Source organism: Caballeronia zhejiangensis, assembly GCF_000698575.1.
Taxonomy (GTDB): Bacteria; Pseudomonadota; Gammaproteobacteria; order Burkholderiales; family Burkholderiaceae; genus Caballeronia; species Caballeronia zhejiangensis.
In genome coordinates, this window is sequence record NZ_JFHD01000017.1 from 1 (window position 1) to 54,547 (window position 54,547).

At 63.9% G+C, this 54,547-nt stretch carries 57 protein-coding genes, 2 tRNA genes and 1 pseudogene (1 of these 60 cut by a window edge); 30 read left to right on the forward strand and 30 right to left on the reverse strand.

What is annotated here, in order from left to right; genetic code table 11:
• A partial coding sequence (locus BG60_RS39625; protein WP_241484873.1) for a hypothetical protein occupies positions 1-476 on the reverse strand: 476 nt, incomplete at its 3' end.
• On the opposite strand from BG60_RS39625, the gene BG60_RS20680 reads away from it, so the two are divergent.
• From BG60_RS20680 to BG60_RS20705, 6 genes are all read left to right on the forward strand, one after another.
• On the forward strand, positions 462-1,328 hold the full coding sequence (locus BG60_RS20680; RefSeq protein WP_241484874.1) for a hypothetical protein: 867 nt from the start codon (positions 462-464) through the stop codon (positions 1,326-1,328). The genes BG60_RS39625 and BG60_RS20680 overlap by 15 nt on opposite strands.
• 214 nt (positions 1,329-1,542) lie before the next feature.
• A complete protein-coding gene (gene moaA / locus BG60_RS20685; protein ID WP_008342271.1) occupies positions 1,543-2,649 on the forward strand; it encodes a GTP 3',8-cyclase MoaA in 1,107 nt (368 codons plus the stop codon).
• 82 nt (positions 2,650-2,731) lie between these two features.
• The gene (mobA, locus tag BG60_RS20690) at positions 2,732-3,286 is read left to right on the forward strand and encodes a molybdenum cofactor guanylyltransferase MobA (RefSeq protein WP_235366333.1); all 555 of its coding nucleotides are present in this window, start codon (positions 2,732-2,734) and stop codon (positions 3,284-3,286) included.
• A gap of 102 nt (positions 3,287-3,388) precedes the next feature.
• The gene (moeA, locus tag BG60_RS20695) at positions 3,389-4,693 is read left to right on the forward strand and encodes a molybdopterin molybdotransferase MoeA (RefSeq protein WP_034472640.1); all 1,305 of its coding nucleotides are present in this window, start codon (positions 3,389-3,391) and stop codon (positions 4,691-4,693) included.
• Positions 4,694-4,753: 60 nt separating this feature from the next.
• Positions 4,754-5,029 carry a hypothetical protein gene (locus tag BG60_RS20700; RefSeq protein WP_008342276.1) on the forward strand — a complete coding sequence of 92 codons (276 nt, stop codon included), beginning with the start codon at positions 4,754-4,756 and terminating at the stop codon, positions 5,027-5,029.
• 56 nt (positions 5,030-5,085) lie between these two features.
• A complete protein-coding gene (locus BG60_RS20705; RefSeq protein ID WP_051078884.1) occupies positions 5,086-5,505 on the forward strand; it encodes a GNAT family N-acetyltransferase in 420 nt (139 codons plus the stop codon).
• A gap of 13 nt (positions 5,506-5,518) precedes the next feature.
• Here the strand turns inward: BG60_RS20705 and BG60_RS20710 are convergent, their stop codons facing one another.
• The 5 genes from BG60_RS20710 to pncB form a co-directional block, all read right to left on the reverse strand.
• Entirely contained in the window at positions 5,519-6,979 is a 1,461-nt protein-coding gene (locus BG60_RS20710; RefSeq protein WP_034472643.1) for a DNA recombination protein RmuC, read from the reverse strand.
• Positions 6,976-7,959 (reverse strand): 2-hydroxyacid dehydrogenase, encoded by a 984-nt coding sequence (locus BG60_RS20715; RefSeq protein ID WP_034472645.1) that lies wholly within the window; start codon positions 7,957-7,959, stop codon positions 6,976-6,978. Before BG60_RS20715 ends, BG60_RS20710 begins: the two co-directional genes overlap by 4 nt.
• Positions 7,960-7,968: 9 nt before the next feature.
• A complete protein-coding gene (locus BG60_RS20720; protein WP_034472647.1) occupies positions 7,969-9,381 on the reverse strand; it encodes a sodium:proton antiporter in 1,413 nt (470 codons plus the stop codon).
• A gap of 4 nt (positions 9,382-9,385) precedes the next feature.
• The gene (locus tag BG60_RS20725) at positions 9,386-10,057 is read right to left on the reverse strand and encodes a LutC/YkgG family protein (protein ID WP_034472649.1); all 672 of its coding nucleotides are present in this window, start codon (positions 10,055-10,057) and stop codon (positions 9,386-9,388) included.
• Positions 10,058-10,193: 136 nt separating this feature from the next.
• Positions 10,194-11,384 (reverse strand): nicotinate phosphoribosyltransferase, encoded by a 1,191-nt coding sequence (pncB, locus tag BG60_RS20730; protein ID WP_008342288.1) that lies wholly within the window; start codon positions 11,382-11,384, stop codon positions 10,194-10,196.
• 290 nt (positions 11,385-11,674) lie between these two features.
• On the opposite strand from pncB, the gene fdxA reads away from it, so the two are divergent.
• The 3 genes from fdxA (at position 11,675) to BG60_RS20745 (ending at position 12,347) form a co-directional block, all read left to right on the forward strand.
• A complete protein-coding gene (fdxA, locus tag BG60_RS20735) occupies positions 11,675-11,998 on the forward strand; it encodes a ferredoxin FdxA (RefSeq protein WP_008342289.1) in 324 nt (107 codons plus the stop codon).
• Between the two features lie 119 nt (positions 11,999-12,117).
• Positions 12,118-12,193 (forward strand) — tRNA-Asn (locus BG60_RS20740).
• Between the two features lie 78 nt (positions 12,194-12,271).
• Positions 12,272-12,347: transfer RNA gene (locus BG60_RS20745), tRNA-Asn, on the forward strand.
• 66 nt (positions 12,348-12,413) lie between these two features.
• Here BG60_RS20745 and BG60_RS20750 read toward each other — a convergent pair.
• From BG60_RS20750 to BG60_RS20760, 3 genes are read right to left on the reverse strand one after another with little or no spacing between them, the layout of a single operon-like run.
• Complete coding sequence (locus tag BG60_RS20750; protein ID WP_034472651.1) at positions 12,414-12,995, reverse strand: LutC/YkgG family protein; 582 nt, start codon at positions 12,993-12,995, stop codon at positions 12,414-12,416.
• On the reverse strand, positions 12,992-14,383 hold the full coding sequence (locus tag BG60_RS20755) for a lactate utilization protein B (RefSeq protein WP_034472654.1): 1,392 nt from the start codon (positions 14,381-14,383) through the stop codon (positions 12,992-12,994). The genes BG60_RS20750 and BG60_RS20755 overlap by 4 nt, the downstream gene beginning before the upstream one ends.
• The gene (locus tag BG60_RS20760; protein WP_034472657.1) at positions 14,380-15,123 is read right to left on the reverse strand and encodes a (Fe-S)-binding protein; all 744 of its coding nucleotides are present in this window, start codon (positions 15,121-15,123) and stop codon (positions 14,380-14,382) included. Before BG60_RS20760 ends, BG60_RS20755 begins: the two co-directional genes overlap by 4 nt.
• Positions 15,124-15,233: 110 nt before the next feature.
• On the opposite strand from BG60_RS20760, the gene BG60_RS20765 reads away from it, so the two are divergent.
• The 6 genes from BG60_RS20765 to BG60_RS20790 all read left to right on the forward strand — a co-directional run bounded on the left by BG60_RS20765 (position 15,234) and on the right by BG60_RS20790 (position 19,736).
• Entirely contained in the window at positions 15,234-15,977 is a 744-nt protein-coding gene (locus BG60_RS20765; protein WP_034472660.1) for a FadR/GntR family transcriptional regulator, read from the forward strand.
• A gap of 299 nt (positions 15,978-16,276) precedes the next feature.
• Positions 16,277-16,753: a CreA family protein gene (locus BG60_RS20770; RefSeq protein ID WP_008342297.1), complete on the forward strand. Its 477-nt coding sequence runs from the start codon at positions 16,277-16,279 to the stop codon at positions 16,751-16,753.
• Positions 16,754-16,827: 74 nt separating this feature from the next.
• Complete coding sequence (locus BG60_RS20775; protein ID WP_034472663.1) at positions 16,828-17,649, forward strand: helix-turn-helix transcriptional regulator; 822 nt, start codon at positions 16,828-16,830, stop codon at positions 17,647-17,649.
• A gap of 137 nt (positions 17,650-17,786) precedes the next feature.
• A complete protein-coding gene (locus BG60_RS20780; protein WP_239295228.1) occupies positions 17,787-18,488 on the forward strand; it encodes an AzlC family ABC transporter permease in 702 nt (233 codons plus the stop codon).
• Positions 18,485-18,808 carry an AzlD domain-containing protein gene (locus tag BG60_RS20785; protein ID WP_008342300.1) on the forward strand — a complete coding sequence of 108 codons (324 nt, stop codon included), beginning with the start codon at positions 18,485-18,487 and terminating at the stop codon, positions 18,806-18,808. The genes BG60_RS20780 and BG60_RS20785 overlap by 4 nt, the downstream gene beginning before the upstream one ends.
• A gap of 163 nt (positions 18,809-18,971) precedes the next feature.
• Positions 18,972-19,736 carry a DUF4088 family protein gene (locus BG60_RS20790; protein WP_008342301.1) on the forward strand — a complete coding sequence of 255 codons (765 nt, stop codon included), beginning with the start codon at positions 18,972-18,974 and terminating at the stop codon, positions 19,734-19,736.
• An 8-nt stretch (positions 19,737-19,744) separates the two neighbouring features.
• Here BG60_RS20790 and BG60_RS20795 read toward each other — a convergent pair whose 3' ends face one another.
• The 3 genes from BG60_RS20795 to BG60_RS20805 form a co-directional block, all read right to left on the reverse strand.
• Positions 19,745-21,865, reverse strand: coding sequence for an ATP-dependent helicase (locus BG60_RS20795; RefSeq protein ID WP_034472669.1), 2,121 nt, complete (start codon positions 21,863-21,865; stop codon positions 19,745-19,747).
• Positions 21,866-22,014: 149 nt separating this feature from the next.
• Positions 22,015-22,272, reverse strand: a complete 258-nt coding sequence (locus BG60_RS20800) for a hypothetical protein (RefSeq protein WP_034472671.1) — start codon at positions 22,270-22,272, stop codon at positions 22,015-22,017.
• A 70-nt stretch (positions 22,273-22,342) separates the two neighbouring features.
• Positions 22,343-22,759 carry a hypothetical protein gene (locus BG60_RS20805; protein ID WP_033537095.1) on the reverse strand — a complete coding sequence of 139 codons (417 nt, stop codon included), beginning with the start codon at positions 22,757-22,759 and terminating at the stop codon, positions 22,343-22,345.
• Between the two features lie 297 nt (positions 22,760-23,056).
• Between BG60_RS20805 and BG60_RS20810 the strand changes: the two genes are divergently transcribed.
• The 4 genes from BG60_RS20810 (at position 23,057) to fumC (ending at position 28,362) form a co-directional block, all read left to right on the forward strand.
• Complete coding sequence (locus BG60_RS20810) at positions 23,057-23,278, forward strand: RNA-binding S4 domain-containing protein (RefSeq protein ID WP_008342305.1); 222 nt, start codon at positions 23,057-23,059, stop codon at positions 23,276-23,278.
• A 221-nt stretch (positions 23,279-23,499) separates the two neighbouring features.
• Positions 23,500-24,948, forward strand: a complete 1,449-nt coding sequence (locus BG60_RS20815; RefSeq protein ID WP_034472804.1) for an MATE family efflux transporter — start codon at positions 23,500-23,502, stop codon at positions 24,946-24,948.
• 406 nt (positions 24,949-25,354) lie between these two features.
• A complete protein-coding gene (locus BG60_RS20820; protein ID WP_034472807.1) occupies positions 25,355-26,929 on the forward strand; it encodes a phospholipase D family protein in 1,575 nt (524 codons plus the stop codon).
• A 26-nt stretch (positions 26,930-26,955) separates the two neighbouring features.
• A complete protein-coding gene (gene fumC, locus BG60_RS20825; protein WP_174447739.1) occupies positions 26,956-28,362 on the forward strand; it encodes a class II fumarate hydratase in 1,407 nt (468 codons plus the stop codon).
• A gap of 27 nt (positions 28,363-28,389) precedes the next feature.
• Here the strand turns inward: fumC and BG60_RS20830 are convergent.
• Together BG60_RS20830 and BG60_RS39075 are read right to left on the reverse strand one after the other, a co-directional pair.
• Positions 28,390-28,909 (reverse strand): annotated as a pseudogene (locus tag BG60_RS20830) (acyl-CoA thioesterase).
• Between the two features lie 52 nt (positions 28,910-28,961).
• The gene (locus BG60_RS39075) at positions 28,962-29,105 is read right to left on the reverse strand and encodes a hypothetical protein (RefSeq protein ID WP_167561857.1); all 144 of its coding nucleotides are present in this window, start codon (positions 29,103-29,105) and stop codon (positions 28,962-28,964) included.
• A 145-nt stretch (positions 29,106-29,250) separates the two neighbouring features.
• Here BG60_RS39075 and BG60_RS20835 point away from each other — a divergent pair, with 145 nt between their 5' ends.
• Positions 29,251-30,000, forward strand: coding sequence for an ArsR/SmtB family transcription factor (locus tag BG60_RS20835; RefSeq protein WP_008342310.1), 750 nt, complete (start codon positions 29,251-29,253; stop codon positions 29,998-30,000).
• Positions 30,001-30,134: 134 nt separating this feature from the next.
• Complete coding sequence (locus tag BG60_RS20840; RefSeq protein ID WP_034472673.1) at positions 30,135-32,135, forward strand: DUF6600 domain-containing protein; 2,001 nt, start codon at positions 30,135-30,137, stop codon at positions 32,133-32,135.
• 65 nt (positions 32,136-32,200) lie between these two features.
• Here the strand turns inward: BG60_RS20840 and BG60_RS20845 are convergent, their stop codons facing one another.
• Positions 32,201-33,172, reverse strand: coding sequence for a thymidylate synthase (locus BG60_RS20845; protein WP_008342312.1), 972 nt, complete (start codon positions 33,170-33,172; stop codon positions 32,201-32,203).
• Between the two features lie 150 nt (positions 33,173-33,322).
• Complete coding sequence (locus BG60_RS20850; RefSeq protein ID WP_008342313.1) at positions 33,323-34,702, reverse strand: sigma-54 dependent transcriptional regulator; 1,380 nt, start codon at positions 34,700-34,702, stop codon at positions 33,323-33,325.
• Positions 34,703-35,357: 655 nt separating this feature from the next.
• On the opposite strand from BG60_RS20850, the gene BG60_RS20855 reads away from it, so the two are divergent.
• Both BG60_RS20855 and BG60_RS20860 read left to right on the forward strand, forming a co-directional pair.
• The gene (locus tag BG60_RS20855) at positions 35,358-35,558 is read left to right on the forward strand and encodes a hypothetical protein (protein WP_008342315.1); all 201 of its coding nucleotides are present in this window, start codon (positions 35,358-35,360) and stop codon (positions 35,556-35,558) included.
• Between the two features lie 101 nt (positions 35,559-35,659).
• Positions 35,660-36,157: a dihydrofolate reductase gene (locus tag BG60_RS20860; RefSeq protein ID WP_008342320.1), complete on the forward strand. Its 498-nt coding sequence runs from the start codon at positions 35,660-35,662 to the stop codon at positions 36,155-36,157.
• A 62-nt stretch (positions 36,158-36,219) separates the two neighbouring features.
• Here BG60_RS20860 and pmbA read toward each other — a convergent pair whose 3' ends face one another.
• Complete coding sequence (gene pmbA / locus BG60_RS20865) at positions 36,220-37,590, reverse strand: metalloprotease PmbA (protein WP_008342321.1); 1,371 nt, start codon at positions 37,588-37,590, stop codon at positions 36,220-36,222.
• 215 nt (positions 37,591-37,805) lie between these two features.
• On the opposite strand from pmbA, the gene yjgA reads away from it, so the two are divergent.
• Together yjgA and mog are read left to right on the forward strand one after the other, a co-directional pair.
• On the forward strand, positions 37,806-38,411 hold the full coding sequence (gene yjgA / locus BG60_RS20870) for a ribosome biogenesis factor YjgA (RefSeq protein WP_034472813.1): 606 nt from the start codon (positions 37,806-37,808) through the stop codon (positions 38,409-38,411).
• Positions 38,398-39,006 (forward strand): molybdopterin adenylyltransferase, encoded by a 609-nt coding sequence (gene mog, locus BG60_RS20875; RefSeq protein WP_008342326.1) that lies wholly within the window; start codon positions 38,398-38,400, stop codon positions 39,004-39,006. Before yjgA ends, mog begins: the two co-directional genes overlap by 14 nt.
• Here mog and orn read toward each other — a convergent pair.
• Positions 39,003-39,611 carry an oligoribonuclease gene (gene orn / locus BG60_RS20880; RefSeq protein WP_033537098.1) on the reverse strand — a complete coding sequence of 203 codons (609 nt, stop codon included), beginning with the start codon at positions 39,609-39,611 and terminating at the stop codon, positions 39,003-39,005. The two genes, mog and orn, sit on opposite strands and share 4 nt — an antisense overlap.
• Before the next feature lie 103 nt (positions 39,612-39,714).
• Here orn and BG60_RS20885 point away from each other — a divergent pair, with 103 nt between their 5' ends.
• Genes BG60_RS20885 through BG60_RS20895 form a run of 3 tightly spaced genes read left to right on the forward strand, consistent with a single transcriptional unit; the run spans position 39,715 to position 42,226 of the window.
• Entirely contained in the window at positions 39,715-40,983 is a 1,269-nt protein-coding gene (locus tag BG60_RS20885; RefSeq protein ID WP_008342330.1) for a M48 family metallopeptidase, read from the forward strand.
• Positions 40,980-41,906: a ribosome small subunit-dependent GTPase A gene (gene rsgA / locus BG60_RS20890; RefSeq protein ID WP_034472675.1), complete on the forward strand. Its 927-nt coding sequence runs from the start codon at positions 40,980-40,982 to the stop codon at positions 41,904-41,906. Before BG60_RS20885 ends, rsgA begins: the two co-directional genes overlap by 4 nt.
• Positions 41,903-42,226 (forward strand): putative signal transducing protein, encoded by a 324-nt coding sequence (locus tag BG60_RS20895; protein ID WP_034472677.1) that lies wholly within the window; start codon positions 41,903-41,905, stop codon positions 42,224-42,226. Before rsgA ends, BG60_RS20895 begins: the two co-directional genes overlap by 4 nt.
• Here the strand turns inward: BG60_RS20895 and BG60_RS20900 are convergent, their stop codons facing one another.
• From BG60_RS20900 to rpsP, 6 genes are all read right to left on the reverse strand, one after another.
• The gene (locus tag BG60_RS20900; RefSeq protein WP_008342334.1) at positions 42,227-43,165 is read right to left on the reverse strand and encodes a CobD/CbiB family protein; all 939 of its coding nucleotides are present in this window, start codon (positions 43,163-43,165) and stop codon (positions 42,227-42,229) included.
• A gap of 119 nt (positions 43,166-43,284) precedes the next feature.
• Positions 43,285-43,944 carry a CoA pyrophosphatase gene (locus BG60_RS20905; RefSeq protein WP_034472679.1) on the reverse strand — a complete coding sequence of 220 codons (660 nt, stop codon included), beginning with the start codon at positions 43,942-43,944 and terminating at the stop codon, positions 43,285-43,287.
• Positions 43,945-44,087: 143 nt separating this feature from the next.
• Positions 44,088-44,477: a 50S ribosomal protein L19 gene (rplS, locus tag BG60_RS20910; RefSeq protein WP_008342338.1), complete on the reverse strand. Its 390-nt coding sequence runs from the start codon at positions 44,475-44,477 to the stop codon at positions 44,088-44,090.
• 129 nt (positions 44,478-44,606) lie between these two features.
• Positions 44,607-45,377: a tRNA (guanosine(37)-N1)-methyltransferase TrmD gene (gene trmD, locus BG60_RS20915; RefSeq protein ID WP_008342340.1), complete on the reverse strand. Its 771-nt coding sequence runs from the start codon at positions 45,375-45,377 to the stop codon at positions 44,607-44,609.
• A gap of 25 nt (positions 45,378-45,402) precedes the next feature.
• The gene (gene rimM, locus BG60_RS20920) at positions 45,403-46,149 is read right to left on the reverse strand and encodes a ribosome maturation factor RimM (RefSeq protein WP_034472683.1); all 747 of its coding nucleotides are present in this window, start codon (positions 46,147-46,149) and stop codon (positions 45,403-45,405) included.
• A 54-nt stretch (positions 46,150-46,203) separates the two neighbouring features.
• Positions 46,204-46,458 (reverse strand): 30S ribosomal protein S16, encoded by a 255-nt coding sequence (gene rpsP, locus BG60_RS20925; protein ID WP_008342343.1) that lies wholly within the window; start codon positions 46,456-46,458, stop codon positions 46,204-46,206.
• A 240-nt stretch (positions 46,459-46,698) separates the two neighbouring features.
• Here rpsP and BG60_RS20930 point away from each other — a divergent pair, with 240 nt between their 5' ends.
• Complete coding sequence (locus BG60_RS20930; protein WP_034472686.1) at positions 46,699-47,202, forward strand: TM2 domain-containing protein; 504 nt, start codon at positions 46,699-46,701, stop codon at positions 47,200-47,202.
• Positions 47,203-47,206: 4 nt separating this feature from the next.
• On the opposite strand, the gene BG60_RS20935 is transcribed toward BG60_RS20930, so the two are convergent.
• The gene (locus BG60_RS20935) at positions 47,207-48,334 is read right to left on the reverse strand and encodes a PA0069 family radical SAM protein (protein ID WP_034472689.1); all 1,128 of its coding nucleotides are present in this window, start codon (positions 48,332-48,334) and stop codon (positions 47,207-47,209) included.
• A 68-nt stretch (positions 48,335-48,402) separates the two neighbouring features.
• A complete protein-coding gene (locus BG60_RS20940; protein WP_008342349.1) occupies positions 48,403-48,891 on the reverse strand; it encodes an Lrp/AsnC ligand binding domain-containing protein in 489 nt (162 codons plus the stop codon).
• Positions 48,892-49,023: 132 nt separating this feature from the next.
• Here BG60_RS20940 and BG60_RS20945 point away from each other — a divergent pair, with 132 nt between their 5' ends.
• Positions 49,024-50,316: a D-amino acid dehydrogenase gene (locus tag BG60_RS20945; protein WP_034472691.1), complete on the forward strand. Its 1,293-nt coding sequence runs from the start codon at positions 49,024-49,026 to the stop codon at positions 50,314-50,316.
• A 59-nt stretch (positions 50,317-50,375) separates the two neighbouring features.
• On the opposite strand, the gene BG60_RS20950 is transcribed toward BG60_RS20945, so the two are convergent.
• The 4 genes from BG60_RS20950 to BG60_RS20965 all read right to left on the reverse strand — a co-directional run.
• Positions 50,376-52,166: an acyl-CoA dehydrogenase gene (locus tag BG60_RS20950; RefSeq protein WP_034472693.1), complete on the reverse strand. Its 1,791-nt coding sequence runs from the start codon at positions 52,164-52,166 to the stop codon at positions 50,376-50,378.
• A gap of 104 nt (positions 52,167-52,270) precedes the next feature.
• Positions 52,271-53,206: an electron transfer flavoprotein subunit alpha/FixB family protein gene (locus BG60_RS20955; protein ID WP_034472695.1), complete on the reverse strand. Its 936-nt coding sequence runs from the start codon at positions 53,204-53,206 to the stop codon at positions 52,271-52,273.
• 2 nt (positions 53,207-53,208) lie between these two features.
• Entirely contained in the window at positions 53,209-53,958 is a 750-nt protein-coding gene (locus BG60_RS20960; RefSeq protein WP_034472697.1) for an electron transfer flavoprotein subunit beta/FixA family protein, read from the reverse strand.
• A gap of 175 nt (positions 53,959-54,133) precedes the next feature.
• Positions 54,134-54,547 carry the 3' portion of a MetQ/NlpA family ABC transporter substrate-binding protein gene (locus tag BG60_RS20965; RefSeq protein WP_008342356.1) on the reverse strand. The gene runs 381 nt beyond the window's last position, so the window shows 414 of its 795 coding nt (coding positions 382-795); the start codon falls outside the window, past its right edge — the gene reads right to left on this strand; it ends in the stop codon at positions 54,134-54,136.

A 54,547-nucleotide genomic window follows, 5' to 3' on the forward strand; every position in this document is an offset into this window, starting at 1 on the left:
AACTGCGCGAAGTCCGCGAGCCGCGTGAGGCTCGTGAACCGCGCGAGGCACGCGAAGCACGCGAGCCGCGCGAGCCGCGCGAGGCACGCGAGGCACGCGAACCGCGTGAAGCGCGCGACCGCAACGCGGAACGCGCAGCGCGTCCGGAAGCAACCGAACGTCCGGAACGCCGCGAGCGTCCGGATCGTGGCGAACGCGCCGAGCGTGGCGACCGCGCTGAACGAACCGAGCGCGCGGAACGCGGCGAGCGTCGCAAGCCGCAACCGGAAGCCGCCGTCGAGGCGCTGACGCAAGGCGAAACGGTGCCGTCGGAAATCGTCGAAGCGGCGCAAGCCAATGCGGACGCGCAAGTGGCCGGCATCGATGCGGCATCCGACGCGGCGGCCGCACGTGACGGCGAAGAGCGTCGTCGCCGTCGCCGTGGGCGTCGTGGCGGTCGTCGCGAGCGCGAAGAAGACGGCATGACGGTGAATCACGCGGCGGACGTCGCCGAAGCAGAAGGCGCAGCAGAGAGCACTTCGGCGCAAGCCGGCGTGTTTGATGCGGAAGCCGCGCAGGAAGCGGCTGCACGTCGCGAACCCCGCCCGGCCGCGCCGCAACCGGTGGAAGCGTCGGTGCAGCAACCGGCCGCTCAGCCGCTCGAAGCGAAGCCGCAAGAGCAAGCGCCCGCCGCTGCGGAGGAAGCGCCGGTCGCCAAGACTGTTGAGGCCGAGCCTTTCGAACTGAAGGCGCAAACGCCCGAACCGACGAACTTCGATCTCTTCGCCAAGCCCGCTCCGGCACCGGAGGTCGAGAATCCGTTCGGTCCGGAGCCGAAGGTCGCCGAGACGAAATTGGCCGATCCGTTCGCACCCGCGTCCGCGCCGGTCGCATCCGAAGGGCCGAAGCCCGTGGAAACGGCGCCGACGCCCGTCGAGCCGGTCGCGGCCGAGCCTGCCGAAGTCGCCGAGCCGGTGAAGACCGCCGCTGTCGCATCGACGCCCGAAGCGACGGCCGTCGAGCCAGTGAAGCCGGTCGAGATCGCGCAAGCGCAGACGCAAGCGCCGGTCTTCGCGCCGGAGCCTGTCGCAGTCGTCGACGAGCCGGTGAAAGTCGCTGCGCCCGCCGCGCCTGCAACGTCGACGCCGATCGCCGTCGACACCCTTCAGCCGATGCTGGAGCGTGCGGGCCTCGTCTGGGTGAACACCGACGAAGGCAAGCTGCGCGAAGCCAATGCCGCCGCCGCACGCGAGCCGGCTGCGGTGCGCGTGCCGCGCGAACGCAAGGCACTTCCGCCGGCCGACACCGCGCCCATGCAGCAAGTGGAAACCAGCAAGCAGGCCCACTAAGCGCGCGCGTCCCGTTCACTCCGGTGAACGGGCAAAAGCCAGAAACGCCATCGATCCCCGATCGATGGCGTTTTTTTGCGTCGTAAAACGGCTGAACCGAGGGAAAACCGCGACTCCGTGGCAGTGCGTCCCGATGTCCCGCTTCCGTTAGAATGGAACGATCCAACCATTATTCGAACAAGGCCGAAGCGGCCGAGCCGAGCCCCGAGTCATCATGCCCCGACGCATCATTCCTCTCGCCGATGTCAGCGCGATCCCGGATTTCTCCGGCGCCGCGACATCGCCGTCCGGGCTGCTCACGGACACGCTCGCGCGCCCATTGCGGGATTTGCGCATTTCCGTGACAGATCGCTGCAACTTTCGCTGCGTGTACTGCATGCCACGCGAAGTGTTCGATAAGGATTACCAGTTTCTCCCGCACGCCGCCCTGCTCTCGTTCGAGGAAATCGAGCGCCTCGCGCGCGTATTCGTCGCGCATGGCGTGGAAAAGATTCGCCTTACGGGCGGCGAGCCGCTTCTGCGCAAGAACATCGAATTCCTGATCGAGCGGCTCGCGCTGTTGCGCACGCCGGAAGGCCGCCCGCTCGATCTGACGCTCACGACGAACGGCTCGCTCCTCGCGCGCAAGGCGAAGTCGCTGAAGGACGCGGGTTTGTCGCGCGTCACAGTGAGCCTCGATGCGCTCGACGACGCCCTCTTTCGCCGCATGAACGATGCCGATTTCGCGGTCGCCGACGTGCTGAACGGCATCGAGACGGCGCAAGCCGCCGGGCTCGCTCCGATCAAGGTGAACATGGTCGTGAAGCGCGGCACGAACGATCAGGAAATCGTCCCGATGGCGCGCCATTTCAAAGGCAGCGGCGCGGTTCTGCGTTTCATCGAATATATGGATGTCGGCGCGTCGAACGGCTGGAACATGAGCGAAGTGCTGCCTTCGGTGCAAGTGGTCGAACGCATCGACGCGCACTTTCCGCTGGAACCGCTCGAAGCCCACACGGCCGCGGAAACGGCGCAGCGCTGGGGCTATCGCGACGGCAGCGGTGAAATCGGCGTGATTTCGAGCGTCACACGCGCGTTTTGCGACTCGTGCACGCGTGCCCGGCTCTCGACGGAAGGCAAGCTGTATCTGTGTCTCTTCGCGGTTTCCGGCCACGACCTGCGCGGACTGATCCGCAGCGGCGCGGGCGACGACGAAGTCGCCACAGCCATCGCGCGAATCTGGGAGGCGCGCGGCGACCGGTATTCGCAATTGCGCGGCAGCGCATCGGCGCCATCTCGCGACGATGCACGTCGCGTCGAGATGTCGTACATCGGCGGCTGAGCGCGGCGGATCGTTCGTGCTGAGCGCTCATTCATCGTCCAGCGTCACGGCGCTCGTGCTCGCGGGCGGACGCGGCTCGCGCATGGGCGGCATCGACAAGGGCATGCAGCCGTTTCGCGGTGAGCCGCTCGCGTTGCACGTGATGCGGCGCATCGCGCCTCAGGCGGGCGCGCTTCTGATCAGCGCAAATCGTTCCATCGAAGACTACGCGCGCCTCGGCGCGGCATTCGGCGCGCGCGTTGTCGCGGACGCGCGCGCGGATTTCCCCGGGCCGCTCGCCGGCATCGCCGCTGCGTTGCGCGTTGCGAGCACCGAATTCGTTCTGACCGCGCCTTGCGACGCCCCTTTCGTCGACGAACACATCGGCGCCGCGTTGATGCAAGCACTCGACGCGCACGGCGGCGACGTTGCATACGCAGCAACAATCGACGCGTCGGGCGAAGTCATGGCCCACCCCGTTTTCGCGTTGCTGCGTACATCGCTCGCCGACGACCTGGACGCCTGGCTGGACGCGGGCGAGCGCAAGGTGCGCGCGTGGTACGCGCGCCACAAGGCGGTGGAAGTCCAATTTCACGACGAACGCGCGTTTTACAATATCAACGATTTACAGCAGCTCGCCGATCTGGAACGCCGCTGACTCGTTCAACCGGCTGCCCGCTCACATCGCCATTGCGGGCGCTCAACCACCGCGCGGCCACGTGCTGCTTCGCCGGATTCCGGCCGCGATCCACGCCGATTCATGACCACGTCCAAGGATTTTTCCGCCTGCGTCGCCCACTACGATCCGAATGCGCTGCCCGTTGAAGCCGCGCAGGAAATCGTGCGTCAGTGGGCCATGCCGCGCATGCGGGACGCGCAGATCGAGCGCGTGAGCCTGTTCGACGCGCTCGGCCGCGTGCTCGCCGAGGATGTGATCTCGCCCATCGACGTCCCCGCTTACGACAATTCCGCGATGGACGGCTACGCGTTCGCCGGCGATGTGCTCTCGCGCGGTGGCGATACGGTCGGCTTGTCCGTCGCGGGCACGGCGCTCGCCGGGCGGCCGTTCGAAGGCGCGCCGGGCGCGGATCAATGCGTGCGGATCATGACGGGCGCGCTCATCCCGGCCGGCTGCGACACGGTCGTGCCGCAGGAGTTCGTCACGCGCGAAGGCGACGCGATCCGCTTTTCGCCGGCGACGATCCGTGCCGGCCAGAATCGCCGCCTCTCCGGCGAGGATCTCGCGAAAGGCAAGCCGGCGCTGCTCGCGGGTCGCGTCGTGCGGGCATCGGATCTCGGTTTGCTCGCGTCGCTCGGTATCGGCGAAGTGTCGGTTCGCAGGCGGCTCACCGTCGCCTTCTTTTCGACGGGCGACGAATTGCGTTCGGTCGGCGAAACGCTGAACCCTGGCAGCCTTTACGACAGTAATCGCTACACGCTCTTCGCAATGCTCAAGCGGCTCGGCGTCGAAACCGTCGATCTGGGTATCGTGCGCGACGATCGCGCCTCGCTCGAAAAGGCGCTGCGTCATGCGACCGAAAGCGCCGATGTCGTCATCAGTTCGGGCGGCGTGTCGGTTGGCGATGCGGACTTCACGCGCGCGCTGATGAATTCGCTCGGCGACGTCGCCTTCTGGAAGATCGCGATGCGCCCCGGCCGCCCGCTGGCATTCGGCCGGCTGTGGTCGGGCGAGCGCCCGGGCACGGGCGAGTCGGCGCTCTTCTTCGGGTTGCCGGGGAACCCGGTCGCCGTAATGGCGACGTTCTACTTCATCGTGCGCGAGGCGCTTCTGGCGATGTCGGGCGCGATGCGCCAGCCGCTCACCGTCATCCGCGCGCGCGCCGCCGAGCCGATGAAAAAGCGCGCGGGCCGCACCGAGTTCCAGCGCGGAATCGCGACGCGCGACGACGACGGGCGCTTTCGCGTCGTCACCACCGGTCCGCAGGGTTCCGGCGTGCTGAGTTCGATGAGCGAAGCGAACTGCTTCATCGTGCTCGAACACGCGCGCGGCGACGTCGAAGCGGGCGACGAAGTCGAAATCGTGCCGTTCGACGGCCTGATCTGATCCGGCGCCGCCGCCAGCCGGTACAAACATTCCTACATCGATAGACGGGGCTTTCCTTCCATGAAAAAGCAGATTTCATTCATCGCACCGGGACAGACCGCCAAGGCGCTGATCCTCGTGTACCTGACTTTCAGCGTGCCCATTGTGCTGCTCGGCGTCGTGGTCGCGTTCGTGCGATACGGCTCGGTGGAAGTGAGCACCGTCACGAGCGCGCTGCTCCTGAACGCGATTCTCGGTTTCATCCTGCTGTGGATCGCGTGCCACGCGTACAACTGGGTGGCCTCGCGTTTCGGCGGCATCGAGATCGTGCTCTCCGACGCGCCGGAGGAAGCGTGAGCGCCCCGATCATCCGCGCGGCCTCGCCCGCCGACGTCGCCGCGATCTTCGGCCTGATGTACGAGCTGGCCGAGTTCGAGAAGCTCACGCATCTGTTCATCGCGACGGAGCAAGGCGTGCATGACGCGCTCTTCGGCGCACGACCGGCCGCTGAAGCGCTCGTCGCGGAAGTCGAAGGCGAAATCGTCAGCTATGCGCTCTTCTTCCAGAACTTCTCGACCTTCCTCGGCAAGCGCGGCCTGTATCTCGAAGACCTCTACGTGCGTCCTTCGATGCGCGGCAGCGGCCTCGGGACGCTGATGCTGAAAAAGCTCGCCGCGCTCGCGGTCGAGCGCCAGTGCGGCCGCTTCGAATGGTCGGTGCTGGACTGGAATCAGAACGCCATCGATTTCTACGAAAAGATGGGCGCGACCGTGCTGCCCGACTGGCGCATCGTGCGCGTGACGGGCGAGCCGCTCGAACGCCTCGCGTCCTGAATCGCGTCCTGCATCACGGCTCGTCGTCGCCTTCGGGCGATGACGGATCGCCGAACGCCTCGCCCAACAACCCCGCCGCCTGTTCGCCGGGCAACGCCTCGACATCCCGAAGGCGCTTGCCCATCTGCCGCGTGCGCGTCTGCGCCGCTTCGATCGAGCGCGTCACCGTTTCGAGCTGCGACTTTGTTCGCGCCAGCACTTCGCCGAACTTGCCGAACTCAGTCTTCACCGCGCCGAGCACCTGCCACACTTCGCTGGAACGCTTCTCGATGGCCAGCGTGCGGAAGCCCATCTGCAGGCTGTTGAGGAGCGCGGTCAGCGTCGTGGGTCCCGCGACGGTCACGCGAAAATCGCGCTGCAACGAATCGCTCAGGCCAGGACGGCGCAAGACTTCCGCGTAGAGACCTTCGGTCGGCAGGAAGAGCAATGCGAAGTCCGTCGTGTGCGGCGGCGCAACGTACTTCTGCGCGATCGATTTCGCCTCCGCGCGCAAGCGCCCTTCCAGCGCGCGCGACGCGTCCTCGACACCGGCCGGGTCCGCGCGTTCCTGCGCATCGATCAGACGCTCGTAGTCCTCGCGCGGAAATTTCGCGTCGATGGGCAGCCACACGGGCGTAGCCACGTCGCCCGGCGCACCCGGCGCGTCGTGCCGGCCAGGCAGCCTGATCGCGAACTCGACGCGTTCGTTGCTCTTCGGAACCGTCGCGACGTTCTTCGCGTACTGATCGGGCGTGAGCAACTGTTCCAGCAGCGCTTCGAGCTGCACTTCGCCCCAGATGCCGCGCGTCTTGACGTTGGTCAGTACCTTCTTCAGATCGCCGACACCCGCCGCGAGCGTCTGCATCTCGCCGAGTCCCCGATGCACCTGCTCCAGCCTGTCGGAGACGAGCTTGAACGACTCGCCGAGCCGTTGCTCCAGCGTCGCGTGCAACTTTTCGTCGACGGTGCGGCGCATCTCGTCGAGCTTCGTCGCGTTGTTCGCCTCGATGTCCTTCAGGCGCGCTTCGAGCGTCGCGCGCACTTCGCCGAGCCGCCGCTCGTTCGCTTCGGAAAGCTGCGCGAGATGCAGCGACATGGAATCGGCGAAGCGCTTCAACGCGTTGCCCTGATCCTCGCGCGCCTGCTGGCTTTGCTGTGCGAGCTGCTGCGCAAGCGCGTCGAATTGCGCGTTCTGCACGTTCGACGTGCTCGCCAGTTGCGTCGAAAGCGTCTGATGGAATTGCGCGAAGCCGCTTTGCGATTCCATGCGCGAGACGCGCGCGCTCTCCGCGATATCGCCACGCAAGCCGCGTTCGAGCCGTTCCTGCGCGCGCGCGTGTGCCTCGCCCATGTCGTTGACGCGATCGGTGAGCGCTTCGAACTCGTCGAAGATGACCGCGTTCGAATTGCGCCGCATCGTCATGACGAGCGCGACGAGCGAGACCACCAGCGCGATCGCCAGCACGGCGATCGCGCCAACCAGCAGTTCCATCATTTCTTCAGTACGTCCGGATTGATCGGGTTCGGCGGATTGCCTGCGCGCGGCCCTTCGCCCAGCGCGGCGATGAGATTGTCGGCCGCGAGATTGGCCATCGCGCGGCGCGTGCCTTCGGTCGCGCTCGCGATATGCGGCGTCAGCACGACGTTGTCGAGCAGCAGGAAATCCGGGTTGAAATTCGGCTCGCCCTCGAACACGTCGATGCCCGCCGCCGCGATGCGCTTGTCGCGCAACGCCGCGATCAACGCCGCATCGTCGACGATGCCGCCGCGCGCGATATTCGTCAGCGTCGCCGTCGGCTTCATCAGCGCGAGTTCGGCCGCGCCGATCGTATGATGGCTTTCCTTCGAGTAAGGCACGACGAGCACGACATGATCCGCGCGCTTGAGCAGATCTTCCTTCGACGCGTACTCGGCATTCAGCTCGCGCTCGATTTCCGGCGCGACGCGCGAACGGTTGTGATACATCACGCGCATGTTGAAGCCGGCCGCGCGCCGCGCCAGCGCCTGCCCGATGCGCCCCATGCCGATCACGCCGAGCGTCGAGCCGTAGACATCGGTGCCGAGGAACGAGTCGAACGACCACTTCTGCCACTTGCCCGCGCGCAGAAAGTGCTCGGATTCGGTGACGCGACGCGCCGCCGCCATCATCAGCGCCCAGCCGAAATCGGCCGTGGTTTCGTTCAGCACGTTGGGCGTGTTGGCGCCGAGCACCTTGTGCGCGTCGAACGCCTGCATGTCGAAGTTGTTGTAGCCGACCGCCATGTTCGCAACGACCTTCAGATTCGGCGCGCCCGAAAGCTCTTTCTCGCCGACCATCTCGCCCGCCGTGAACGCGCCGTCCTTGTCGGCGAGACGCCGCGCGAACTCTTCCTGCGGGAGCACGTCGCCGAGATTCACATCGACATCGAAATGCTGCTTCAGTCGCTCGATCACGTCGGGAAAAGTGGGACGCGCTACCAGCACTTTCTTCTTCATCGGTTGCTCCTAGAAAAATAGCCAGCCCAGAACGGCGAAAAGCGGCAAGAGAATCGCGCCCGACCACGCCATGAAACCGAAGAAACTCGGCATGCGTACGCCGCGCGATTCGGCGATCGCCTTCACCATGAAATTCGGCGCATTGCCGATATACGTGTTCGCGCCCATGAAGACCGCGCCCGCGGAGATGGCGGCGAGCGTCGTGGCGTCGCTGGTCATGAGCGTGCGTGCGTCGCCGCCCGCGAGATTGAAGAAGACGAGGTAGGTCGGTGCGTTGTCGAGAAACGACGACAGAAGACCGGTCGCCCAGAAATAGGCGATGTCGACGGGCTTGCCCTGCGCATCCGACACCGCGTGCACGATGCCCGCGAACGCGCCCGATTCACCCGCGCGCAGGATCGTGATGACCGGCGCGATGGTGATGAAGATCGCCGCGAAGAGCTTCGCGACTTCCTCGATGGGCGCCCAGTCGAACGCGTTCCCCGCGCGCGCGCTTTTCGGCGTGAGCGCGAGCGATGCGAGCAGCACGGCGACGAGCAGCACGTCGCGCACGAGATTCTGCAACTGGACATGCGTGCCGAAGATGTCGAACGTGATGCCGGGTTTCCAGATGCCGCTCATCAGCACGAGCACGACGATCGCCGCGAGCAGCGCGAAATTGATCTTGCCGTCGATGCCGAGCGGAGGCGTATCCGGCGTCGGGTCGAGAAACGCGGGCCGCGCGTCGTGCCTGCGCCAGTAGAAACTGTCCAGCACGAAGAACACCGCGAGGAGCACGGCGCAGACGAAGAGCATCGGCAGCGCGAGATGCACGGTAGTCCAGAAGAAGCCGACGCCGTTGAGAAAGCCGAGAAAAAGCGGCGGATCGCCGAGCGGCGTGAGCGAGCCGCCTGCGTTCGCGACGAGAAAGATGAAGAACACGACGACATGCACGACGTGCTTGCGATTGTCGTTCGCGCGCAAAAGCGGACGGATCAGCAGCATGGCCGCGCCCGTCGTGCCCATGACGCTCGCGAGCGCGGTGCCGAGCGCGAGCAGTCCGGTATTGAGATGAGCCGAGCCGTGCAGGTTGCCGCGCACGCAAATGCCGCCCGCGACCGTATACAGCGCTGCGAGCAGAATGATGAACGGCACGTACTCTTCGAGCATCGCGTGGACGAGCACGCTGCCCGCCGTGCCGACACCGAACGCAAGCCCGAACGGCGCGAGGAACGCGATCGCCCACCCCGCCGCGATCTTGCCGAAATGGTGATGCCAAACCTTCGGCGCGACGAGCGGAAACACCGCGATGGAAAGCAGGATGCCGACGAACGGTATGCCCCATGTGGCCGGGAGCGTCGCGCCGTCGGGCGTCGCAGCAGCGGCCGGCGCCGCGATCAGCGCCAGCATCGCGCAAGGCACGTACAAAACCAGACGCCGCATTGACTCACGCTCCGCGCACGACGATCACATGCACGCGATACGGCCCATGCGCGCCGAGCACGATGGTCTGTTCGATATCGCCGGTGCGCGACGGACCCGACACGAAGTTCACCGCGCGCGGCAACTCGCCGCGCTCGGCGCGCATCAACGCGAATGCATCTTCATGCGCGGCGACGATGCGCGACGCCGGCACGATCGCGATATGCGTCTGCGGCAAGAGCGCGCCGGATGCGGGCGTCTGCGCGCCCGAGAGCAGCACGAGCGAACCGGTTTCAGCCGTCGCGCAGAAGCAGCCGGTGATGCCGACGAGATCTTCATCGGCAGGCTTGCGAAACGCCGCCCGAATGCCCGCTTCGGACCAGCGCAGATGAGCAAGCGCGGGCCACGCGACGACATCGACGGGAAGGTTCAGCGATTGGAGATAGCGCACGGCTTCGGCGGGCGCATCGTCGATCGATTCGACTTCGGCGACGGTCGTGGAAAGACGCTCCGCTTCGAGCGTGAAGCGCGCGATGAGCTCGTCACGCGTCTGAGGCAACGGAGGACGCGGACCCGCCGGATGTCGCTCGACATACTCGTCTGCGCCAGCGCGCTCGGCATCCGTAGCCGTGCCGCGACGGCCCTGCGCGCTGCGAATGCGCGCGAGAATATTGCGGCGCGCGTCCGATGTATCCATGGTGCCGTCCTCGTGTTGGCGTGCTTGAGATTCGTGCGCGCCGCGATGATTTACGACGCGTCCGAATTATAGCGAGCGGCATACACGCACGAACCTCGGCCGAACGGCATAGGCCGAATGGACGAATGCGCGTCGCTCAGTCGTCGCCGACCGGCTGCTCGATGCCGAAGACCTGACGCAGATAGGCGAGATACGCCTTGTCGTCGCACATGTTTTTGCCGGGCGAATCGGAGAGTTTCGCGACCGGCTGACCGTTGCATCGAACCATCTTGATGACGATCTGCAGCGGCTGATAGCCGAGATCGTTGGTGAGATTCGTGCCGACGCCGAACGCGAGCTGGCAACGTCCGCGAAAACGCTCGTACAACTGCAGCACCTTCGGGATATCGAGCGCGTCGGAGAACACCAGCACTTTGGTGCGCGGGTCGCAGCGGTTTTCTTCGTAATGCCGGATGAGGCGCTCGCCCCAATCGAAGGGATCGCCCGAATCGTGGCGCGCGCCGTCGAACAGCTTGCAAAAGTACATGTCGAAGTCGCGCAGAAACGCCTTCATGCCGTAGACGTCCGACAGCGCGATGCCGAGGTCGCCGCGATATTCCTTCGCCCACATCTCGAAGCCGAAGATCTGCGAGTCGCGCAGACGCGGGCCGAGCGCCTGACACGCCTGCAAGTACTCATGCGCCATCGTGCCGAGCGGCCGCAAGCCGTGCTTCATCGCATAGAAGCAGTTGCTCGTGCCGGCGAACTGCGCGCCGAGCTTGTCCTTCAGCGTGAGCACGACTTCCTCGTGCCACTGCCCCGAAAAACGGCGGCGCGTGCCGTAATCGGCGATCTTGCAGTCCGAATATTCGGGTGGCGTGGCAAGCAGCTTGATCTTGTCGCGCAGGCGCTCGCGGCCGGTTTCATACTCGGGCTTGCGCTGCGTGTTGCGGAAATAGACTTCGTTGACGATCGCGAGCACCGGAATCTCGAAGAGAATCGTGTGCAGCCACGGCCCTTCGATCTCGATGTCGATCTCGCCGTTCTTCTTGGGCGACGGCGAAATGCGGATCGACTTTTCATTCAGATGGAAGAGCGCGAGGAAATCGATGAAGTCGCTCTTGATGAAGCGCATGCGCCGCAGATAATCCAGTTCCTCTTCCTTGAAGCGCAGATTGCAAAGCTGGCGCACTTCGTCGCGAATTTCATCGATATACGGCACGAGATCGACATTCGGCGTGCGGCAGCGGAAGCGATATTCGACATGCGCCGCGGGGAAGTGATGCAGCACGACCTGCATCATCGTGAACTTGTAGAGGTCGGTATCGAGCAGCGAATTGATGATCATGGTTCTGACGGGAACATCCACGCGAATGGACCGCGCGCTTTGCCTGCTTGCCAGCGCGCAGCCCGAGGCCTTTAGGGTCATGTTACCCGAATGTCCGCGCGGACATGATCCGCGCCCTGCCCTTTTGCGACGCCGCGCATACATACATCACGAATCGATATAAAGAGCGCTTCGCGCGCCGCGCGCCCACTTTTACCGTTACGCTACAATATGCGTTTCGGCAAGCGCACCTTCCGGCCCATGCAGCCGCCAGGGCGCCGCCCCCACGAATTCCGCATGCAGGAGCCTGAATGACTCACGTTGTGACCGAAAGCTGCATCAAGTGCAAGTACACCGATTGCGTGGACGTGTGCCCGGTGGATTGCTTCCGCGAAGGTCCCAACTTTCTCGCGATCGATCCCGACGAGTGCATCGACTGCGCCGTGTGCGTCGCCGAGTGCCCGGTGAACGCTATCTACGCCGAAGAAGATGTGCCTGGCGACCAGCAGCACTTCACCGAACTGAACGCTGAACTCGCGCGTAACTGGCCGAGCATCACGAAGACGAAAGGCTCGCTTCCGGAAGCGGACGAGTTCAAGGACGTCAAGGAAAAGCTGAGTCTGCTCGAGCGTTGATTGTTGCGCTCGCCGACGCACGCGCTTCATTTGATTGCAAAAAATGCGTATCAAATGAAGATTGAGCGTTGACACGCCAAAAGCAGCCCCCTATAATTCCGCTTCTCTGCTGTAGATGTTCCCCGATAGCTCAGTCGGTAGAGCGCCGGACTGTTAATCCGTAGGTCCCTGGTTCGAGCCCAGGTCGGGGAGCCAAAAACTCCAGCAAGTCGGTTTCAAAAGAGCTCGGTCAGTTGGCTGAGTTTTTATTTCAGTTGTAGATGTTTCAGTTGTTCCCCGATAGCTCAGTCGGTAGAGCGCCGGACTGTTAATCCGTAGGTCCCTGGTTCGAGCCCAGGTCGGGGAGCCAAAAGCTTCTGTCAAAAAGCCCAGTCGCATGACTGGGCTTTTTGCTTTGTGCGCTGACTTCATCGCTTCACGCAAGCCACACGACGGTCAGCGAACGCACGCCCTGCGCGCCGCGAATCAGCACGCCTTCGATATCCGCCGTCGCCGACGGCCCCGTCACGAGTACCGCATAGCGCGCCGATTTGAAATCGTCGCGTCGATACACCTGCTGCAAGCCCTCGACGAGTTGCGCCGGGTCGAGCAGCACGACGAGATGCTGCGACAGATAGCCGATCGCGTTCACGACGTACTCTTCTTCGCTGAACCACACCGAGCCCGTTTCAGCCACGCCGAAGCGCCCTCGCACGATGCCCACATCGACATCCTGAAGCGATGCCGGCACGGTATCGGATGAAAGCGGCCGCGTGCCGTCGACGCCCGGAACCGCCGATGCAATCACCTTCGCATCGGCAAAGCGTGCCGCGATCAGCGCGTTCACGTCTTCGAGAGTGGCCGCTTCGACGCATGTGCCGCCCATCGCGGTGAGCGCGGTCGTAAAGCGCGCCTTCAGTTCGCCTTCCGGCGACGGGAACACGGGCACGTCCGGGCGCGGACGCGATGCGGGCTGCGCCGCGCGGATCTTCGAGAGAAAAGCTTCGCGAGTCGTCATTTATCGAGCTTCCGGTTTTTCCTGTACCACTCGTGAAAAGTCTCGGCGGGCGCTTCGGGCAGATCGCGGCCGCGTCCCCAGATATTGAGCGGGTTGTAGAGCACGAAGTTGGGCAGGCGCTTCAACGCGCCGCCGAGCGATGCGACCGTCGCACGATAGAGCGTCGGGCTCGCGAGCAGGCGCCCCGCCATCTTCAGCACTTCCTGCTTCACGAACGGCACTTCGTGCTTCTCGGCGATGACCTCGCGCCACTTGTAGATCTGCTCGTGAATGTTCACCTTCACGGGACACACGTTCGTGCAACTGCCGTTCATCGTCGACGCGAACGGCAGCGCGCTATAGCGCTTCAAATCGTGCGTCGGATTGATGATCGCGCCGATCGGACCGGAGTACGTCCCGCCATACGAAAGCCCGCCGCTTCTGCGATACACCGGACACGTATTCATGCACGCGCCGCAGCGGATGCACTTGAGCGAGTACCAGAAATCGTCCATCGCGAGGCGTTCTGAGCGGCCGTTATCGACGAGGATGAAGTGCATCTCCGTGCCCGGACGCGGCGCGCGAAAATGCGACGTGTACTGCGTGATCGGCGAGCCGAGCGCGCTTCTCGACAACATTCGAACGAACACGCCGAGATCGCTGATCGTCGGAATGATCTTTTCGATGCCGATCGACGCGATATGCAGCGGCGGCACGTTCGCCGAAAGATCCGCGTTGCCCTCGTTCGTGCACACGACGACCGTGCCCGTCTCCGCGACCGCGAAGTTGCAGCCCGTCATGCCCGCCGTCTTCTCGCGCACGAAATACGGCCGCGTGTTCATGCGCTGGCTTTCCGCGAGATAGTGGATGTCGCTGTTCCGCGGATCAGTGCCGATCGTCTTGCCGAACAGTTCGGCCACGTCCGCGCGCAGCTTGTGCACGGCCGGCACGACCATATGGCTCGGATCCTGATGATCGAGTTGCTGGATGCGCTCGCCGAGATCGGTTTCCATCACCGTGATGCCGCGCGGTTCGAGATAGTCGCGCATGTAGCACTCGTCGGTGAGCATCGACTTGCTCTTCACGAGCGACGTCATGCCGCGCTCGCTCATCAGCTTGAAGACGAGCGCGTTGTGCTCCTCGGCGTTCGCCGCGAAATGCACGACGACGCCGTTTTTCTCGGCCTCATCGACGAACTGCGCGATGTAATCGGCGAGATTGGACAGCGTGTGTTCCTTGATCGCCGATGCGAGATTGCGCATCGTCTCCCATTCGGGGATGCCGTGCGCCTGCGCGTCGCGCTTGCTGCGCAAGTCCCACAGACGCTTGTCGTGGAACGCAACGTGATCCGGCTTCTGCAGGAACGCGCCCGCCGCCTTCGCGTGATCGATCCGAACGCTTTTGCTCATGCGCGCGCCCCGTTTAGAACCTGCGCGATGTGGATGAACTTCGCATCGGCTTTCATGCGCTCGGCGCAGCCTTGCTGATGCATGAGACACGACATGTCGCCCGACACGATGTACTCCGCGCCCGCGCCGACGTGATCGCGCACCTTGTCCTGACCCATCCGCACGGAGACGGCCTCTTCCGTCACCGAGAACGTGCCGCCGAATCCGCAGCATTCGTCGGGACGCGCGGGCGCGACGAACTCGATACCCCTCACGCGTTCGAGCAGCGTGCGCGGCTTCGAATACGGCGTTCCGGCCACTTCCGAATTCGACGTTTCGCGCAGATGCCGCACCGCGCTGCAACTGTTGTGCAGCCCGACCTTGTGCGGAAATTCGGCCCACGGAAACTCGCGCACCTTCAGCACGTCGTGCAGGAATTCGACGAGCTCGAACGTATTGCGTCGCACCTTCTGCACGGCGCTCGTCTGCTCGATCGCGGTGAAATGCTCGCGTACGTGATGCGTGCAACTCGCCGATGGCCCGACGACATAGTCGTAGTCGGCGAAATTGCGCGCGAACACGCGCTCGGCGCCGGCAGCCTCCTTGTGTGCGCCGCTATTGGCCATCGGCTGGCCGCAACAGGTCTGATCCTGCGGATAGTCGACGTCCACGCCCAGCCGTTCGAGCAGTTCGAGCGTGGCGATGCCGACTTGCGGATAAAAAGCGTCGATGAAACAGGGGACGAACAAGGCGACTTTCATGACGGGTTCGGCGATTTGGTAAGCTTGGTCTGACCAAGACTTTAATGAGATGCCTCTTTCGTGTCAAACTCGGGCATTCCCCGGCTTTCACCTCGCATTCACGCCGAACGATGACTTTCCAGCCCGTCCATGCGCATTCCTACGCCCGCGTGCGTCTCTCCGATGTCGTGTCGGGACAGATCCGGGAATTGATTTCGAACGGCACGCTGCTGCCGGGCCAGCGCCTGCCCGCCGAGCGCGATCTGGCGGAGCAGTTGAACGTGTCGCGTCCGTCGCTGCGGGAGGCGTTGATCCGTCTGGAGTCGGACGGATTCATCCGCGCGGCCGGGCGCGGCGGTTTTGTCGTATCGGATGTGACCGCGCCGCTCGTGTCGCATCCGCTCGCCGCCCTGCTCGAGCAACAGCCGAACGCGAGCGCCGACGTTCTCGAACTTCGCCACGGCCTCGAAACGCTCTCGACCGCCTACGCCGCCGAGCGCGCCACCGACGACGATCTGGCGCGCATCGCCGCTGCCTTCGACGCGCTGCAAAACGCCGTCGCCGAAAAAAGCACGCGCATCGCGGAGAGAGACGCGGCGTTCCATCTCGCCATCGCGGACGCGACGCACAACGTCGCGCTCACGCACGTCATGCACGGACTCAATGAACTGGTGCGCGAATCGATGCTCACGTCGCACCGTCTCGTCGATTACGACGACGAAGTCGAAGCGAACCTGATGACGCAGCATCGCGCGATCTTCGATGCGATCGTAGCGCGCGATCCGGCGCGGGCGCGGGAGTGCGCGGGCGCGCATCTCGATTACGTGCGCACGCTGTATCGCGATGTTCCCGCGAAGAAAAACCGCGCGGCCTGATCCAATCACATTACGAATCTGTAAGCCGCAAGAAAGTGATGATAGGACGTCGCCTACACGCATTTCGGACACGCACGGCTAACGCGGGCGGCGCATCCTCGCGATACTGAAACCGTCGAAAACAACATGCGAAGGAGGACAACATGCCTTATCTACTCGGATGGCTGCTCGGCGTGCCGGTCATCGTGCTGGTGATTCTGTATCTGATCTTTCATTGACCGCATGCGGGCACGAGATGCATCGAAGAGCCAAGGGCGTCGATACAATACGACGCCCTTTCTCTTTTCCGAAGGATGACGATGAACCGCTCCGTCCTCGCGCTCGCCGCATCGCTCGCACTTTTCTCCGGCGCCGGACTCGCGCACGCGGAGGAAATCGCGAGCGTCAACACCAACTTCCGCTTCACCGGATCGGACCGCGTGACCGTCGATGCGTACGACGATCCGCTCGTCCAGGGCGTCACCTGCTATGTGTCCCGCGCGCGCACGGGCGGCGTGAAAGGCACGCTGGGCATCGCCGAAGATCCGACCGAAGCGTCGATCGCGTGCCGCCAGGTCGGGCCGATCAAGATCGCCGAACCGCTCAAGCAGAAAACCGACGTGTTCTCGGCCGGCATGTCCTTCATCTTCAAGACGCTGCATGTGGTGCGCGTCGTCGATACGAAACGCAATACGCTCGTCTATCTGACTTACAGCGACCGCATCGCGACCGGCAGCCCGAAAAACAGCGTGACGGCGGTTCCGATGCCCGAGGGCACGACCATACCGGTGAAGTGACACGCAACTGTCCGGCCGGGCGCGAAGCAAAGTTGTAAACTGGGCGATTCCGCTTATCTCAGAATTGCTCGATCATGCACGCCGACCGTTTCCGCAATGCCGCACGCTACTGGCGCTCGCCGCTCGTGCCGGACGCGGACATGGTCACGGCCGAATACTACGATCACGAATTCTCGCCGCACTGGCATGACGCCTATACGGTGCCCGTGATCGAGGCCGGCGCGGAGTGCTTCGACTATCGCGGCGCGCATCACGTCGCCGAAGCCGGTTCGGTGCCGGTGATCAATCCCGGCGAAGTGCATACCGGCGCGCGGGCCGTCGATGCGGGCTGGCGCTATCGCGTGTTCTATCTGCCGGTGCCGTTCGTCGAAACTCTCGCGCGCGACCTGTCGGGGCGGCCGGAATCGTCGCCGTGGTTTCCGGATGAAATCATCCGCGATCCCGATCTCGCGCGGCGTTTGCAGATCGCGCATCGCCTGCTGGAAAACGGCGCCGACCCGCTCGCCGCGGAACTGGCGCTCGTCGATGCAGTGACGACGCTGCTCGGACGCCACGCGCTCGAACGTCCGCGCATCGCGCCGCTCGCCGCCGACGCGCACCGCGTCACGACGATGAAATCCCGCCTCGCCGAGGATCTCCTCGAACCCGTCACGCTCGCCGAACTCGCGCAGACGGTCGGTCTCTCGAGCTTCCACGCGGCGCGCCTCTTCACGCGCGAAACCGGTCTTGCGCCGCATGCGTGGCGCAATCAGCTGCGGATCGTGCGCGCGCTGCCGGCGTTGCGCGCGGGCGCATCCGTGACGGATGTCGCGGCGGCGAGCGGTTTCACGGATCAGAGTCACTTCACGCGCCATTTCAAGCGCACGTTCGGCGTGCCGCCCGGCCGCTGGCGTTAGGCGGTCCGGCCTCGGGAAAGCGCAAGAACGTACAAGCATTCTCATCGACGTTTTGCGTATCCTCGCTTCCATAGGAGGAAATCTTGAAAGCAACACCTTTGCGCGAATTCGCCGCCGGCGCACGCGACACCATCCCGATGATGATCGGCGCCGCGCCCTTCGGCGTGATCTTCGGCACGCTCGTCACCGCAAGTCCGCTCACGCTCTGGCACGGCCAGTTGATGTCGCTCGTCGTGTTCGCGGGCTCGGCGCAGTTCATCGCGGTCGGCCTGATCGCGTCGCACGCGAGCTTCGCCGTCATTCTGGCGACGACGCTCGTCGTCAATCTGCGTCATGTGCTCTATTCCGCGACGCTCGCGCCGTATGTCGCGCATCTGCCGCGCCGCTGGCGCTGGGCGCTCGCGGGCATGCTCACCGACGAAGTTTTCGCCGTCGCCTACGCGCACTATCAGAAGCGCGCGCCGGACGAGATCGGGCCGCACTACTTCTTCGGCTCCGGCGTCGCGATGTATCTGAACTGGCAGTTGTGGACGCTCCTCGGCCTCCTGTTCGGCGCCGCGTTTCCCGGACTGAAATCGCTCGGGCTCGACTTCGCGATGGTCGCGACGTTCATCGCGATCATCGTGCCGCAGCTCGTCGCCGTGCGTTTCGTCGCGGCGGCGCTCGCATCGGGCGTGCTGTCGTTCGCGTGGCAAGGCTGGCCGTACAAGCTCGGCCTGCTCGCGGCGGTGTTCGTCGGCGTGGCCGTCGGCATGGTGCTCACGCTGATGGCAAACCGTCCGCAAGCGAAGGGCCACGCGAAACATCGTCTGAAGAACGCGAAGGAGCGCACGCAATGAACTACGTCACGCTGATCTTCGGCATGGCGGCCGTTACGTTTGCGATCCGCGCCGCCGTGTTCGTGCTGGGCGAACGCCTGCCCTTTCCGCCGATCGTCCGCACCGCGCTTTCGTTCGTGCCGGTGACGGTGCTCACCGCGATCATCGTGCCGATGACCGTCTCGCCGCACGGTAACGGCGCGGAAATCACCTGGCGCAATCCGCAGCTCGTGGCTGCGATCGTCGCGATCATCGTTTGCGCGTTCACGAAACGGCCGCTTTTGACGATTGCCGTGTCGCTCGCGGTGTTTTTCGCGTGGCAGTTCGCCGTGCTGCGCTAAACGTTTTCTCTCCATCAGCCGTTAAACGGCTTTCAAAGAGCATCGAAGAATCCTCAAGTTCCCGAAGCGCGCGCCGATAACAGAAACGAATGGACTCCGCCTGAGACGCGGCGCCGACAGCTTTTCCCGCCTTCGGAGATCGAAGGCGGAACCGGGAACCAACATGCGTCAAATCACCTTATCGTTACGCGACGAGACCATCGCTTCGCTGCAGCGCGATTTCGAAGCGTTCACGCGTCTGTCGCTGAAGCTGGATCCGCAATTCGTCACGCCTTCGTTCGAGGACTTCCTGCGCGCGAAGCTCCTGGACAACAACACGCCGCTCACCGAGCAGGCGGTGCAGCGCATGCTCACGCACGGCCAGTACGCGTGGGCGAAGCGCGCGCTCGACAAGGAGTTTCCGGATGTCGTCGAGATCCTGATCCGGCAGGCAGCCGAGCACGGCTTCGCGTTCGCGATCCGCGCGGACTGGACCGCCGAGGATCTCGTCAAGGCGTCGCGCGCGTGGGCGACGGCGATCGTCACCGAAGCGGACGGCGACGTATCGCAAGTCGACATGCTCGCCTCGCAGATCAAATCGGCGGCGGCGGATATTCGCGAAGTCGAGGAAAAGATGCAGACGCCCGCATGGCGTCTCGCCGATTCGCTACGTCAGCGCGTGTATGAAACCAAAATTTCGGTGGAGACGAGCATCGGTTCGACCGCGCGCGAGAAGCTCGGCGAACTGCGCTGCCTGCTGCGGCTCGGCATCTTCTATGGCTCGATCCAGAAGCAGGAAGCGCAGCAAGTGCTGGAATATCTGCGCTCGCTGCGGCCCGAGCTTTTCGTCGAAGAGCCTTACGACGGCTACACACGCTTCGCAGCATGGCTGCGCAGCATCTTCTCGCCGTCGCCGCGCGCGCCGCGTGCATCGCGCGCGCAGCGCTGAGATTCAGGTCAGTCCCACATTCCCTTTAGGCGCGCCGCGATATCGATCTTCGCTTTCGCGGCCGCAGCCAGCCCCGCCGCCGTCGGCGCAGCGGGCGCGATGACGGGCGGCCACGCGGCCGCTTCGAAGTTCTGCATCAGATGCGGCGGAATGAAACGCGTGCGCTGCGCCCATACGTGACGGTCGCCGAGATGCGTCTGGTTGTACACGTAGAAGCGCTGCGGCGTGATGATGTGCAGGTCTTCCTTCGCGCGCGTCATCGCGACGTATAACAGCCGCCGTTCCTCGTCGAGTTCTTCGTCGCTGCCCGTGCCGAGATCGGACGGAATGCAGCCGTCGACGCCGTTCAGCACGAACACGTTGCGCCATTCCTGGCCCTTCGCCGAATGGATCGTCGAGAGAATCAGATAGTCTTCGTCGAGCAGCGGCACGCCGGATTCGTCGCTGGTCGCGTCGGGCGGATCGAGCGTCAGTTCGGTGACAAAGCGCTCGCGCGTGGGATACGTCGCCGCGATGCTTTCCATCTGCAACACGTCGCCGATGCGGATCGCCGCGTCCTCGTGATTGCGTTCCAGATGCGGCTCGTACCAACGCCGGATCATTTCGAACTCGGCGGGCCAGCCGGAGCCGCGGCCGCAGAGCTTCGCCATCAGGCCGACGAAACGCGGCCAGTCCTCCGACGCGCGCGCGGGCGCCTGAAACGCGGCGATCGCATTCGACGCCACCGCGTCCGGCGCGCTCACGCTGTCGAGCAGGCGCCCGGCGATCGCCGGTCCGACGCCCGGCAACAACTGCGCGACGCGAAAGCCCGCGACGCGATCGCGCGGATTCTCGGCCCAGCGCAACACCGCGAGCACGTCCTTGACATGAACGGAATCGAGAAACTTCAGTCCGCCGAACTTCACGAACGGAATGTTCCGGCGCGTCAATTCGATTTCGAGCGCCGCGCTGTGATGCGCGGCACGAAACAGCACCGCCTGCGCCTTGAGCTTCATGCCGCCTTCGCGCGCTTCGAGCACTTTTTCGACGACATAGCGCGCCTGATCGGCTTCATCGGCGACGGCAACGACGCGCGGCTTTTGCGCCGATGCCTTGTCGGTCCACAGATTCTTCGTGTAGCGCTCGGTCGCGAGGCCGATCACCGCGTTCGACGCTTCGAGAATCGGCAAGGTCGAACGATAGTTGCGGTCGAGCGTGACGGTCGCGGCGGGCGGATCGAAGTGGCCGGGAAAATCGAGGATGTTGCGCACAGTCGCGCCGCGAAACGAGTAGATGGATTGGGCATCGTCGCCGACGACGGTAAGGCCGCGCCCGTCCGGTTTCATCGCGAGAAGAATGGATGCCTGCAGACGGTTCGTGTCCTGGTATTCGTCGACGAGAACGTGATCGAAGCGGCTCGCGAGATCGGCGGCAATCGACGGCTCCGCCGCGAGATGCGACCAGTAGAGCAGCAGATCGTCGTAATCGAGCACGCTTTGCGCCTGTTTCGCGCTGACGTACGCGGCGAAGAGGCGCTTCAGGTCCGCTTCCCACTCGCGGCACCACGGATACGACTGATCGAGCACGGTCGCCAGGGACGCGCCGGTGTTGACGACGCGCGAGTAGATCGCGAAGCACGTCGATTTGGCGGGAAAGCGCTTTTCCTTCGACGACAAACCGAGCTCGTGCCGCACGAGGTTCATGAGATCGGCCGAATCCTCGCGATCGTTGATGGTGAACGACGGCGCGAGCCCGACGAGATCGGCGTAATCGCGCAACAGCCGCGCGCCGACGCTATGGAACGTGCCCGACCACGACAAACCCTGCGCGATTGCGCTTCTCGTGCCGAGCGCGTTCATTGCGATGCGCGACACCCGCCGCGTCATTTCGAGCGCCGCGCGGCGCGAAAACGTGAGCAGCAGGATGCGATGCGGATCCGCGCCTTTCACCAGCAGATGCGCGACGCGATGCGCGAGCGTGTTGGTCTTGCCCGATCCCGCGCCCGCGATGACGAGCAGCGGCCCGCCCGCGCGCCCCGGTTCGTCGACGCCGAATTCGACGGCCTGACGCTGCGCCTCGTTGAGCTTCGCGAGATAGTCGGCGACCTGTTTCGTGGTGGATTCGTCGGCGGTGTCGGGGAGCGTGAGCACGGGAGAAAGGCGGCGGGAAATGAGTGACGCACACTGTATATCCATACAACCCGCACGCGCAAGCCTTTGGCTCGACAAGGGTTTTGGCCCCAAATGCAACGAGCCCGGCTCGCACGGAACCGGGCTCGCATCGCTGCAAAAGATTTGCGTCAGTCGGCCTTCTTCGCGTTCTTGAGCTTCGCTTCGGCGGCGGCTTCATTGGCGTCCGATTGCGCCTCGGTCTTTTTCTTGTCGGCCTTGGCTTGCGCGACGGCCGCCTTCTTGTCGGCCTTGCTCTGTTCCTTCGCGGCCTTTTGATCGGCGGCAGTCGGCGTATCCGACGTCGTCTGTGCGAACGATGCCGCGCTCGCGCTCGCGAACGTCCCCGCGATCAGCGCGGCCAGCAGTGCATGAGTTTTTCGATTCATGGTCTTCTCCCTTGTTCGATGCCGCGAGCCGCGCCAAACGCGAGCTCGCGGCGATTCCCGGTTCGCCCGCTTAATGCTGCAAGCCGGTGTCCTTCGGTGCGTTCGGCTCGGTCGCGTTCAATTCGGCCTTGGCGGCGTCCTTGTCCGCCTTGCGATTGATCTTCGCGTTCTTCACCTCTTCCTTGTACTGCGCCTTGGCCTGCTCGGTTTGCGCCTTCAATTCGGCCTTCGACGCCTTCTTCGACGCGCTGTATTCGGCGTTCGCCTTCGCATTGGCATTGCGGCGCTCGACGAGCGGATCGGTCGGCGCGGGCGCGACGAGGTTCTGCGGCGGCGGCGTCATCGGCTGTTGGGCTTGCATCGGCTGCACTTGCGCTTGCGTTTGCGTCTGCACCGGTGCGGACTGGGTCGCGGTTTGCGCATAAGCGCCCGAAGCGGCGAAAGTGGCGATGGCGGAGCCGATCAAAAGGATTCGTGCGCGAGTCATGAGCTAGTCCTCTTTTTAGTTGGCGTCGGCGGCGCTCTTACGACGGTGAAACGAGCGATCCGCGCGACTTTTGTCGATTGGAAAGATGACCGAAGCTGCATCGATCAAATGGTCGGACCGGCGGTCAATCGGGCAAGTTCGCGAAAATCAGTCACTGTTACCGACGGTTTCATCTGGCTACATTTGCCAACGAGCGCGCTTGCGTGGGGATTTCCGGTCCTCGCGATCCCTGAGCACGGCGCATGCCCGGCGTGGTTTATCATTGAGCCCTTCCCGCATTCCCGCCTTGCCCGCCTCATGCCGCCACTCCAATTCACCCTGACGGGCGACTTCATCGAACTCCACAATCTGCTCAAGCTGATGGGCCTCGCGGACAGCGGCGGCTCGGCGAAGGCACGCGTCGCAATGGGCGATGTCACCGTCGACGGCCAGGTGGAACTGCGCAAGACCTGCAAGATCCGCGCGGGTCAGCGAGTGAAGCTCGACGGCCAGACGATTTACGTGCGCGCGCCCGATTAAGCGCGCGGCGATTTGCGCGCACACGCCGCGCAATTGCGAAAATCCGGGCATAAGCAAACGCGTCATCGACATGCCGCACGCGACGCAATAAGCTGACGGTCTGTTCTTTCGTTCTGGTTTCAGCGTCGGTTCCCGTCAGCGCGTTTGCGCTTCGATCCTTGCCCCCTCGCGTTCCAGTCCGGCCGCACTCATTGCGGCCTTTTCGTTTCGATCCGATCAACATGCAACCGCCAGTCACGCGCGCCGCGCGCGCGCATCAAGGACCGCCGAGCCTCTCGCGTCACGCCGTCGACACGGCGCGTCTCGCCGCGCCGCTTGCCATCGCGCAGCTCTCGCAGATGGCGATGGGCGTCACCGACACCATCCTGCTCGGCTCGCTCGGCCCCGATGCCCTCGCCGCGGGCGGCCTCGGCGCGAATCTCTTTTTCGTCGTCGTGACGCTCCTGCAGGGCGTGCTGACGTCCGTTTCCGTGTCGGTGGCGCATGCGCGCGGCGCGAATGCCGATCATCGCGTGCCAGGCATCTACTGGACCGGGTTCGTGCTCTCCTTGCTGCTCGCCGTGCCCGCGTTCGTGCTGCTGAGCTACGCCGAACCGATCCTGCTCGCGTTCCACGAACCCGCGACGCTCGCGAAGAACGTCGGCGAATACTGCGCGGTGCTGCGCTGGGGGACGCCCGGCAGTCTGATCGGCGTCGGGATGATGCGCGCGTTTCTGCCCGCCATTGGCGCGGCGCGCAGGCTCTTGTGGATCTCCATCGGCGGCGTGTTCGTCAACGGCTTTCTCAACTACGGCCTGATCCACGGCGCGTACGGCCTGCCGCGCGAAGGCTTCCTCGGCTCGGCGGCGGCGACGACGATCACCGTATGGGGCATCGCGATCGCGCTCGTCGCGGTGCTGCATCTGCGGCCGCGCTACCGGCATTTCGTCGCGCGCGCGCGCCCGCGCCTGCCGCTGATGGGCGAACTGTTCAGCATCGGCTGGCCCGTCGCGATCACCTACGGGGTCGAATCGACGCTCTTTCTCGCCACCGGCATGATGGTCGGCCTGCTCGGCGAAGCGCCGCTCGCCGCGCATCAGATCGCACTCAACGTCGCGTCGGTCGCGTTCATGGTGCCGCTGGCGATCGGCCAGGCGGCGAACGTGCGCGTCGGCTACTGGGTCGGCGCGGGCGTGCCTGTCGCCGCGCGTCACGCGGGCTTCGTCGCGCTCGCGCTCGGCGTCGGCTTCATGATGTGCTCCGGGCTCGTGCTGATCGCCGTGCCGCGCGCGATCGTCGGGCTGTATCTGCATCTCGACGATCCCGCCAACGCGCATACCGTCGCGCTCGCGGCGTCGCTGCTCGGCGTCGCGGCGGTGTTCCAGATCGTCGACGGCATGCAGACGGTCGGCTCCGGCTGCCTGCGCGGCCTGAAGGACACGCGCATTCCGATGCTCGCCGCCGCGTTCGGCTACTGGGGCGTCGGCTTTCCGACCGGCTATGTGCTCGCGTTCCACTTCGAACTCGGCGCGAAGGGCCTGTGGTGGGGCCTCGCGGCCGGGCTCGCGAGCGTCGCCGTGCTGATGACGCTGCGCTTCCATCGCATCAGCCGGCGCTTCATCGAAACCGGCATCACGCCACGGCCGGACGACGCCGGCGCCGCGAGCGCCGCGCCGCACGGTCACGTCTGATAAGCACACGATCCGCGCGCCGATTTGCATAGCACGAATGCTTGGTTGGGCCGCGCGGCGCGCATTGCTACGATGAACCCGTCTCCTCCTTGAGACATCTGTGACAGGGGTTGTAGGCCCGCTCTAGCCAGCGGGCTTTTTTTCGTCCGTACGCCACCGCCCAGTGCAACGTTCGGCACTTTCCCGATTTCCCATAGAATAATTTCGAGATCCGGCGCGAGTACGCTCCTTGCTACTTTCGTGCTGAAGACCGAAAACGCGAAAACGTCGCCGAGCGCTTCACGAGCGGCGACCAGAACGGGGAATCGAAGTGTCGGAAAACCGGGGATTGCGGGAAATCGCGCGCCGCGACGCGCGCGCACGAACATTCGGCGCCGCCGTGCGCAACATCGCCGTCATCGTGACGATGACGACGCTCGTCGCCGCTTGCGAGACGCGCCCGCCCGCGACGGCGTTCGACCGGCCGGAGAGCCACGCGCTGGCATCGACGGAAACGACGCCCCTCGCGACCGCCCTCGCGCCGCTGCAAAAACGGCATCCGGACGAGTCGGCGGTGCGCCTGCTGCCGACCGGCACCGACGCGCTGCAGGCGCGCATCGCACTCGCGCGCGCGGCGACGAAGACGCTCGACATGCAGTACTACATCGCCAACGAGGACAACACCGGCAAGCTGCTGCTCGGCGCGGCGTTGTATGCGGCGGATCGCGGCGTGCGCGTGCGCATGCTCGTCGACGATCTGAACTTCAAGGACATCGACCAGATCATGGCGGCGCTCAATTCGCACGACAAGATCGAGATTCGCGTGTTCAACCCGTACGGCAGCGCGCAACGCAGCTTCTCCGAGCGCACGCAGAATTTCTTCACGAATCTCAGTCACTTCACGCGCCGCATGCACAACAAGGCGATGATCGCGGACAACCAGATCGCGATCGTCGGCGGCCGCAATCTCGGCGACGAGTACTTCAGCGCGAGCCCGACCTTGCAGTTTCGCGATCTCGACGTCTTCGCCGCTGGTCCGGTCACGCAAGAAATATCCGCGAGCTTCGACGATTACTGGAACAGTTCGCTCGCGTACCCGCTGCGCGCGCTCAACAAGCAGAAGTTCGACGCCCGCGAACTCGACAAGACCCGCGACGACTTGCGCAAGCACTGGCGCGAGCAGGCCGATCCGCTGAACGCGAAGCCGCTCAATGCGACGCCGCTCGCGCAGCAGATCGCGCGCGAGGAAATGGGCCTCGTGTGGGCGCCGACGGAGTTCCGGGTCGATTCGCCATCGAAGATCGAGCATCCGAGCGACGACTACAAAAGCCCGCCGATGGAGCGCCTCGTCGCTCTGCTGAAGGACGCGCAGAGCGAATTCCTGATCCTGTCGCCCTACTTCGTGCCGCACGACGCGGGCGTGAAGGCGCTCGCCGGTCTGACGAAGCGCCGCGTGCGCGTCGCGGTGCTGACGAATTCGCTCGCCGCGACCGATGCCGTCGCCGTGCAGGCGGGCTACGCGCCGTATCGCATTCCGATGCTGCAAAACGGCGTCGAACTGTACGAGTTCAAGCCGATTCAGGTCGAAGGCGAAAGCAGTCCGCGCGCGGGTCTCTTCGGCTCGCAGTCGCGCGCGAGCCTGCACGCGAAGGCCTATGTGATCGATCGGAGTATCCTCGTGATCGGCTCGATGAATCTCGATCCGCGTTCGGCGAAGCTCAATACCGAGCTCGCGCTCGTGATCCACAGCAAGCCGATCGCCGAGGAAGCCGCGAAACTCTTCGAGAACGGCATTTCGCCGAAGGTGAGCTGGCAGGTGCAACTGGCGAGCGCGGCGGTGACGGAGGAGCTTCGGCGCACGGGCGCGCCGCAGTCGGGCCTCGTCTGGATCACCGAGGAAAACGGCAGTCTCGTCACCTACAATTTCGATCCCGAGGCAGGTCTTTATCGCAATGCGATGACGGGCCTCTTCATGATGCTGCCCGTCGACAAGCAGCTTTGATCCAACTTCGTAAGGAAACTCACGCCATGTCACACGATGCGAAGGGCGACGTACGGATGGAGAAGGACACGTTCGGCGAGATCGCCGTGCCGAACGACAAGCTCTGGGGCGCGCAGACGCAGCGCTCGCTGCAAAACTTCAAGATTTCGACGGAAAAGCAGTCGCCCGAGCTGATCACCGCGCTCGCGATCATCAAGCACGCCGCCGCGGAAGTGAACGAAGGCCTGAAGGTGCTCGACTCGAAGAAGGCGAAGGCGATCGTTCAGGCGGCCGAGGAAATCATCGACGGCAAGCATCCCGACGAATTTCCGCTCGCCGTCTGGCAAACCGGCTCGGGCACGCAGACCAACATGAATCTGAACGAGGTGATCGCCAATCGCGCGAGCGAAATCATGGGCGGTCCGCGCGGCGAGGAGCGCCTCGTGCATCCGAACGACGATGTGAATCGCGGCCAGTCGTCGAACGACGTGTTTCCGACCGCGATGCACGTCGCCGCGGCCGTGGCGATCAAGAAGCATCTGCTGCCGTCGCTGAAAACGTTGCGCGATACGCTCGACAAGAAGGCGAAGGCGTTTGACAAGATCGTGAAGATCGGCCGTACGCACTTGCAGGACGCGACGCCGCTCACGCTCGGGCAGGAGTTTTCGGGATACGTCGCGCAGCTCGATCAGAGCATGAAGCACGTCGAGGCGACTTTGCCGCATCTGTATCAGCTCGCGCAGGGCGGCACGGCGGTCGGCACGGGGCTGAACGCGCATCCGGAATTCGCGGTGAAGGTCGCGCAGGCGATCGGCAAGCTCACCGGCCTGCCGTTCGAGACTGCGCCGAACAAGTTCGAGTTGATGGCCGCCGCCGATGCGCTCGTCGCCGCGCACGGCGCGCTGAAGACGGTCGCGGCGAGCCTGATGAAGATCGCCAACGACATCCGCTGGCTGGCGAGCGGACCGCGCTGCGGGTTGGGCGAGCTGTCGATCCCGGAGAACGAGCCGGGCAGCTCGATCATGCCGGGCAAGGTGAACCCGACGCAATCCGAAGCCGTCACGATGCTCTGCTGCCAGGTCTTCGGCAACGATGTCGCGGTGAACTTCGGCGGCGCGAGCGGCAACTTCGAGCTGAACGTGTTCCGGCCGATGATCGCGCACAACGTGCTGCAATCGGTCCGCCTGCTCGCGGACGGCGCGCAGAGCTTCAACGATAACTGCGCGGTGGGCATCGAGCCGAACGAGAAGCGCATCGACAGTCTGCTGAACGAATCGCTGATGCTCGTGACGGCGTTGAATCCGCATATCGGCTATGACAAGGCCGCGCAGATCGCGAAAAAGGCGCACAAGGAAGGCACGACGCTGAAGGCCGCCGCGCTCGCGCTCGGTCACGTGACCGAGCAGCAGTTCGATGAATGGGTCAAGCCGGAGGAAATGGTGGGAAAAAGGTAAGCGCGTTCTTGCCCGAAGAGCGGCGGGTTACACCTTCCCCGCCGCCACCTCTTCCGGCTTCAGCTCGACGATTGCATCGAGCGCGTCCTTCACGTCCATCGCGTATTTCGCGAGGCGCTTTTCCTCTTCCGTTTCCGGCACGAACGCAGGCACGGGCGTCGGCTGGCCTTTTTCATCGACGGCGACGAAAACCATCAGGCAATCGGTCGTCTGCTGAAGCTCGCCGACTTTCGGATCGCCCGCATGCACGGAAATGTGGATGTGCATGCTGGTGCGCCCCGTCGTCACGACGCGCGCGCAATTCGACCAGATTGCCGACGAGAATCGGCCGCCGAAAACGAATGTTGCCGACGCTCACCGTGACCGCATAGCGCCCGGACCACATCGCGGCGCAGGCGTAGGCGGTTTCGTCGATCCATTTCATCAGCGCGCCGCCGTGCACCTTGCCGCCGAAATTCACCGAAGTCGGCTCGGCGAGAAAGCGGAAAGTGGTTTCCGCACGGCTTTTCGGGACGGCTGGAATGGGGGATGAGGTCGGCGTATTCATGGGAAGCCCGTCTGATGCGGAAAATGAATGCCGATTATAGGGTCGGCAATATTCAATCGTGGACGGTGATGCCCTGATCGATCGTGCCGTACATCGTGATGCTGCCGCCGCTGCCCACCGCCGACGACGGCGCGCCCGCGCAGCCCGCGCAGAGCACGAGAACGCCTATAGCGCTCGCGAGAATGAATCTGGCCATGGAACTCTCCCTGCTGCCTCGAAATGCCAGCGGTCATTCTAGCGCCGCGCCTCGCGCATCGACATTTCGGCGCACGGTGAAACGTCGGTTGCGCGATCGCGCTACAGTGGACGCATCGACTACTTCGCCCGATACGGAAATCGCCATGAACCCCGCTTTCGACGACGCCGATTCCCGCGCGCGCCATTTTCCCGGCCTGTCGCGCATCGGCGCGCTGATCGCGGATCCGGGCCGCGCCGCCATGCTCTGGTCGCTGATGGACGGCACCGCGCGCCCCGCCGGCGAACTGACGATGATCGCGGGGCTGTCGCCATCGGCGGCAAGCGGGCATCTCGCGCGGCTGACCGAAGGCGGACTGCTCGCGCTCGAAGTGAGCGGACGGCATCGGTACTACCGGATCGCGACGGCGGATATCGCCGCGGCCATCGAAGCGCTCGCCAATCTCGCGCGGGCGAGCGCGCCGCAGCGCGCGCCGGAACGGCCGCCTTCCGCCGTGCCTGTCGAAATGCGTTTCGCGCGCACCTGCTACGACCATCTGGCGGGCGAACTCGCCGTGCAGCTCTTCGAGCGGATGATCGCGCGCAACTGGCTCGCCGCCGCCGATCGTCACGACGCCGCGCACGGCCCCGCCGCGCTCGACGCCACGCCCGAAGGCGCGCAGGCGTTCGCCGAACTCGGCATCGATCTGAAGGCGCAGCGCGCGCGGCGGCGACGGTTCGCGTGCACCTGCATCGACTGGAGCGAGCGCCGGCCGCATCTGGGCGGCGCGCTCGGCGCGGCGTTTCTCGACGCGTGCGAGTCGCACGGCTGGATCGAGCGCACGGCGAAACGCCGCGTCCTGCGCGTGACGCCCGCGGGGCATCGGCATTTCGAAGGCTTCCTGTCCGCGCGATAAAGCTTTGTTACGCGCGCCTGCGAGCCGTTACAAACGGCATCGTACGGATACAGGCGCCGGCGATACATTGATCCGACAGGTCTCGCGAACTCAGTGCGCCGAACGGAACGCACGCGCGGCCGCCGGAGAACGTAATGAAGATCAAGATCGCCGCTTTGTGCGTGCTTTTGTCGGCATCGGGGCTTAACGCGTTTGCGGAAACCAGACAAGGCGATCCGCCCGGACGCATCGCGCGGCTCAGCTACATGGCGGGCACGGTGACGACCGAGGCAGCGGGCGCATCCGACTGGTCCTACGCGCAGATCAATCGTCCGCTGACGACGGGCGATCAACTCTGGAACGACGAGAACGCGCGCTCCGAACTGCATATCGGTTCGACGGCGGTGCGGCTCGGGTCATCGACGGCGCTGTCCGTCCTCGCGCTCGACGACAACACCGCGCAACTCAAGATCGCCCAGGGCACGCTGTCGACGCGCGTGCGCGAACTCCCGCCCGGCACGACCTACGAGATCGACACGCCGAACACCGCGCTCGCGATCACGACGCCCGGCGAGATGCGCGTCGACGTCGCGCCCGATGGCCGCGCGACGACCGTGACGGTGCGAAGCGGCGGCGTCACCGCGTACGGCGACGGTGGCTCCGTGCAACTCGCGGGCGGGCAGCAGATGACGTTCGAGGGCACGAATCTGCAGCAGGCATCGGCGAATGCGGCGCCCGCGCCCGACGCGTTCGATGAATGGGCCGCCGGGCGCGACGCATCCGAAGATCGCTCGATTTCGGCGCGATATGTATCGCGCGACGTGCCCGGTTATCAGGATCTCGACGCCAACGGAACGTGGCGCAACGATCCGTCGTACGGGCCGGTCTGGACGCCGACCGCCGTGTCCGCCGACTGGGCGCCGTATCGTCAGGGACATTGGGCCTGGCAGGATCCGTGGGGATGGACATGGATCGACGACGCGCCGTGGGGCTTCGCGCCGTATCACTATGGCCGCTGGGCGTATATCGGATCGCGATGGGCGTGGGTGCCCGGCCCGATGGACGTCAGCGCGCCGCCCGCGTACTCGCCTGCGCTCGTCGGTTTCGTCGGCGATGGCGACGGCGATGGCGGCCCCGACTGGAACGTCGCGCTGACGGTCGGCGGCATCGCGGCGGCGGGCGTCGCGTGGTTTCCGCTCGGACCGGGCGAAGCGTGGCGTCCGCATCGGGATGGCTGGAGTCCGCGTTATTTCGAACGCGTGAACCGCAATGTCTATGTGCGCAATACGTACGTCAACTATCACGCGCCGCGCGGGCTGACGGCCGTGCCGACGAACCTGTTCGTGCTTGGCCAGCCGGTCGGACGTCAGCCGTACGCGGTCGATCCGTCGCGCTGGCGCCATCCGCGCTTCTTCGCGGGCGCACCGGGCATTGCGCCGACGCGCGACAGCTTCGCGCCCGGTGGGCGACGCGCGAGTTATCAGCCGCCGCAGGCCGGATTCGGACGACCGGTGGTCGCGACACGCGCGCCCGTCGCGCCGCCGGCTTTTCATGACCGGTACGTGCAGCAGAATCGCGATCCGCGCGGCGGGTACGGCGCGCGCAACGAACAGGTGCATCTCGTCGCGACGCATGGACCGGCGCGGTCGGTCATCGCGGGCGGCGCGTTGCCGGCGCCGGTTCCCGCTCAGCCTGCGCAGCCGCATGGCTACGGCGTTGCGCATCCGCCGCAGGCTGCGCAATTCGGCGCGAACGATCCGCGCTTCGCGCATGGGGATTCATCGCGCGGACATGCCGTTTCGCGCGAGCCGCGCGCGCCGCAGCAGGCGTATCAACCGATGTGGCAGCGTCAACGCGCAAACGATGCGCCGCACGTCGATCAACGCATGCCGATGCATTCGATGCAGCCGCAGCCCAGTCACGCGTCGCCGGAGGCGTATCGCCAGGCGCGGGTCGAACAGCCGCGCCATGAGATGCCGCCGCCTCATCCGCAGCCGGAAGCGCAGCGGCCGCAGCCTCACCAGGAGCCAACGCGTCAGCCGATGCATCAGGAAGTTCGTCAGGCTCCGCCGCCGCAGATGCAGAATCGGGAGCCTCATCAACCGCAACAGCCGCAACAGCAACGTGGCGGCGGCAACGAGCACCATCGCGGTTAAGACCTCAAAAACAAAACGCGCGGCCTCGACCGCGCGTTTTCTTGTGCAAACCGACGAAACCCGGCTTATACGGCCATCGGCGCCGTGAGTGCGTCGTGATGCTTGTAGCCTTCGAGCGCGAAATCCTTCGGCTCGATCTTCTCCAGCCATTCCGGTTCATAGCGCTTCGTCACCGCGTAATCCGGCACGCGATCGGAGATGATCAGTTGCGGCGAAGGCAGCGGCTCGCGCTTCAGTTGCTCGTGCAGCATGTCGAGCTGGTTTTCGTAGATGTGCGCGTCGCCGATGAAGTACGTGAACCAGCGCGGCTTGTAGCCCGTCAGCCGTCCGACGAGATGCAGCAGCGCCGCGCCTTCGGTCAGATTGAACGGCGTGCCGAGGCCGACGTCGTTGCTGCGGATGTACAGACACAGCGAAATCTCGCGCGTCACCGCGTTCGGGATGAACTGATACAGCAGATGGCACGCGGGCAGCGCGATCTCGTCGAGCTTCGCCGGATTCCACGCGTGAAACAGAATGCGCCGGTCGGTCGGGCGCTCGATGATCGTGTCGAGACATTGACGCAACTGATCGATCGCCTTGTACAGCAGCACCTGCTCGCGCCCGTTTTCGACGAAACTCGTCACGAGCTGATAGCCGCGATTCGTGGCGTCGGCGATCTGGTCGCCCGCGCAGGCGTCGACGAGCTTGTACGCGGGCCACTTGCGCCACTGCACGCCGTAGACGTCGCCGAGATCGTCCGGACCCTGGCGATACGGATTCTCGAGCCACTCCGGATTCTCGTTGGCGTTGGCGTCCCACACCTTGCAGCCGAGCGCGCGAAAGTCCGCCGCGCTCTTCGACGCGCGCAGAAAGCCCACGAGTTCGCCGATCGCCGACTTGAACGCGAGCTTTTTCGTGGTCACGGCCGGGAAGCCTTGCTGCAGGTCGAAACGCAGCATCGCGCCGGGCATGCTGATCGTGCGGATGCCCGTGCGGTTTTCCTGCCAAGTGCCGGTATCGAGAATCGTCTGGACGAGCTCGAGATACTGTTTCATTCGATGTTCCCTGGGTACGCTGCGCGCCCTCGCGAGCGGAAGGCGTAAACGATCGATTTTACCAAGCGATGGATGCGGGCGCTTAGTGCAGCGGCACGAAAAAACGGGCGCCTTGTGGCGCCCGTCCGGTGTTCGTCCGCGACCTGACTGTCAGCCGCGCGTGGCGTGTTCCGAGGGCGCATCGACCTCGATGTGACGCATGCCATGCGCGCTCAACAGCCGATACAGCGTCACGCGCGAGATGCCCAATTCGTGCGCGGCGTCGCCAAGACGCCCGCGATGGCGCAGCAGCGCGAGTTCGATCGCCTGTCGTTCGGCGGCCTCGCGCGCCTGTGCGAGCGAGACCGGCGCGACTTCGACGTATTCGCCGAGTTCGAGATCGCGCGCTGTGATCTGACGCCCTTCCGACATCACGATGGCGCGCCGCACGCGGTTGATGAGCTCGCGCACGTTGCCCGGCCAGCCGTAGTTGTGGATCGCGGCGATCGCATCCGGCGAGAATCCGCGCAGCCGACGGCTCGCGTCCTTCTTGAAGCGGTCGAGCATGTGCTTCGCGAGCAGCTCGATGTCCTTGCCGCGCGCGCGCAGCGGCGGCTCGTCGATCTGCAGCACGCACAGCCGGTGATACAGGTCCGCGCGAAAGCGCCCTTCGATCATCGCGGTCTGCATGTCGACGTGCGTCGCGGAAATAATGCGCACGTCGACGGGCGTCGAGCCGTGTCCGCCGAGGCGCTCCACCTTGCGCTCCTGCAGGAAGCGCAACAGGCTCGCCTGGCTTTCGAGCGGCAGGTCGCCGATTTCATCGAGGAACAGCGTGCCGCCATTGGCCGCTTCGACACGGCCGATCTTGCGTTGATTCGCGCCCGTGAAAGCGCCGCGTTCGTAACCGAAGAGCTCCGATTGCAGCAGATGCGCGGGAATCGCGCCACAGTTGATCGCCACGAACGGCTGATCGCGGCGCGCCGAGCGCTCGTGAATGGCAACAGCCGTGAGTTCCTTGCCGGTGCCGGATTCGCCGGAGATGAACACGGGCGCATCGGTCATCGCGACTTTGCGGATCGAGCGGAAGAGCGCGAGCATCGCGTCGCACGAACCGACCATTTCGCCCTCGGCGCGGCCCTCGCTGCGCGCATCGTTCGACGCGGCGTCATGCAGCGAAACCATGCCGTACGCATGACCGACGGAGTCGACGATGCGGTCGTTGGACGTCGGCAGCGTCACGTAATCGAAGCAATAGTCGCGAATGAGACGCCGCACGGCAGCGTCTTCCAGTTGCCCGGCAACCGTGGCCGCGACCCAGCCCACGTTGGTCATCGTCAGCGACGATTCGAACGCCGCCAGTTCATGAGATTCGAAATGACTCGACAGATCGAGCAGCCCGCCGGTCGCCAGATCGCTGCGCAAAGCCTTGCGCGTGTCGCGCGCGTTCGCGACGATTTCGATATGCCAACCGCGCTCCTCGAATCGCGCGCACAGCGTCTCGCTTGGATCGCGAGTCACATAGATGAGTTGCCGCCGAGCGACGTCCATTATTCAGATCCTTTGTTCAACATTCGTTGAAAAGGTCACGTAGTTCAAGGCTCGCGCTACATCGCAAACTTCGTTGCCCTCGCACGTTGCTCGCAAACGTCTGGAGAGGATTTGCCATTCGAACCGTCGCCCCCGGGACACGGCGCGAAACACCACGCACCCTTCCACGAAACCCTTTATGTCTGATTCTGCGCCGTTTTTGAGAGACTACTATAACCCAGAAACCCCGGAAACAAATATCGCGAGAGTCGCCGGATTAGCCACAAAACCTTGACAGGACGGCCTTGGCAAGAATTTCTCACACGATTATCAAGGAGATTGCGCACAATTTAATAAGACAAAATCTTATACCGATTTCGCCGGAAGTTCACGTTTTTCTGCCTTCATGTTTCAGCAGTGAAACGTTTACAGCCGAATTTTTGCTGCGGACTTTCGTCGGATTTTCGCGATTCATTGCGCAGCAACGCTCTGCCGGACATGGCACGCAATTCGCTTCGATAGAACCGCGCCCGAAGGTAAGAAATACTCGCTGCCGAACGAGCGTTCATCTTTATCCCTGCATTCGACTCCCGCTTAATCGTTTTACCGAGAAAGCGATTACTTTATTTCCGGATATTTCCGTGGCGGGAATTTATTACTTGGTTATGTCGTCACGATGGCACGCGATAGTTCTTTAAGGCGCGGAGAAACAACCGACGCGCATCAAAATGGCGAGAACGCGGACGAATCCGCCGCGTCGGGCCTGCCCGACGATCGTCCGACTGGCTCGGGCGTCAGCGTGACGCTATGGGACGAGATCGCGCCGCCCCCATGGCACACGACGCTGCCGCTCGGCGACGAAGCGCCGGAGGCGTAGGCCCGCGCGGCGCGCCGAGCGCTGGCCGCGCCGCAAGCGTCGGTTAGAATCGTCACCCGGCCGCGCTGCCCGCGCGCGCCAGCTTGCCGGACTTCTATTCCATGACGACGCTGACTCTGATCGTCGCCCGCGCGCGCAATGGCGTGATCGGACGCGAAAACCAACTGCCCTGGCGCCTGCCCGAGGATCTCGCCTTCTTCAAGCGCACGACGATGGGCGCGCCCATCATCATGGGCCGCAAGACGCATGAATCCATCGGCAGGGCGCTGCCGGGGCGGCGCAATATCGTCGTGTCGCGCGACGGCACCCGGCGCTACGAAGGCTGCGATGTCGTGACGAGCCTCGAAGCGGCGCTCGCGCTCGAACCGGCGAAGGAAGCGTTTCTGATCGGCGGCGCGCAGTTGTATCAGGATGCCATTGCGCGTGCGGACAAGATGATCGTCACCGAGATCGACGCCGATTTCGATGGCGACACGCGCTTTCCGGCGCCCGATCCCGAGTTGTGGCGCGAAGTGTCGCGCGAGCCGCATCGCGCAGCGGCGCCGAACGATTTCGCGTTCGCCTTCGTGACCTACGAGCGCATCGCCTCGTCGGAATGAAGCCGGAATGAAAAAAGGCTCCGGATGCGCTCCGGAGCCTTTCTCTTCTCGACCGGCGCGGCTTACTGGCCCGCGACCGTCATCCGCTCGATCAGCACCGAGCCGATTTCCTTCGTGCCGCGCACGACGGTATCCGCGCCGATTGCCTCGATATGGCGGAACATCTCCTGCAGCGTGCTCGCCACGGTGATTTCCTCGACGGCATGCACGATCTTGCCGTTCTCGACCCAGAAACCCGACGCGCCGCGCGAGTAGTCGCCCGTCACGTAGTTCACGCCCTGCCCCATCAGTTCGGTAAGCAGGAGGCCGGTATCGAGCTTCTTCAGCATCGCTTCGAAGTCGTCCTCGGGCTTCGTGTGCGCGCTCGTCATCGTCAGATTGTGCGAGCCGCCCGCGTTGCCGGTCGTCTGCATGCCGAGCTTGCGCGCGGAGTACGTCGACAGGAAATAGCCCTGCACGACGCCATCCTCGACGACGTTACGGCGTTGCGTACGCACGCCTTCTTCGTCGAACGGGGCGCTGCCCATGCCGCCCTTTACATGCGGATCCTCGACGATCTGGATATGCGGCGCGAACACCGGCTTGCCGAGGCTATCGACGAGGAACGTAGTCTTGCGATACAACGCGCCGCCGCTCACCGACTGCACGAACGCGCCGAGAATGCCCGCCGCGAGCGGCGCTTCGAACAGGACGCGGCACTTGCGCGTGTCGAGGCTCTTCGCGTTGAGCCGCGCGAGCGCCCGCTCGGCGGCGTAGCGGCCGACGGCTTCGGGCGCCGCAAGCGCGGATGCATCGCGTTTGGACGTGTACCAGTCGTCGCGCTGCATGTCGCGGCCGGCCGCGGCGATCGGCGCACACGCAATGTAGTGACGCGAGTACGGATAGCCCGCCATGAAGCCGCGCGACGTCGCGAGCACGAACTGCGAATGCTGCGCGGAAACGCTCGCGCCTTCCGAATTGGTCACGCGCTTGTCGACGGCGAACGCTGCGGCCTCCGCGCGGCGCGCGATCTCGGCGGCCTCTTCGGCGTCGATGTCCCACGGGTGATAAAGATCGAGGTCCTGCGGCGACTTTTCCAGCAACTCGGCTTCCGCGAGGCCGGCCGCGCTGTCCTCAGCCGTGAAGCGCGCGATGTTGTACGCGGCCGCGACCGTGTCGCGCAATGCGTCGCGCGTGAAGTCCGCAGTGCTCGCGTTGCCGCGCTTCTTGCCGATGAACACGGTCACGCCGACCATCTTGTCGCGATTGTGCTCGATGGTCTCCACTTCGCCGCGCCGCACGCTCACCGACAGGCCGTCGCCCTCGGAGATCTCGGTGGCCGCATCGCTCGCGCCGAGTTCCTTCGCGTAGCGCAGGATGTCGGAGGCGATCTCCTTCAGCTCATCCTGCGTATGCGGGAAGTAGCGTTGCTTGACGTCCATGTCTGCTGCCATTTTTGGTTGCCTTTGGAAGTCGGGCGTGTCGCGCCCGCGCATGTCGTGATTGCTTCGGGATTCCCTGCCAGATGCGCTCGTCGTCGAGCATCGCAAAGCGGGACCGGCGTATCACGCGATCATAGCAAGGACGGCGTGCATTCACCCGCCAAGGTTTGTCGCAGCGCCGGCCGCGACCCGGCAAAAGCGATGCGGGCGCAAGCTACAATGTCGGGATGAACCGTAAAACCCGCATTCAACCGATCGATTCCGGCCGCGACGACGATCGCGAGGCCGACGAAAACGGCTACGACCGTCCGAGCAAATCCCAGCTCAAGCGCGAAATGCACGCGCTGCAGGAGCTGGGGGAAGCGCTCATCGCGCTGCCCAAGGATGCGCTCAAACGCATGCCGATGCCCGAGGATCTCGGCGACGCCGTGCGCGAGGCACGCCGCATCACCGATCACGAAGGCAAGCGCCGTCAGTTGCAGTACGTCGGCAAGGTCATGCGCTCGCTGACCGAAGACGAAGTCGCCGCGCTGCGCACCGCGCTCGACACCCATCGCGGCGTGAACAAGGCCGAAACCGCGCGCATGCACTGGATCGAGCGCACGCGCGAACAATTGCTCGCCGATGACGCCGCGCTCACCGAATTCATCCGCACGCATCCGGGCGTCGATCCGCAGGAAGGCCGCACGCTGATCCGCAACGCGCGCAAGGAGCGCGAGCAGCAAAAGCCGCCGCGCTATTACCGCGAACTCTTCCAGTGGATCAAGAACGCGTCGGGCGCGCAAGACGACGATGTCGAAGACGACGAGGACGATCGCGATGACGACGCGTGACGAACTGATAGTCGGACTGGTGTCGATCAGCGATCGCGCGTCTTCCGGCGTCTACGAGGACAAGGGCTTGCCGTCGCTCGTCGAGTGGCTCGGCGCGGCGCTCTCGACGCCGTTTCGAGCCGAGACGCGGCTGATTCACGACGACGCCGCGACCATTTCCGCGACGCTCGTCGAGCTCGTCGATACGCACCGCTGCGATCTGGTGCTGACGACAGGCGGCACCGGCCCGTCCCGCCGCGACGTGACGCCCGAGGCGACGCTCGCCGTCGCCACCAAGCCGATGCCCGGCTTCGGCGAGCAGATGCGCCAGATCAGCCTGAATTTCGTGCCGACGGCCATTCTCTCGCGGCAAGTCGCGGTGATTCGCGAAACGGAAGACCACGCTGCGCTCATCATCAATCTGCCGGGCCAGCCGAAGTCGATCCGCGAAACGCTCGAAGGTCTGAAAGACGCAGACGGCAGAACGAAAGTGCCGGGCATTTTCGCGGCCGTGCCGTATTGCATCGATCTGATCGGCGGGCCGTATATCGAAACGCGGCCGGAAGTGGTCGCCGCGTTTCGTCCGAAGAGCGCGATCCGCCCGCCGAAGAATTAGGACGCGGCTGCGCTCGCCGACGGAATCAGGAAATGCTGGCGGTAGTACTTGAGCTCGTCGATCGACTCGTGGATATCGGCGAGCGCCGTGTGCATCGCACGCTTCTGAAAGCCCTTGTAAATCGCCGGCTGCCAGCGGCGGCACAGTTCCTTCAACGTGCTGACGTCGAGATTGCGATAGTGGAAGAACGTCTCCAGTTCGGGCATCCAGCGCGCCATGAAGCGGCGGTCCTGGCAGATCGAGTTGCCGCACATCGGCGATTTGCCGGGCGGCACGTAAGCCCCGAGAAAATCGCGGATCTGGCGCGTGGCTTCGGCTTCATCGACCGTCGACGCCTTCACGCGCTCCGTCAGCCCCGAGCGGCCGTGCGTGTTGCGATTCCACTCGTCCATGCGGCCGAGCGCTTCTTCCGTCTGATGAATCGCGAGGACCGGGCCTTCGACCATCTTGTCGAGCGTCGAATTCGTGACGACCACCGCGATCTCGATGATGCGATCGTTGTCCGGATCGAGGCCGGTCATCTCCATGTCGAGCCACACGAGGTTCATGTCGCTGCGCGCGAGCGCGTTTTCTTCTGATTCGGGCGTGGTGGAGATGTCGGTCATGAAAAGCGGCCTGAAAGATGGGAAAGCCATGCCGCACAGTTTCTGAGCGCGCCGGCACGGCCTAGAACCTATAATTCTCGCATAGTTCAATCGGAATTCCCGGATGACCAACCTCACTCTCGCCTTCTCGACGATCTTCGTCGTCGCCCTCGTCGCGATGGTTTCGACCAAGCTGTGGCTCGCATCGCGCCAGATCCGCTACGTCGCCGCGCATCGCAACGGCGTGCCCGCGCAATTCAGCGGCACGATCCCGCTCACGGCGCATCAGCGCGCCGCGGATTACACCGTCGAGCGCACGCGCCTCACCATGATCGAAGTCGTCACGAGCGCGGTCGTGCTCGTCGCGCTGACGCTGCTCGGCGGCGTCCAGGCGCTCGATCTCGCCATTTCGGACTGGCTCGGCCGCGGCTATCTCGGACAGATCGCGCTGGTGGCGTCGGTGGTGGCGATCACGAGCGTCATCGATCTGCCGTTCGACTACATCCGCCATTTCGTGATCGAGGAAAAGTTCGGCTTCAATCGCATGTCGAAGAAGCTCTTCTTCGTCGATCTCGTCAAGGGCACGGTGCTCGCCATCGTGATCGGCGCGCCGCTCTTGCTGCTCACGCTCTGGCTCATGGATCGCGCTGGGACCTTCTGGTGGCTGTGGACGTGGATGGTCTGGGTGGCTTTCCAGCTGCTCGCGATGATCATCTATCCGACCTTCATCGCGCCGCTCTTCAACAAGTTCGAACCGCTGAAGGATGAAGCACTCGTCGCACGCATCACGAATCTGATGTCGCGCACGGGCTTCGCCGCGAAAGGCCTGTTCGTGATGGACGGCAGCCGCCGCTCGGCGCACGGCAACGCGTATTTCACCGGCTTCGGCGCGGCAAAGCGCATCGTGTTCTTCGACACGCTGCTCGCGCGGCTTTCCGGCAACGAAATCGAAGCGGTGCTCGCGCACGAACTCGGCCATTTCAAGCGCCGTCACGTTCTGAAGCTGATGGTCGTCATGTTCGGCATCAGCCTCGCGATGCTCGCGCTGCTCGGCTGGCTCATTCAGACGACGTGGTTCTACGAAGGTCTCGGCGTGCGGCCGTCGCTCGTCGGCAGCAATAACGGGCTCGCGCTCGTGCTCTTCATGCTCGTGCTGCCCGTGTTCATGTTCTTCATCACGCCGCTCGGCAGCCTGACGTCGCGCAAGAACGAGTTCGAAGCCGATGCTTTCGCCGCCAGCCAGACCGATCCGAAGGATCTCGTGAACGCGCTCGTGAAGCTGTATGAAGACAACGCGTCGACGCTCACGCCCGATCCGATCTACACCGCGTTCTACTACTCGCATCCGCCCGCCTCGCAGCGCATCGACCGCCTGATGCAGCACGCCGCATGACGCGCGGGTTCAAGCGGTCAGGTGCGGCGGCACGGCTCGAAGGCACGGTGATCGCCGCGCACGGGCGGCACTATCTCGTCACGCCCGAAGACGGCGGCGCGATGCTCCAGTGCTTTCCGCGCGGCAAGAAAAGCGAGGTGGCCGTAGGCGATCGCGTGTTCTACGAGCAGTCGTCGGCGGATCAGGGCGTGATCGTCGAGATCGGCGAACGGCGCAATCTGCTCTATCGCTCGGATCAGTTCAAGTCGAAGCTCTTCGCGGCGAATCTCGATCAACTTCTGATCGTGCTCGCCACCGAGCCGCATTTCAGCGAAGACCTGCTCGGACGCGCGCTGATCGCGGCCGAGGCGCACGGTCTGGAATCGCTGATCGTATTGAACAAGATCGATGTCGAAAGCGCGTTGCCGCTCGCGCGCGAACGTCTCGCGCCGTATCGCGAACTCGGCTACACGGTGATCGAGCTCTCGGCGAAGATGGCGCCCGGCGACGTTCATCCGCAACTCGACGCACGCCTCAAAGACCGCTCGACGATCCTGCTCGGTCAATCCGGCATGGGCAAATCGACGCTCGTGAACCTGCTCGTCCCCGATGCCGACGCCGCCACACGCGAGATTTCGTCCGCGCTCAACAGCGGCCGTCATACGACCACATTCACGCGTCTCTACGATCTGCCAGGCGGCGGCTCGCTGATCGATTCGCCGGGCTTTCAGGAATTCGGCCTGCATCATCTGTCGGAAGGCCAGCTCGAGCGCGCCTTCGCCGATTTCCGGCCTTATCTCGGACATTGCCGCTTCTACAACTGCCATCATCTGCACGAGCCGGGATGCGCGGTGCTCGAAGCCGTCGAAGCGGGAAAAATTCGCCCCGAACGTCACGCGCTCTACGCGCAACTCGTGCACGAAGCCAGCCAGATCGTTCGATGAAGCGGCTCACGCGCGCTCCCGATCTCATCACGGCGCAGCATTGGGTGAACGTGCTGTCGGCCGCGGGCGTGCCGTGCGAGTTGCACAACCGTTATTTGAATGGCGCGATGGGGGAGATTCCGGCCGATCAGTGCGCGCCGGAAATCTGGATCGTCGACGATCGCGACGAAGCGCTGGCCTTGCGCCTTCTGGAGCGCGCGAGAAAAGGGCCGGACGCGAACGCCCGGCCCTGGAAGTGCAAGCATTGCGGCGAGTGGCTGGAGCCGCAGTTCACCGTCTGCTGGAATTGCCAGACGGCGCGCGATCCGCTCGACGATTGATTACGCCAGCCACACGGCGATCGTCAGCATCAGCAGCAGCAACATCCACAAAATGACTGCCCGCCATACGAGGCCGACAGCCGATTGCAGCGTGCGCGGCGTGCAGTCGTCGCCGACGGGCAACGGACTGGCATCGCCGACGGCAAGCGCTTCGACCGAAAGCGGCTCGGCGAGCGGCCCCGCGAGACGCGCGCCCAGCGCACCGCTGCCCGCTGCCAGCAACACGCCTTCGTTTGCGTCCGGCCATTGGCGCGCGTGATTGCGCCACGCGTAAATGGCGTCCTCGAAATTGCCGACGATCGCGAAACCGAGCGACGTCAGACGCGCGGGCACCCAATCGATGATGAAGAACGCGCGTTGCGCGAACGACGAGAACTCCGCGGTGCGCTCGGGATTCGGCTTCGACCACGCGCGCGCGAGGTATTCGGCGATGCGATAGAGCACCGCGCCCGCCGGGCCGATCGGAATCAGAAACCAGAAGAACACGCCGAACACGTGCCGGTGCGATGCCACGACCGCATGAACCAGCGTATGCCGGACGATTTCGCTGACGGGCATGTCGACCGTATCGATGCCGGTCCACTCGGCCAGGACTTCCCGCGCGCGCGGAACGTCGTCGTTGTTGAGCGCGAGGTGGATATCGGTGAAATAGTGGCTGAACTGCCGGAAACCGAGCGTGAAATAGACGATCACCACGTTCCAGAAGAACGCCAGAACGAAGTTGATCCGATAGAGCACGTAATAGACGAGCCCGACGAAGAGCGTCCACGGCAGCACGACCACGAGCCACGCGACGATGCCATGCTTCTCCTTGCCGGCATCGAAACCGTGCGCGGTGGATTCCGCATGATATTGAAGCAACGCCGAAATCGGATTGTGCGGCGATAACGCGCGCATCTGCTCAATGACGAGAGCCAGCAATACGGAGAAAAAAGTCATGCGAAGCGCCGAAACGGTCGGATAGTTCGAGTTTCGCGTAACGATAGCACAGCGCCCGACGCCTTTAATGCGCTAAGTATTTGCGCAACGCGCAACAAGGGCGCGGACTTTCCGCGCCGTCACGCGCGAGCCACGAGGAAGCGATAAAAATTGCGCAACATGCCAGCCGTTGCGCCCCAGATGAAATAAGGAGCCTTCCCGTCGCCGGGGCTGTATGGCATGGCAAAAAAACGACGCTCGCCGCCTTCCCAGCGAAAGACCCGCACTTCATGATTCGCGGGATTCATGAGCCACGCGAGCGGCACTTCGAAGATATCGGCGACTTCGCGTGTATCGGCCTTCAATGTGAATGGCGGATTCACGAGCGCGACGACCGGCGTCACCTTGAAACCCGTACCCGTCAGATACTCGGGCATCGCGCCGATGACCTCGCAATGCTCCGCGCCCAACCCCACCTCTTCGTAGGCTTCGCGAAGCGCGGTGGCGGCGGCATCGGCGTCTTCGGGCTCGCGTCGGCCGCCCGGAAAACTGATCTGCCCCGCGTGATCCGACAGATGATCGGCGCGCTGCGTCAGCAGCACGGTCAAGCCGCCCTCGCGCACGACGAGCGGCACCAGCACGGACGCCACGCGCGGATCGCCGCCGATCGCCTTGATGCGCTGCTCGCGCTCTTCCTGCGCCCAGTCGAGATCCATCGCGAAACGCGCGCGCAAGCCTTCAGGCGTGAGGCGCACGGGCGGAACGGGCGGGAGTGTCTCGCCCGTCGAGAGGACGGGCATCGTTTCGGGTTCGAGGATGCGGGGAGTCGAAGTCTTTCCGGTGGACACGGGTCGAGAACGGTTCTGTGGAAGCCTCAATTTGAACACACCAAAGAAAAAAGCACCCGAGGGGTGCTTTTTCCGTACTGCTTCTGGCGAGGGACTTACTCTGCGGAAGCAGCAGACTTGTCCTTGAACACCAGCTTTTCCTTGATTCGAGCCGACTTGCCCGAACGCTCGCGCAGGTAGTAGAGCTTCGCACGGCGGACATCGCCACGACGCTTCACGACGATGCTCGCGAGCAGCGGCGAGTAGGTCTGGAACGTACGCTCGACGCCTTCGCCCGACGAGATCTTGCGGACGATGAAGTTCGAGTTCAGGCCACGGTTACGCTTCGCGATGACGACGCCTTCGTAAGCCTGAACACGCTTGCGCGTGCCTTCGACCACGTTCACGTTGACGACGACGGTATCGCCCGGCGCGAAGTCGGGGATGCTCTTCTCGCCCAGAACGCGTGCGATCTCTTCCTTCTCGAGTTGCTCAATCAGATTCATTACTGACTCCTTGTGCCATCTTGCCGGAGTTGTGTGCCTTGTATTGAGTCAGGCCCCGGTAGAGGATGGGTTTGCTTCAGGCGCCGATACCACTCGACGCCCCCATTTTCCCGCTCGTCCGCTCGAAACCTATGCGGGCTTCGACGCTTCCTTCGCGAGTTCTGCGAGCCACGCCTCATCAGCACGGCTCAACATCTTGCTGCGACGCGCCCGCTCGATCAGATCGGGCCGCTTGTTGAATGTGTTGCGCAATGCTTCGCGCCTGCGCCAGGCGTCGATTTCCTTGTGATGGCCGCCGAGCAGCACATCGGGAACGCGCACGCCGTCGTACTCTTCCGGACGCGTGTAGTGCGGGCAATCGAGCAGCACATCGACGAAACTGTCCTGCACCGCCGATTGCGCGTCGTTCAGCACACCCGGCAACTGACGCACTACGGCGTCCATCAGCGCCATGGCGGGGAGTTCTCCGCCGGACAGCACGAAGTCGCCGAGGCTCACTTCTTCGTCCACTTCACGGTCGATCAGGCGCTGATCGATCGCTTCGTAACGGCCGCACAGCAATACGAGACCGGGTTCCTGCGCGAATCGCATCACGCGATCGTGATCCAGCTTCGCACCTTGCGGCGACATCATCACGACGCGCGTCGACGTGATGCCCTGCTCGCGCTGCGCAGCCTTCGCCGCGTGGATCGCGTCTTCCAGCGGGCGCGCCAGCATGACCATGCCGGGGCCGCCGCCGTAAGGGCGATCGTCGACGGTGCGGTAGTTGTCCGTGGTGAAATCGCGCGGATTCCACGTGCGCAGACCGAACCGCTCCTGCTTCACCGCCCGGCTGGTGATGCCCCAGTCGGTCAGCGCGCGAAACATTTCGGGAAAGAGCGTCACGACATCGAACTGCATCGCTCTCTCCGTAACGTGCCGATGTTCAATAATCGGCGTCCCAGTCGACGACGATACGCTTCGCCGCCCGGTCCACCGTCTTCACATATACGCCGACGAACGGAATGAGCCGCTCGCCGGTGACGGGCGCGCCGTCCTTGTTCGTATCCGGATACTCGATCCGCAGAATGGAATGCGCGCCGTTGTCGATCAGATCGGCGACGCGACCAAGCGCAACGCCAGCTTCATTTTCGACATCGAGGCCGATCAGATCGACCCAGTAGAATTCGTCGTCGCTGTCGAGCTTCGGGAAATCGCCACGCGCGATATTCACCGTATGGCCCTTCAGCGCGAGCGCCGCATCGCGGTCATCGCAGCCGGCCAGACGCGCGACGATGGTATCGGCGTGCACTTTCGACTGCAGGCAGCGCGCGGACTTGCGATCGCGGCCTTTGACGAGCCACCAGCGTTTGGCGCTCAGCAGCGCGTCGCCGCCCTGCTTGCCGTTCGCGTGCGGAACGATCTTGACCCAACCCTTCAGACCGTACGCATCGGCGATAAAACCGACTTCGACGGCGTCTTCGGGCAAAGCCTCGACCCGCTCGATTGCGGCTTCCGGCTGAATGCTGCCTTTATCGCTGCCTTTGTTGCTACCCGAAACGTCGCCCGCCACGCGGCGCGCGCCCGGCTTGCGGACGAACGCGCCAAACGTGGCGGAACTTTCATCTTGCCCCGGCTTCGTTCGGCCGATGTTTTCCGATGCGCGGCCGGATTCAGAATCGCGCGCGGACATCGGCGAACCTTTGGGCAGGTTTCGAGCGTTTACTACAGCGTCGGCTCAGCGAACTCAAGCAGCCGGCTGGGCTTGCTGAGCTTGCTTGACCAGACGCTCGACGGTCGGCGACAGTTGCGCGCCAACGCCTTGCCAGTACGTCAGGCGATCTTGCGCGATGCGCAGCGATTCGCCCTTGGTCGCGACCGGGTTGTAGAAACCCACGCGCTCGATGAAGCGGCCGTCACGGCGGCTACGCGAGTCGGTTGCGACGATGTTGTAGAACGGGCGCTTCTTCGAGCCGCCACGAGCCAAGCGGATGATGACCATGCTGAAATCCTTGAAAACCGGGGTTCGGAACAACGAGAACAGGCGATTATAGCCGGATTCCGACGCCCTAACAAACACTTAACGCATTTTTTGCATGTGACGCCAAGTTCGGCAAGAATTCGGCGCGTTGCCAGATACCGGAAATCACGCCGATGCGGCAACGTGCCATGGGCGGCGTGCTCAGCGGAAGGCGTAAAATGTCAGACCGGCGTCCGCCTCAATCCACCACCGCTTTCGCTGATGACTTCCTCGTCCGTCGCCACGCAATCCGGCTCCAAGCCGGCCGGCAAGCAGGTTCCGCCATACTTCCGCTCGAAAACGCTGACCGCCGCGCTGGCGTTCCTGTTCGGCTATATCGGACTGCATCGCTTCTACCTCTATGGAATGCGCGACAAGTACGGCTGGGCGCATATCGTCGGTATCGTAATGGGTGCGTTCGGCTATCTGCTGCTCGCCGAAACGGAGCGCACGTCGATTCTCGGCTGGGCGCTGGCGTTTCCCGGGTCAATCTCGCTGCTTGCGGCTTTCCTCTCCGCGCTCGTCTACGGCCTGCGCCCGGACGCCAAGTGGGACGCGCAGTTCAACGCGCACACGGGACGCGAAAGCCGCTCCGGTTGGACCGTGATCTTCGTCGTGATCTTTTCGCTGCTGATCGGCGCATTTCTGCTGATGACCGGTCTCGCGCTCACGTTCCAGACTTATTTCGAAGGCCAGGTCGAAGCCGCGAAGACTTTGTCGCAATAGAACGTCAGAACAAATCGAGCTGCGGGCTCGCCGGCGGCGGCGGCCGTTTCGCCGGTCGCTGAAACTCGGACATATCGAGAATCCCGCGCTGTCTTGCATTAAGCCCAAGACGTTTCGTCGCCTTCTGAAAGCGCTGTTTCAGCATGTCGGCCCAAAGGCCCTCGCCTTTCATGCGCTTCGAGAAATCCGAGTCGTAATCCTTGCCGCCGCGCATATCGCGCACGCGGCTCATCACGCGGTCCGCGCGGTCGGGAAAATGCGCGGCGAGCCAATCCTTGAAGAGCGGCGCGACTTCCCATGGCAGACGCAGCACGATGTAGCTCGCGGTCGTCGCGCCCGCCTCTGCGCACGCTTCCAGCACGCGCTCCAAGTCCGGCTCGGTCACGAACGGAATGACCGGCGCGATGCTCACGCCCACTGGGATGCCCGCCTCCGCGAGCGTGCGAATCGTGCGCAGACGCCGCGAAGGTGTGGCCGCGCGCGGTTCGAGCGTGCGCGCGATATCGGCATCGAGCGTGGTGACTGTGATCGCCGCCATCATCTGGCCGCGTTCGGCCATCGGCGCGAGCAGGTCTATGTCGCGCTCGATCAGGGAGCTCTTCGTGATCGCCGCGAACGGATGGCCGCAGTCGTGCAGCATCTGAATGACGCGCCGCGTGAGTTGCAGATCCCGTTCGACCGGCTGATACGCGTCGGTGTTGACGCCGAGCGCGATCGGCTCGGGCTCGTAGTTCGGCTTCGCCAGTTCGCGTTCGAGCAATTCGGGCGCGTTGATCTTCGCGTAAATGCGGCTTTCGAAATCGAGGCCGGGCGACAGTCCGAGATAGCTGTGCGTCGGACGAGCGAAACAGTAGATGCAGCCGTGTTCGCATCCGCGATAGGGATTGAGCGATACGGAGAACGGAATGTCCGGCGAACTGTTGCGCGTGAGGATGGTTTTGGCGCGCTCTTCGAACACCTGCGTGCGCAGCGGCGGCGCGCTCTCGTCCTCGGCATCCGCGGCGTTCAGCCAGCCGTCGTCGACGCGCTCGCGCTCGTCCTTCTCGTAGCGGCCCTGGATGTTCGTGACCGCGCCGCGCCCCTTCAACGGAGCGGGCGGCGCGACGGGATATTCACGATCCGGCGATGACATTTGCGACAAAATCCAACGATTGATACTGTACAAATATACAGCATCGACGTTTCGTCGCAAGCGAAAAATCACGTCTCGACGAGAATCTTCAGCGTCTCCTTGATCTCCTCCATCACCACATAGCTCTTCGACTGAACCGCGCCCGGCAGTTGCAACAGGATGTCGCCGAGCAGCTTGCGATAGTCCGCCATTTCGCCGATCCGCGCCTTGATCAGATAGTCGAAATCGCCCGACACGAGATGACACTCGAGCACTTCGGGAATCTTCTGCACTTCGCGCCGGAACTGCTCGAACATGTTGCCGCTTTTGTGATCCAGCGTGATCTCGACGAACACGAGCAGCGCCGCGCCGAGTTCAGTCGGATTCACGCGCGCGTAATAGCCGACGATGACGCCGTCGCGCTCCATGCGTTTCACGCGCTCGATACACGGCGTCACGGACAATCCGACGCGCTCCGCCAGATCCTTCATCGCGATGCGGCCGTCCTCCTGAAGGATGTTCAAGATCTTGTGGTCGAGCTTGTCGAGCGTGCGGACCGGATTTCGCTGCGTTCGCATTTCTTTTTCCTAAAAATCGACCAAATACAATAACTAAAACTGCTTTGATCTCAATACTATAGGCGATAACACTAGACGGACAGCGTGTCGCAGGTTTGGCCGGCTGTCCAGCGAAATCGAATTGGAGATCACATGCGAATCGTTATTCTCGGAAGCGGCGTCGTCGGCGTGACGAGCGCGTATTACCTTGCTCGCGCCGGCCACGAAGTCACGGTCATCGATCGCGAAGCCGGGCCCGCGCTCGAAACGAGTTTCGCGAACGCCGGACAGATCTCTCCCGGTTATGCATCGCCGTGGGCCGCGCCGGGCGTGCCGCTCAAAGCCGTGAAGTGGATGTTCGAAAAGCACGCGCCGCTCGCGATCCGCCTCGACGGCACGATGAATCAGTTGCAATGGATGTGGCAAATGCTGCGTAACTGCACGCAAGATCGCTACACGGTGAACAAGGGCCGCATGGTCCGCCTCGCCGAATACAGCCGCGACTGCCTGCAGGCGCTGCGCGCGGACACGGGCATTTCCTATGAAGGCCGCACGGGGGGCACGCTGCAACTGTTCCGTACGCAGCAGCAATTCGATGGCGCGGGCAAGGACATCGCCGTGCTGAAAGACGCGAACGTGCCGTTCGAGCTGCTCACCGCCGACGAACTCAAGAAGGCCGAACCCGCGCTCGCCGCCGTGTCGCACAAGCTGACGGGCGGTCTGCGTCTGCCGAACGATGAAACCGGCGACTGCCAGATGTTCACCACGCGGCTCGCCGCAATGGCCGAAGCGCTCGGCGTCAAGTTCCGCTACAACACGTCGATCGACGCGCTCGCCGTCGCGAATGGCCGCATCGCCGGCGTGCAGTGCGGCAAGGAACTGGTGACGGCGGATTCGTACGTCGTCGCGCTCGGCTCGTATTCGCCGAAACTGCTCGGCGATCTCGTCAAGATTCCGGTCTATCCGCTGAAGGGCTATTCGATTACCGCGCCGATCGTCGATGCGAACCGCGCGCCTGTGTCGACCGTGCTCGACGAAACGTACAAGATCGCGATCACGCGTTTCGACGACCGCATCCGCGTGGGCGGCATGGCGGAAATTGTCGGATACGACAAGAAGCTGAAAGCGGCGCGTCGCGAAACGCTCGAAATGTGCGTGAACGACCTCTTCCCGGGCGGCGGCGACACCACGAACGCCACGTTCTGGACCGGCCTGCGCCCGATGACGCCTGACGGCACGCCGATCGTCGGCCGCACGCCGGTGCCGAACCTGTTCCTGAACACGGGCCACGGCACGCTCGGCTGGACGATGTCGTGCGGCTCCGGCCAATTGCTCGCCGATCTCATGTCCGGCAAGCAGCCCGCGATCCGCGCGGACGACCTTTCGGTGCATCGCTATTTCGGCGACGTCGGCGTGAAGACGCGTCCGGGATACGCGAACGCGTAATTCGCGTTGTCGCATCAAAGCAAAGCAAAGGCGCCTTCGATGAAGGCGCTTTGTCGTTTCTAGAACTGATCTTCGCTGAGTGCGAGCACCCCTTCCCCGCCGTTCGCGCTGACGATGGACGCCTCGATCCCAGGAGCCAGCGACAGAATGTGCTCCGCGAAAAACTCGGCTGTCGCGATCTTCGCGGAATGAAAGCGCTCGTCTTCCGCGCGCTTCACCTGCGAGACGAGCATCGCGCGCGCCATCTGCCATCCGGACAACACGATGCCCGCAAGCCGCAGATACGGCACGCTGCCCGCGAACACCGCGTTCGGGTCGCTCTTGAACTTCGCGACGATGAACTCGATCGCGCGCGCCAGCGACAGACTTCCCGCGCTCAAATGCCGATGCATCGACTTGAACGGCTTGCCATCCACTTCGGCGAGCGCGGCGATCGTCTGATCGATCTGCGCGAGCAGCGCTTGCGCCGCACGGCCACCATCGCGCACGGTCTTGCGGCCGACGAGGTCGTTCGCCTGAATCGCCGTCGTGCCTTCGTAGATCGGCAGAATGCGCGCATCGCGATAATGCTGCGCCGCGCCCGTCTCCTCGATGTAGCCCATGCCGCCATGCACCTGCACGCCGATACTCGCGACATCGACGGACATTTCCGTGGAAAAGCCCTTCACGATCGGCACGAGATATTCGTAGATCGCCTGATGACTCTTCCTCGCGTCATCGTCCGGATGGCCGTGCGCGAGATCGCTGTGCGACGCTGCGACGTAGGCGAGCGCGCGGGCGCCTTCGGTGTAGGCGCGCATCGTCGAGAGCATGCGGCGCACGTCGGGGTGATGGATGATCGTCACCGGCTCCTTCGCGCTGCCATCGACGGGACGGCTCTGCACGCGCTCCTTCGCGTACGCGACCGCCTGTTGATACGCGCGCTCGGCGATCGCGACACCCTGCATGCCGACCGCAAAACGCGCCGCGTTCATCATGATGAACATGTATTCGAGGCCGCGATTCGCCTCGCCGATCAGATACCCGGTCGCCCCGCCGTGATCGCCGTATTGCAGCACGGCCGTCGGGCTCGCCTTGATGCCGAGCTTGTGCTCGATCGACACGCAATGCACGTCGTTGCGCTCGCCGAGCGAGCCGTCGTCATTGACGAGGAACTTCGGCACGAGAAAGAGCGAGATGCCTTTCACGCCCTCGGGCGCATCGGGCGTGCGCGCGAGCACGAGATGGACGATGTTCTTCGCCATGTCGTGTTCGCCGTACGTGATGAAGATTTTCGTGCCGAAGACCTTGTACGTGCCATCGCCCTGCGGCTCGGCCCGCGTGCGCACGAGCGCGAGATCGGAACCCGCCTGCGGCTCGGTGAGGTTCATCGTGCCGGTCCATTCGCCGCCGATGAACTTCGGCAGATAGCGCGCCTTCTGCTCGTCGCTGCCGGCGGTGAGGAGCGCCTCGATTGCACCGTCGGTGAGCAGCGGGCACAGCGCGAAAGAGAGATTCGCCGAGTTGAGCGCTTCGATGCACGGCGTCGCGATGAGCTTCGGCAAGCCCTGTCCGCCGAAGTCCGCCGGATGCACGACGCCTTGCCAGCCGCCTTCCGCGAACTGGCGGAACGCGTTCTTGAAGCCGGGCGTCGTCGTGACGTCGCCGTTCGCCCAGGCGCTCGGATTGCGATCGCCTTCGACGTTCAGCGGCGCGATTACTTCGCCGCAAAAGCGCGCGGCTTCTTCGACGACGGCCTGCGCCGTATCGAAGCCCGCGTCTTCGTGACCGGGCAGCGCGGCGATGCGGTCGATATCCGCCAGCTCCTTCACTACGAACAACATGTCCTTGACGGGTGCGCGATAGCTCATCGTCCTGTCTCCTCCTGTTTCAATTTTCGGGTACAAAAAAAGGGCGCAACGTTCGTCGCGCCCTTTCTTATTTTTGTGGTGAGTGTTCGACTCACATGGCGCGGTTAGCCGAGCTCTTTCACCAGTTCCGGCACGACCGAGAACAGATCGCCGACGAGACCGTAATCGGCGACGCTGAAGATCGGCGCTTCGGGGTCTTTGTTGATCGCGACGATGACCTTCGAGTCTTTCATGCCGGCCAAGTGTTGAATCGCGCCCGAGATGCCGACTGCAACGTACAGTTGCGGCGCGACGATCTTGCCGGTTTGACCCACCTGAAAGTCGTTCGGGACATAGCCGGCATCGACTGCCGCGCGCGATGCGCCCAGCGCCGCGCCGAGTTTGTCGGCGAGCGGTTCTAGCGTCTTCGTGTAGTTCTCGCCGCTGCCCAGACCACGGCCACCCGACACGATGATGTGCGCGCTCGTCAGTTCCGGACGATCGAGCTTCGTCACTTCACGGCTCACGAACTGCGAGATGCCTGCATCGGCTGCGGCTTCGATCTTCTCGACCGCTGCGCTGCCGCCTTCCGCCGCAACCGGATCGAAGCCCGTCGCGCGAACGGTGATGACCTTGATCGCATCGCTCGATTGAACCGTGGCGATGGCGTTGCCTGCGTAGATCGGGCGTTCGAAAGTATCGGCGCTATCGACGGCGGTGATGTCGCTGATTTGCGCGACATCCAAGTGTGCAGCGATACGCGGCGCGACGTTCTTACCGTACGCGGTCGCCGGAGCCAGAATGTGCGAATAATCCTTCGCGATGTTCAACACCGTAGCTTCGACGTTCTCCGCCAAGCCTTCAGCGAGTTGCGGCGCATCGGCGAGCAGCACTTTCGAAACGCCCGCGATCTTCGCCGCCGCATCCGCCGCGCCCTGCGCGTTCGATCCCGCGATCAGCACATGCACATCGCCACCAATCTTCGATGCCGCCGCAACCGTGTTCAGCGTCGCTGCCTTGATCGACGCATTGTCGTGTTCTGCAATTACGAGAATCGTCATGTTCAGATCACCTTCGCTTCGGTTTTCAGTTTTTCGACCAGCGTCTTCACGTCGGGCACGGTGATGCCCGCGCTGCGCTTCGGCGGCTCGACGACTTTCAGCGTCTTCAGACGCGGCGCGACATCGACGCCGAGATCGGCGGGCTTCACCGTCGTCAGCGGCTTCTTCTTCGCCTTCATGATGTTCGGCAGCGTCACGTAGCGCGGCTCGTTCAGACGCAGATCGGTCGTGACGACTGCGGGCAATTTCAGCGACAGCGTTTCGGCGCCGCCATCGACTTCGCGCGATACCGTGGCTTTGCCATCGGCAACGACGACCTTCGATGCGAACGTCGCTTGCGGCAGACCCGCCAGTGCAGCGAGCATCTGGCCGGTTTGATTCGAGTCGTCGTCGATGGCCTGCTTGCCCAGGATGACGAGCTCAGGCTTCTCTTGATCGACCAATGCCTTCAGGATCTTCGCGACCGCCAGCGGCTGCAACTCATCGGCGGATTCGACCAGAATCGCGCGATCCGCACCGATCGCCAGCGCCGTCCGCAACGTTTCCTGACATTGCGTCACGCCGCACGATACGGCGATCACTTCCGTAGCAACACCCGCTTCCTTCAGACGCACCGCCTCTTCCACGGCGATTTCGTCGAACGGGTTCATCGACATCTTCACGTTGGCGATATCGACACCCGTGTTATCCGATTTCACGCGGACCTTCACGTTGTAGTCGACCACGCGCTTGACTGGCACCAGAATTTTCATGCACACGCTCCAAAGTTACGATTACGTCAACCCAGCGCCATTATACGAGTGGCGCGTAAGATCACCCCTCCGAAAGCGGGTGGGGTCGGCGATCGTGCAATAGGTATGAGCCGAATTTTATCGAACGATCGTTCTATTTATATCCACGAAAACCCGAATCCGACCATGAAAACGATTACCAGGCCGTAATCACCGCGCCGGCGTACTTGCCTTCGATGAACTGCTTCACTTCCGGCGAGTGATACGCCGCGATCAGCTTCGCAACCCACGGCTTGTCCTTGTCGGCCGCGCGAACCGCGATGATGTTCACATACGGACCGCGTGGATCTTCGATTGCGATCGCGTCCGACTTCGGCTTCAGGCCCGCTTCCATCGCGAAGTTCGTATTGATGGCGGCGGCATCGACGTCGTCGAGCGAGCGCGGAATCTGCGCGGCGTCGAGTTCGACGATCTTCAGCTTCTTCGGATTCTCGACGATATCGAGCGGCGTCGCTTTCAGACCCGCATCCGCGCGCAGCTTGATGAGACCTTGCTTCTGCAGCAGCAGCAATGCGCGGCCGCCGTTGGTCGGATCGTTCGGCACCGCGAT

What these genes read in the sequence shown, in the direction of transcription:
- BG60_RS20905 (WP_034472679.1), bottom strand. Translation starts at nt 43,944, where the DNA reads ATGCCCGTCCTCTCGACGGGCGAGACACTCCCGCCCGTTCCGCCCGTG.
- rpsP (WP_008342343.1), bottom strand. Translation starts at nt 46,458, where the DNA reads ATGGTCATCATCCGCTTGGCTCGTGGCGGCTCGAAGAAGCGCCCGTTC.
- BG60_RS20700 (WP_008342276.1), top strand. Translation starts at nt 4,754, where the DNA reads ATGAAAAAGCAGATTTCATTCATCGCACCGGGACAGACCGCCAAGGCG.
- rimM (WP_034472683.1), bottom strand. Translation starts at nt 46,149, where the DNA reads ATGTCCGCGCGCGATTCTGAATCCGGCCGCGCATCGGAAAACATCGGC.
- BG60_RS20760 (WP_034472657.1), bottom strand. Translation starts at nt 15,123, where the DNA reads ATGAAAGTCGCCTTGTTCGTCCCCTGTTTCATCGACGCTTTTTATCCG.
- BG60_RS20955 (WP_034472695.1), bottom strand. Translation starts at nt 53,206, where the DNA reads ATGACGATTCTCGTAATTGCAGAACACGACAATGCGTCGATCAAGGCA.
- BG60_RS20810 (WP_008342305.1), top strand. Translation starts at nt 23,057, where the DNA reads ATGCCGCCACTCCAATTCACCCTGACGGGCGACTTCATCGAACTCCAC.
- BG60_RS20850 (WP_008342313.1), bottom strand. Translation starts at nt 34,702, where the DNA reads ATGGACGTCGCTCGGCGGCAACTCATCTATGTGACTCGCGATCCAAGC.
- yjgA (WP_034472813.1), top strand. Translation starts at nt 37,806, where the DNA reads ATGAACCGTAAAACCCGCATTCAACCGATCGATTCCGGCCGCGACGAC.
- BG60_RS20750 (WP_034472651.1), bottom strand. Translation starts at nt 12,995, where the DNA reads ATGACGACTCGCGAAGCTTTTCTCTCGAAGATCCGCGCGGCGCAGCCC.
- BG60_RS20895 (WP_034472677.1), top strand. Translation starts at nt 41,903, where the DNA reads ATGAAGCGGCTCACGCGCGCTCCCGATCTCATCACGGCGCAGCATTGG.
- BG60_RS20835 (WP_008342310.1), top strand. Translation starts at nt 29,251, where the DNA reads ATGAACCCCGCTTTCGACGACGCCGATTCCCGCGCGCGCCATTTTCCC.
- BG60_RS20800 (WP_034472671.1), bottom strand. Translation starts at nt 22,272, where the DNA reads ATGAATCGAAAAACTCATGCACTGCTGGCCGCGCTGATCGCGGGGACG.
- trmD (WP_008342340.1), bottom strand. Translation starts at nt 45,377, where the DNA reads ATGCAGTTCGATGTCGTGACGCTCTTTCCCGAAATGTTTCGCGCGCTG.
- BG60_RS20715 (WP_034472645.1), bottom strand. Translation starts at nt 7,959, where the DNA reads ATGAAGAAGAAAGTGCTGGTAGCGCGTCCCACTTTTCCCGACGTGATC.
- BG60_RS20840 (WP_034472673.1), top strand. Translation starts at nt 30,135, where the DNA reads ATGAAGATCAAGATCGCCGCTTTGTGCGTGCTTTTGTCGGCATCGGGG.
- rplS (WP_008342338.1), bottom strand. Translation starts at nt 44,477, where the DNA reads ATGAATCTGATTGAGCAACTCGAGAAGGAAGAGATCGCACGCGTTCTG.
- fumC (WP_174447739.1), top strand. Translation starts at nt 26,956, where the DNA reads ATGTCACACGATGCGAAGGGCGACGTACGGATGGAGAAGGACACGTTC.
- BG60_RS20680 (WP_241484874.1), top strand. Translation starts at nt 462, where the DNA reads ATGACGGTGAATCACGCGGCGGACGTCGCCGAAGCAGAAGGCGCAGCA.
- orn (WP_033537098.1), bottom strand. Translation starts at nt 39,611, where the DNA reads ATGACCGACATCTCCACCACGCCCGAATCAGAAGAAAACGCGCTCGCG.
- BG60_RS20885 (WP_008342330.1), top strand. Translation starts at nt 39,715, where the DNA reads ATGACCAACCTCACTCTCGCCTTCTCGACGATCTTCGTCGTCGCCCTC.
- BG60_RS20805 (WP_033537095.1), bottom strand. Translation starts at nt 22,759, where the DNA reads ATGACTCGCGCACGAATCCTTTTGATCGGCTCCGCCATCGCCACTTTC.
- rsgA (WP_034472675.1), top strand. Translation starts at nt 40,980, where the DNA reads ATGACGCGCGGGTTCAAGCGGTCAGGTGCGGCGGCACGGCTCGAAGGC.
- BG60_RS20720 (WP_034472647.1), bottom strand. Translation starts at nt 9,381, where the DNA reads ATGCGGCGTCTGGTTTTGTACGTGCCTTGCGCGATGCTGGCGCTGATC.
- BG60_RS20900 (WP_008342334.1), bottom strand. Translation starts at nt 43,165, where the DNA reads ATGACTTTTTTCTCCGTATTGCTGGCTCTCGTCATTGAGCAGATGCGC.
- BG60_RS20710 (WP_034472643.1), bottom strand. Translation starts at nt 6,979, where the DNA reads ATGATGGAACTGCTGGTTGGCGCGATCGCCGTGCTGGCGATCGCGCTG.
- BG60_RS20845 (WP_008342312.1), bottom strand. Translation starts at nt 33,172, where the DNA reads ATGAAACAGTATCTCGAGCTCGTCCAGACGATTCTCGATACCGGCACT.
- BG60_RS20765 (WP_034472660.1), top strand. Translation starts at nt 15,234, where the DNA reads ATGACTTTCCAGCCCGTCCATGCGCATTCCTACGCCCGCGTGCGTCTC.
- BG60_RS39075 (WP_167561857.1), bottom strand. Translation starts at nt 29,105, where the DNA reads ATGGCCAGATTCATTCTCGCGAGCGCTATAGGCGTTCTCGTGCTCTGC.
- BG60_RS20790 (WP_008342301.1), top strand. Translation starts at nt 18,972, where the DNA reads ATGCGTCAAATCACCTTATCGTTACGCGACGAGACCATCGCTTCGCTG.
- BG60_RS20705 (WP_051078884.1), top strand. Translation starts at nt 5,086, where the DNA reads ATGTACGAGCTGGCCGAGTTCGAGAAGCTCACGCATCTGTTCATCGCG.
- BG60_RS20815 (WP_034472804.1), top strand. Translation starts at nt 23,500, where the DNA reads ATGCAACCGCCAGTCACGCGCGCCGCGCGCGCGCATCAAGGACCGCCG.
- BG60_RS20780 (WP_239295228.1), top strand. Translation starts at nt 17,787, where the DNA reads ATGATGATCGGCGCCGCGCCCTTCGGCGTGATCTTCGGCACGCTCGTC.
- BG60_RS20945 (WP_034472691.1), top strand. Translation starts at nt 49,024, where the DNA reads ATGCGAATCGTTATTCTCGGAAGCGGCGTCGTCGGCGTGACGAGCGCG.
- mobA (WP_235366333.1), top strand. Translation starts at nt 2,732, where the DNA reads ATGGGCGGCATCGACAAGGGCATGCAGCCGTTTCGCGGTGAGCCGCTC.
- moaA (WP_008342271.1), top strand. Translation starts at nt 1,543, where the DNA reads ATGCCCCGACGCATCATTCCTCTCGCCGATGTCAGCGCGATCCCGGAT.
- BG60_RS20960 (WP_034472697.1), bottom strand. Translation starts at nt 53,958, where the DNA reads ATGAAAATTCTGGTGCCAGTCAAGCGCGTGGTCGACTACAACGTGAAG.
- BG60_RS20770 (WP_008342297.1), top strand. Translation starts at nt 16,277, where the DNA reads ATGAACCGCTCCGTCCTCGCGCTCGCCGCATCGCTCGCACTTTTCTCC.
- BG60_RS20820 (WP_034472807.1), top strand. Translation starts at nt 25,355, where the DNA reads ATGACGACGCTCGTCGCCGCTTGCGAGACGCGCCCGCCCGCGACGGCG.
- BG60_RS20950 (WP_034472693.1), bottom strand. Translation starts at nt 52,166, where the DNA reads ATGAGCTATCGCGCACCCGTCAAGGACATGTTGTTCGTAGTGAAGGAG.
- fdxA (WP_008342289.1), top strand. Translation starts at nt 11,675, where the DNA reads ATGACTCACGTTGTGACCGAAAGCTGCATCAAGTGCAAGTACACCGAT.
- BG60_RS20755 (WP_034472654.1), bottom strand. Translation starts at nt 14,383, where the DNA reads ATGAGCAAAAGCGTTCGGATCGATCACGCGAAGGCGGCGGGCGCGTTC.
- BG60_RS20855 (WP_008342315.1), top strand. Translation starts at nt 35,358, where the DNA reads ATGGCACGCGATAGTTCTTTAAGGCGCGGAGAAACAACCGACGCGCAT.
- pncB (WP_008342288.1), bottom strand. Translation starts at nt 11,384, where the DNA reads ATGATCATCAATTCGCTGCTCGATACCGACCTCTACAAGTTCACGATG.
- mog (WP_008342326.1), top strand. Translation starts at nt 38,398, where the DNA reads ATGACGACGCGTGACGAACTGATAGTCGGACTGGTGTCGATCAGCGAT.
- BG60_RS20785 (WP_008342300.1), top strand. Translation starts at nt 18,485, where the DNA reads ATGAACTACGTCACGCTGATCTTCGGCATGGCGGCCGTTACGTTTGCG.
- pmbA (WP_008342321.1), bottom strand. Translation starts at nt 37,590, where the DNA reads ATGGCAGCAGACATGGACGTCAAGCAACGCTACTTCCCGCATACGCAG.
- BG60_RS20725 (WP_034472649.1), bottom strand. Translation starts at nt 10,057, where the DNA reads ATGGATACATCGGACGCGCGCCGCAATATTCTCGCGCGCATTCGCAGC.
- BG60_RS20930 (WP_034472686.1), top strand. Translation starts at nt 46,699, where the DNA reads ATGACTTCCTCGTCCGTCGCCACGCAATCCGGCTCCAAGCCGGCCGGC.
- BG60_RS20860 (WP_008342320.1), top strand. Translation starts at nt 35,660, where the DNA reads ATGACGACGCTGACTCTGATCGTCGCCCGCGCGCGCAATGGCGTGATC.
- BG60_RS20775 (WP_034472663.1), top strand. Translation starts at nt 16,828, where the DNA reads ATGCACGCCGACCGTTTCCGCAATGCCGCACGCTACTGGCGCTCGCCG.
- BG60_RS20940 (WP_008342349.1), bottom strand. Translation starts at nt 48,891, where the DNA reads ATGCGAACGCAGCGAAATCCGGTCCGCACGCTCGACAAGCTCGACCAC.
- BG60_RS20935 (WP_034472689.1), bottom strand. Translation starts at nt 48,334, where the DNA reads ATGTCATCGCCGGATCGTGAATATCCCGTCGCGCCGCCCGCTCCGTTG.
- moeA (WP_034472640.1), top strand. Translation starts at nt 3,389, where the DNA reads ATGACCACGTCCAAGGATTTTTCCGCCTGCGTCGCCCACTACGATCCG.